The organism is Ensifer sp. 22460, assembly GCF_052044935.1.
GTDB lineage: Bacteria > Pseudomonadota > Alphaproteobacteria > Rhizobiales > Rhizobiaceae > Ensifer.
Window position 1 is genome coordinate 1 of sequence record NZ_JBQENZ010000005.1, and the last position, 56,854, is coordinate 56,854.

Below are 56,854 nucleotides of genomic sequence, written 5' to 3' on the forward strand. Positions count from 1 at the left end.
GACCCGGTCTCGACGGTGGTGATGGTCGTTGGAATGTTGAAGACCTTTGCGGCCTTGGCGAGACCGACAACGTTGTTCTTCAGGACCTGCCGATCGATCGACTGAACACCGAAGGCCATCTGCGGCTGCTGGTCGATGAAGATCAGCTGGCTGTTCTGGGGGGTCAGGACTTCGAGTTTGCTGGACATGGACTTTCTCCTCTTTGAGCTGGTTGGCAAGCGGGGGTCGGTGCCCGGTCTTGGCCGGTCTGGGGTGAACTTGTTTGGTGAGAGCAGGTGTAGCCGACCGGATTGCGCTGCTGAATTGCAATAATGATTTCGATTGAATTGCGGTAAATGAAATAATTAACGACCTGCGGCCTTGTGCATTCCCCGCGGTCAAGGCGCCGGCCGGCGGGGCGTGGAGATGCCGGCGACCCGATCCGTCGTGTGCGGCCAAGCGGACATCGCGTGCGGTTGTTCGAAAGAGGCGCGTCGAGTTGCGCGCCACACCTGACGCCGCGTCGCCAAAACGCAGTGCTTCTGCGCCTTTTCCGATGTATACTTAAGATGAGCGGGGAAAATGGAGGTAAGCCAATGAACAGGCTAACGATCATTGCCTTGTCCGTGGCGTCGGCGTTGACCAGCGGTTCGCCAGCCATGGCATTTCCCACAGCAGCGGACGTCCCGAAGATCGAGACGACGCAAGCGCAACTGGTTCAGTACAGACGATACGGTGGCGGTTACCGCGGCGGTTACCGCGGTGGTTACCGTGGCGGTTACCGTGGCGGTTACCATCACGGGCACGGTGGCGGCGACGATTGGGCCTGGGCGCTCGGCGGACTGGCCGTCGGTACGATCATCGGTGGTGCGCTGGCGCAGCCCTATTATGGCTCGGGCTACTACGATCAGGGCTATTATAACCAAGGCTATTACGGCGGCCCGACCTACTATCGCCCGCGTTATTATGCGCCACGCTACTACCGGCAGACCTATTATGGTGGCAACGCGCATACGAGCTGGTGCTATGCCCGCTACCGGTCCTACAGGGCTTACGACGATACGTTCCAGCCCTATCACGGTCCGCGGCAGATCTGCATCTCGCCCTACTGACGGGTCAAAGGCTTCCGAGAAAAAGCCACCGCTTGACGACCACAGGCCTTTATCCTGGATTTACACCCAACGTCAGGTTTAGGTGTGTGCCATTTGTCGTCCCTCATGCAGATCGGAGAACTGTCGGAACGTGCAGGCTCAGCCACCGCACGATCCACTATTACGAGCGCCTCGGCCTAGTGAAACCGGCCGAGCGTGAGGGCACGGGCTATCGCTACTATGACGAGGTTGCCGTCAAACGGCTGGAAAAGATCGCCGCACTCAAGCGCCTCGGCCTGAGCCTCGACGAAATCGCCGCGGTCATCGACCTCTATTTCGAGGATGCAAGCGGAATCAAGGGTAAGGAGAGGGTATCCGGATGCACGAGCTGATCGCGCAAGCGAGGCGGACCTAGAGCAGGGCCGGCCGGGATAATTGCGACCGTACCCTACACTTGACGTCAAGTGCATATTATCTCGCGTTTATCCCATGCCAACCGAAGGAGTTTGACATGCCTCGCATACGCCCCTCATTGCGCTCGCTGCTCTCGGTCTCGTCTTCTCGTCAATCACGGGCAGCATTGCGCTTGCGGAAACTCAGAAGGGAAGGTCCATGAAATCGGCAACGCTTTCGGTGCAGTCCGTGGCGACCGTCATAGACAGTCATGTCGGTCGGGCTACGATGAAGTCGCTCGGCGCCCTGTCACTCTGGACGGCCAAAGTGCCGAACTTGTGCGTTATGAACGAACGGACGGCCGCAACGCGGCACTCGGTGGCGAGCATTTCAGCATTGTCATCGCCGCGGATGGCCGACTCAAGGGCTTCGCTCGGATCGACGGCGCTCTGGTTGGCGGTCAACTGCCGACGCGCGAGGAAACGCAGGCGATCGCCATGGATTTCCTGCGCGACGCGGCGCCCGATCTCCTGCCGGTGCTGAAGATCAGCTGGATCGAACCCCATGACGAGCCGCTGCGGGTCGCCCGCAATGGGCGCGCAGAAGACCTGACCCTGACGGGCATGAAAGTCAAAATGCGGAAATACGGTCGATGGTCTCTGGATGTGGGTCATGGTCGGGGCGGACCGCAAGGTCATGGTGTTTGAGCGCGACATCAGCTGGATCATTCCCGGGCCATCGCGGCACGGTGACGTGGCTTCACGACTCGTGGCTCGTCGAAAACGGACACAACGTTGACCGAAGCTGACCGTCGTCCTCCAATCAGCGGGGAGCACCTGCCGGAAGGGCGTTCCTGATCCGGCTGCCTGAACCAAAGGATAGCCGGCGGCGGCGATATCGGAGTTGATCCACAGCAGGTCGCGAACGAGGTCGATAAAGAGCGCGTTGCCTTTCGCATCGGCCGCCGCTTCGATGCGCTCGCGACCAAGATGCCGGCTGACGACCTCATCCTTCAGTTAAGAGCGCGAAACCGGTCTCTAATGACGATCTTTCCGTGTGTGATGTCCGCGCGGATACAACTTCGGATTTCTTTCGAAAGATTCTTTGCAAGCCTGCGCAAACCGTCGTTGTCACGCTACAGCCGATCCGATGCCGCTTCGAGGGACGCTGTTCAAGTTCGATCTGCCGACGTAGTGTCCGCGCATTGATTTCTAAGGCAGGACGGAATGACGACGATCACGATGAACGAAGCGCTCGACCGCGCCGGTACGGGACCCTATCAGTACCGCTTGATCGGCATCTTCGGCTTGGTCTGGGCGGCCGATGCCATGCAGGTTCTGGCCGTTGGTTTCACGGCAGCCTCCATCGCCGCGACGTTCGGTCTGACGGTTCCGCAGGCACTGCAGACCGGTACCCTGTTCTTTCTCGGGATGCTGATCGGAGCGGTTGGTTTTGGGCGGCTGGCCGATCGCATCGGTCGGCGGCAGGTGCTGATCGTCACCGTGGCCTGCGATGCCATCTTCGGGATACTGTCGATTTTCGCACCCAGCTTCGGCGTCCTTTTGCTCCTGCGTTTCCTCACGGGTGTTGCAGTCGGCGGTACCCTGCCGGTCGACTACGCCATGATGTCGGAGTTCCTGCCCGCCCGAAGCCGCGGTCGCTGGCTCGTCATGCTCGAAGGGTTTTGGGCCGTCGGAACGCTGATCGTGGCCGTGGCGGCATGGCTCGTTGCGCTTGCGGGACTCACGGACTCATGGCGCTACATTTTCGCGGTCACCGCCATCCCGGCGGTGCTCGGCCTCGGACTCCGCTTCCTCGTTCCGGAGTCGCCGCTCTATCTGCTTCGTGCGGGCAAGGCTACCGAGGCAAAAGCCATCGTCAACCGGATGCTCGTCGCCAATCGCCACCCTCAGCTTGAAGCGGCGGTATCGATCGCGCTTTCTGCGGCCTCACCAAGCGCCGGTATCTTCTCTGGGGATCTGCGCCGCCGCAGTCTTCTGATCTTGGTCGTGTGGTTCCTCGTCTCCGTGTCCTACTACGGCGTCTTCACCTGGATGCCGCCGCGGCTCGCGGGGGAAGGCTTCGGCTTCGTCCGCGGTTATGGTTTTCTCGTTCTCATCGCTTTGGCGCAAATCCCAGGCTATGCGCTTGCCGCCTATGGCGTCGAGACATGGGGACGCCGGCCGACGCTGGTTGGCTTTTGTCTTCTCTCCGCCTTGAGCTGCCTGCTTTTCGTCGTCGCAGATGGGGCGACGATCATCGCAGCGTCACTGCTCATCATGAGCTTTGCGCTGCTCGGCACCTGGGGTGCGCTCTATGCCTATACGCCGGAGCTCTATCCGACGGAGTCGCGGGCAACCGGAATGGGCGCGGCGGGCGGCATGGCGCGCCTCGGCGGTCTGCTCGCCCCCTTCCTTGATCGGCATTCTGGTGGTCCAGAGCTTCGGGCTTGCAATCGGCACCTTTGCGGGTCTGTTGCTGGTAGCTGCGATCGCGGCCTGCCTGATCGATGCGGAAACCCGGCTTGCATCGCTTGCGTGAGATCCGCGGACGAATGCGCCCATCGCTCCTGGTGAAGAAAGCGTTAATCACAGAGGCGAGGAAATGGAAGTTCTGCCAAGGTGTTGCGGCAAGATCGGCTTGTGCACAACCGGTGGATAGAATGCGGACAACTCGGGGAGCGATGACGCCGGGCTTTCTGATCGAGAAAACCGCTCTAGCATGCACATGCGGCCGATCCCACGGTCGCTAGTGTAGCAGCTATATCATCGGACCGGTGCATGGCGTCGGTCCCGATCCTCTATCCAGAGCTTTTTCGGCCGCAGGCGCCGTTCCGCCATCTTTTGCAACACACCGCGCTGACCGGCGTGCGGGTAAGGGCCCCCGCTTGGGCCTGCTCGTGTGCGGTGCACGCATAGCTGCATTGCACAATAATTGTTTTCCAGATGGTCAAAAATCAGGCATAAAGCACACAGCTGATGCACATGGCGGTTCTCCTCCCATTACCGCCGCAGCAGCTGTTCCCCTCTGGAGGTTTATTGACCTTCACACCTTATGGGCCGCGGTCTTCCGTCGGCCCTTTTTTCTTTTCTGGCAGCGCCTCTTTTCTCGGCTCAAACCGCGCCGTTGATGCGCCGCGCCGATTGCGTTTCGGCAAAGCGCGTTCTGTAATGCCCTCGTCCTGGAGGGGTGGAGGCAGAGCGCGTGGAACCGACACATTTGTTCGAGCTGGTGATTGGCATGTTTGTGGCCATCATCGCGCTGCACTTTGTCGCCGACAGGTTCGGGTCACCGCCTTCCGTCGCACTGCTGGCCGGCGGCGCACTGCTCGCCTTCTTGCCGGGCCTGCCGGCGATCGCGGTGGATCCCGATCTGGTGCTCGTCATTTTCCTGCCGCCGCTGCTGCTCGACGGCGCATGGACGATCGCCGTCGGCCGGCTGCGCCGGCATCTGATCGGCATCGCCTCGCTGGCGATCGGCGCGGTGTTCTTCACCTGTGCCGTGGTCGCCGTGGTCACCCATCTGCTTTTCCCCTCGCTCCCCTGGGCTGCCTGCGCGACGCTTGGGGCGATCGTGTCGCCGCCCGATGCGGTTTCGGCCCGTGCCGTGCTGCAGCGTGTGCGGCTGCCTCGGCGGTTGCAAATCCTGCTCGAGGGAGAAAGCCTGCTCAACGACGCGAGCGGCCTCGTCCTCTTTCGTTTCGCGATTGCCGCCGGCGTCACCGGGGCCTTCAGCGCGAGCGAAGCGGTCGGCAGCTTTTTCGTGCTGGCCATCGGCGGCGCCCTTGTCGGTACCGCCATCGGCACGGCCTGGGTCCTGCTCGCGCGCCGTCTTGGCGACGAATACTTGATCATCGCGGCCACGGCCCTGCTATCCTGGACTTCCTACCTGCTCGGCGAGTTCCTGCATGTTTCAGGCGTCATTGCCACGGTCACCACCGGCCTGATCGCAAGCTGGCACCAGCACACCGTGCTCACGGCGGCCACACGCATGCGCGGTTCGTCGTTCTGGACCGTCATCGTCTTCCTGATGGAGGCCGCCGTCTTCATTCTGATCGGCCTGTCGCTTCGCGGCGTCGTCGAGCGCGGAGGCGGCTTCGATGTCGTCGCCGCCACCATGTGGTGGCCAATCCTAGCAATTCTCGTGGCGCTCTCCGTCGCGCGCTTTGCCTGGGTGTTTGGCTCGGATTTCGCCATCCGCCTCGGAAACACCCTTGGGATGGAGCGCTATCGGCCGCTTGGGGCACGCGCAGCAACGGTGGTCTCCTGGGCAGGTGTGCGCGGTGTTGTCACGCTGGCCCTGGCCCTCAGCATACCGGAGGGCTTCCCGGGGCGGGACTTCATCCTGGTGACGTCCTTTGCCGTCATCCTGGGGACCGTGCTCGTCCAGGGCACCACGCTCGGGCGGGTGATCCTATGGGCGGGGCTCGTCGAGCCGCCATCGGAAAAGGCGCGCCTCAGCATGAGCCAGGCCGAGGCGGCCATGGCGCAGGCGCAACTCGTGACCATTCAGAGCCACGCCTATGATGACGGAGGCACCCTCATCCATCCGCAACTGCTCGACAGGTATCAGCGCCGGGCGGTATCGATCGTCGATTATGCCGAGCGCACGGAGCACTACACGCCCATTCTTCATGCCCACTTCGACGTCGTGCTCGAAGCGGTCGCAACCGGACGGCGCGAACTCATCCGGCTTCATCGCGCCGGCGAGATCGACGACGAGACGCTGCACGAATTGGAACGGGACCTCGACCTTGAAGAATTGAGTGCGCTTGCCGCCAAGGCGTGAGGAGCGCTCCCACGGGGTAGGGAACAAAGCGCGTCGGCTATTGCTGACGCTACATTGTCTCAGGCAAACCGGATCGCGTTCCTAGCGCGTGCCTTAGCCGCTTCTTCTTCGCGGTTGCGCGGCGGCTGTGATGTTTCCAGTGAATAGAGCAATTCCCGGGCGCAGGCCGCGATCGAATTGACGGCGTGCTCGAAGGCCGCCTCGTTGCGCTTGGCCGGTTTGGTTGTTCCGCTCAGTTTGCGCACGAACTGCAACGCGGCGTCATGGATCTCCGCATCCGTCGCCGGCGGCTCGAAATTGAACAGGGGTTTTATGTTTCGGCACATGACGGGCTCCCGGTCCTCTTCGTTCTCGCTCCTGTAGAGGCCCGGATCTTAATGCTCGTACCCCATTGGCGAAAGACCTTTGCCGTCCTTCCGTCGGACGTCCCCGTCAGGAGTTCCTGCCGTTCGATGCCAAGCGCATGCCGGCCGCGCGTCCGCCGTTCGGCACCACAACGATCTGCTTGACCTTGCCTTGTTTGAAGGCGGTCAGGAAACGCGGATAGTCGGCGAAGGCGACGCAGCCATGGGATTCCGCGCGCTTGCCGCGCAGCAGATAGCTGTGGGTCAGGAAGCCGTCGCGGCCGTGTTTGTTCTTTCCGTCGATCGGCAGCATGCGGATCGCCTCGACCCCATGGAAGCGCGTCTCGCGCATCTTGAGATTATAGGTGTGCGGCGGGGTCGGCCCCGTCATCTTGACATCCGCGTAGCGCGGATTGTCGGCCATCTTGCCGATGCCGGAATGGGCCTCGAGCACGCTGCCATCGGGCATGTAAACCTTGGCAGCGGTGATGTCGTAGACGGCGACGCCATTTCCTGCCTTCGCTCCGCTACCGAAGATGCTGCGCAGCGCCTGGCCGAAGCCGGTGCTGGAACTGTTCTCCGTCGGATCTTCCGGCGGGGCATAGGCGAGCTTCGGCTTTGCCGGCGTTTCGCGTTCGTCGGTCTTCCCGGTCTCTTCGGCCTTTGGCGCCGCCTCGGCTTCGGCCTGCTTGGCCGCAGGTTTCTCGGTTTCGGCAACAGGCTTCTGCACTTGTTCTGTGCGCGGGCGGAACTGCGGCATGGGACCGACAGACGGCGTGTCCTCACGGCTCGGCAGTGCGGCCGTGTCGTCAGCCGCGTCCGGTTCCGGCTGTTCGGCAAGATCGTCCTCGACAGGCGCGGTCAGCACGGCGGAAAACGCGCTGCCTTCTACATGGCTCTGAGAGGGGGTGGCATAGGCGAGCTGGACCGCCGGCTTGTCAGCGAAACCGCTGGTCATCGGGGCGAAGCGTTCCGACGCGGGCAGGCTCATCGTTGCGGCCTGGTGGCGAGATTGCGGAGAAGCGGAAGGGGCGGAATTGCTGGCGAGCTTTTCCGACGCCAATACCGCTTGTTTCACCGCCGCCGCCAGGCGCGCGCTCTTGCCGAGCATTTCGGCATCTTTCGGAAATTCAAGATCGCGCGCGAATCTCGCGTCGCTGGGCGTCAGGCTTGCGACCATGGCCGGCTGCGCCGCAGCGGCGGCGACGAGCCGCGTCGCCTGGTTGACCCTGGCGTGCTTGTCCCAGGCGCGCTCTTTTGTCTTCTCGGCCAGATGGAGTTGCGGTTTGGGCAGCAGGCGGCCCGAACCATGCGTGAAGGAACTGTTCATCGCGACCATACCGACGAGCGACCACGCAGCCGCGCCGACAAGAGCGGTGCCGCAGCAAGTGATCAGCAATGGACGCAACAGACGATTCAAAGACTGTGGGCGAATGATCTTACTCAACAACGCAAATCAAGCCAGAAATTCACGCAAAAGGCCCTCAGGCCGGCAAGCGACCACCGCTGCGCGACTTCCGGATTGTCCCCTTCTTGACGACTGATGGACAAAAGATGGAGAAGTATGGTTAAATTTTGCTTTCCAAACGGCGAAAATCAGCATTTTTTCGACGCTCGCCTCAAATCAGCGAGCGAGCCTGCTCGTAGAGGTGGCTAAGGCGCTTCAGGGCCGTCCACTGCGTGCGAGATGCTCGAACAGGCTAAGCGCGGGCGGCGTCAATTGTCCGTCACTGCGGATGCACATCGACAGCCGCCGCACGGCCCATTTTTCCTGAAGGCGAATGACAGCGATCTGAGCGGGCCGACGGCAGCGGCGGGCCGCTTTTTCCGGCACGATGCCGATCCCCATACCAGCGCCGGTCATGCGGCAGATGTCGTCGAAGGTGCGCAGTTTCACGCGCAGCTTGAGCTTGGCGCCGAGCTTGGCCGCCTGCCCCTCTATGTGATCCTGCAAGGCGCCGCCCGCCAGGCCGATGAAGCGTTCATCGAGAAGGTCGGCGAAGCGGACCTGCGTTCTCTCGACGATCGGATGGTCGTGGCGGGCCACCACGACTAGCCGGTCGGTCGCGAAGGGGCTGAGCGTCAAGCCGCTTGTCTCCACCGCATCAGAAAGAATGCCGATCTCGGCGAAGCCGGCAGCGACGCTCCTGGCAATCTCGATGCTTTGCCGCTCTTTCAGGTCGATGTCGATCTGCGGGTTGGCTGCCATCCAGGCCGCGAGCCTTTCAGGAATGAACTCGGTCATCGCTGCCGTGTTGGCGAGGACGCGAACGGTGGCGCGCATCCCCTTCGCATAGGCTCCCAGTTCACTGCGCATCTGCACCGTCTGGCGGATGATCGTGCGCGCGTGGTGGACGAGCGCCTCGCCCGCCTCCGTCGGAGTGACACCGCGTCGCCCCCGCGTGAGCAGGGTAACGTCGCCCGCCGCCTCCATGGCGCGCAGCCGTTCGCTTGCCGCCGGAAGGGAAAGCCCAACATCCAGCGCGCCATGGGTGATGCTGCCGGCATCCACGACGGCGAGAAACAGGCGAAGATCATTGAGGTCGAAGGACATTCAGCAAGGATAATCGACAAACAGCCTTCGGGCCAGCCGAAGTCTGGAATCGGGACTTCCGCATTGTCTATGCCGCCGAACCGGTTACGCCGGTCACATGTTCGATGCGTCGTTTTCTTTTCTGTCGGCCGTGGCCGCGACATTTTTCGTCGCCGGCCTCGTCAAGGGCGTGACCGGAATGGGCCTGCCGACCGTGGCGATGGGCGTGCTGGGTGCGCTCATTTCACCGGTCGCGGCGGCAAGTCTGTTGGTTGTTCCGTCTTTCGTGACCAACGTCTGGCAGCTTCTGGCGGGACCCGGCATTCTGTCGCTTGCGCGAAGGTTCTGGCCGATGATGCTGGCGATTGTCGCCGGAACGCTGCTCGGCTCCGCATGGCTGGTGAGTGGGGACACACGGCTGACCACCGCCGCGCTTGGGGCCGCGCTCGTCATCTATTCCGGCTACGCGCTTATTGCGCGACCGTTCCGCATTGCTGAGCGACAGGAACGGTGGCTCTCGCCGATTGTCGGAACGCTGACCGGCGTGGTGACCGGCTGCAGCGGGGTCTTCGTCATTCCCGCCGTGCCCTATCTGCAGGCCCTCGGTCTTGCGAAAGACGACCTCGTGCAGGCGCTGGGGCTTTCCTTCACTGTTTCGACCATCGCATTGGCGGCCGGGCTTGGCGCCCAGGGTATCTTTCAGGCTGAAACCCTTGCACTTTCCGTGATTGCGGTCGTGCCCGCGGTTCTCGGAATGTGGGTGGGGCAATGGTTGCGCGGCAGAGTGGGCGCGCAGGCGTTCCGCCGCGGCTTCCTGTTCTGCCTGTTCCTCTTGGGCGCGGAGATGGCTCTGAGACCCGTGTTTTGAATCCGAGGCATGGTTGACTTGCCAGGCCCCACGTCGTGCCGCTTATCCCGCCCCACTGCATGTTTCCTTTAATCGTAGCCCGTTAAAGGACAAAAACATGCAGCGATTCAAAGTGCTACCGCGACCTTTGCGCGTCTGATAAGACGCGCGGCGCTGTAGTCGGCAACCGGTAGATTTCGGTCTGTTTCGTCCGACCGGAAAGGCAGTGTTTGCCAAGCGGCGCGAGGTCGGAGCGGCCTTCGGTCAGGAAATCGACGGTTTCACCGCTCAGGAGAACGACGATCTCTTCGCTCGGCGCCACCGACTTGCCGAGCTGCTCGATGCGGTTGCAGACGTTCACCGCATCGCCGACGATCGTATAGGCGGACCGCCCGCTCATGCCGATATTGCCCGAGACGACCGGACCGGAATGGACGCCGATGCGCACCCTGAGGGGAGCTAGCCCCTGCCGGCGCCGGTCCGCGTTGTCCTTAGCGATCGCAAGCGCAATGGCGCGGGCCGCGCGCATGGCGCGATCGGCATGATCCGGCTGGTCGTCCGGAGCACCCCATAACGCCATCACGCAATCGCCGATGAACTTGTCGATCGTGCCGCCCTCGTCCTCGATGCATTGGCCGAGCAGATCGAAATGCCTGTTCAGGAGTGCGGCGACTTCGGCAGCCGTGGTCTTTTCGGCCGTGGCGGTGAAATCGACCACGTCGGTAAACATGATGGTCACCGTTCGCTGCGTCGAGACGAGATCTCCGCTTCCCAGCAGATGGCGCACCAGTTTCTTCGGCACGTAGGTTTCGAGCCAGCGCAGCCCGGTCAACATCGTATTGTAGGCGCGCGCCTGTTCGTTCAACTCCGTGAACAGGCTGCCGGGCAGGGGGTGAAGAGCCGCGAAGTCGAGCATGCCAACGGCACGCACCTCACGCGCCATGCTGGTGACCGGGCGAACGATCAGACGGCTGACGACCCATGCGATGACGATCGCCGCGAGAAGCACCACGAGACCGGCCACGCCGGCACGCAGCAGATCCGAAATCGGCTTCTCCAGGGATTCGATCGGTACCTCGACGCCGACGATAAGAGGAGCGGGTGCGTAGCCGCTGATCTCGCGGGTGAGAATGACACGACCCTTGTCCCCCACTTCCACGACACGAGCCTCCAGCGCCGAGTCGTGGAAGGTCTCGGGTTCCCCGTCCCACAATGCGGCGAGGAACGGATCGCCAAGTTCGCTAAGCTTCGGCAGTCGGTGCTCTGCGGACAGGAGCGGATGGCCCGATGCCATCATCGGATGGGCGAGCACTTGGTCGCGGCCGTAAAGGACGAAGGGTGTCGTCCCGGGATTCGAGACGGCGATCTGGCGCAGGAAGTCCGAAATGGCATCGACCGTGATCGTTGCCCTGAAGACGCCGGAAAACTGGTCGCCGGCGGTTGCCGGCTGCTGCAGGTTTGTGACCGACGTGCGTATCGCCGGGTCCGGGACGAAGTAGACCGGCCCCCATTCGGCCTTGCCTCTGCGGCGCGCCTCGTCGATCTCCGTACGCTCGTTGTCGGTCCTGATCGTGTCGGCGAAGGAAAAGACGCCCTTGGGGCCCTGGGTCACACCGAAGATTTCGCCATTTGGCTTGACGAAGGAGAGCACACGCACCTGCGGGGTCGCCGCGAGCGCGCCGGTCATCACGCGCTCCAGGGCCAGCGTGTCGGTCGGATCGAGGCGCCCGGCCCCGACTTCCTTTGCTAGGAACGCCAGCTGGTCCTCAACCGGGGCGAACCGGCTGCCGATTTTCGTCTGGACGGCATCCAGACCGAGATGGGCCGATTGGGCGAGCAATTCGCGCGTAGCACCGGCCGACATGTACCAGACGACGGAGAGGATGACGGCGGCTGTCAGAGCCACCAGTGCCGCCATCACGATCGCCAACGTGCGCGACAGGGATATGGTTCGCTTTCGTGTGTCGGCGTCGGCCGCCCCGGTTGTCAACAAAGACATGCCCCAAGTTGGAAACGGCGCCACATACGTCGTGGCGCTCGTAAGGATGATAGTTCTTCTAACGATTCCTGCCCTTTTTCCAAGCAGACCGGGGTCCGGTTGGATAGGCGAAGGCTGCGACGTGATGTACATCGCAATCGAGCGCTTTTGTGACGCCGGCGCGGAAAGCAGTCACGCCTGACGGCCGGCATGCCCCGGTTCCAGGGCGTGCGGCGGGACGCGGTCACGGATCCTCGGCGAGCCGCCGGCTGATGGGCGCGAACTCCGGTGTCGAATTGCGCGGCGTCGTGTCGCGCTCATTGGCTTCCATCTGCTGCCAATATTTCCAGCCCACGGTCTTCGAGCCGAGCTCGTAGTCCATGCCATCCCAGGCGTCTTCCCGGAAGCTGTAGAAGGCCCAGTGCAGATCGTCCTTGTCGAGCGCGGTCAACACGTCCTCGAGATAGGTCTTGCAGCTCGACCAGCGGCGCGTGCATCCAAACTCGCCGGCGACGAGGCGGTTGAGCGGCACGCCCTTGTCCTTGGCCCATTGGACAGGCTTTGCGATGTAAGCGGCCGCCCGCGCCCGATCCCAGGTCTCTTCGCCTTCGCCAAAGGGCACCTTGCCAGGATACGCATAGGGCTTGTCGCGCTTAATGTTGGGCGCGCTCGTCGCCGCATAGGGTTCGTACATGTGAAAGCTGTAGAGCACCTTCTGGTCCGTGAGCCCCGATGGCCAGTAGGAAAACGCATCGGCTGCCGCATACCAGCCGGCATCCGCCATGATGGGGGTCGCCGGATCGACCTCGCGGATTGCAGCGATGACAGTCTCGTAGAAGGCTTTGAGATCCGCGGCGCTGCCTTGCTTGCCGTCGTACCAGGCCTGCATCGCCTGCGGGTCGGCGTGTTCGGCAAGGCCATTGTTCTTTTCCGGTGCGGGCTCGTTGACGATGTTGTAGGCGGCAACGGCCGGATGGTTCTTCAGTTCGCGCGCCAGATCTCGCCAGAAGCTTGCCGTCTGGTCCCACCAGGCTTTGTCTCGCCAAAGCCGGCCGTCGAACTTGTTGCCGTTGTTCTGGGCCCAGCGCATGCCTGGCAAAGACAGCGGCGCGATGACCACCTTGAGGCCCGCCTTGTCAGCGTCGTCGAGCGTCTGTCTGAGCGTCTTCAGATCGGCGGCAGGAATACCGACGTATTTGTCGGCGTCGCCGATCAGGTAGTCACGTTTTGCCGGTTTCCACTTGTCGTAGGAAAGGCGCACCCAGGTGGCGCCGTAGCCTGCCAGCGCCTTGAAATAGGTCTCGTCCGGCGGCAGCCGGTTGAAGCTGTTGCCGCCGTGCTGGGGCTTGTCCCAGAACGTCATGAGATCGGCGGCATCGGCCGAGCCGGCGAGGCTGACAGCAAAGAGGGTGGCGGCAATCAGGCGCATGAATCGGTCCTTCGGGCTCTTGTTTAAGTGCCGGTAACCTACTGGCGGATCGCATCGTCGGTGTTCCCCAGGGAACAGTGCCGGATTTTCTCGGCTTGCAACGGTTCGATCGTATGCCCGTCAAGCGGCGCGGCATGGGCGAGGCGCGTGATTACGGGCGGCTGAATGTTTCGGCGAGAAAATCAAGAAACGCCCGGATCTTTGGCGCGACGTGCTGCCGGGACGGATAGATGGCGTAGAGCGTGGTTTCGACCGTCTCCCAGTCGGAGAGTACGCGTTGCAGTCGACCGCTCTTCAGGTCGTCTTCGACATAGGGTCGGGGTATCAGGCTGACACCGAAGCCGGCACGCAACGCATCGCGAACCGCAAGGCTGGATGTCACCGAGTAGCGCGCCCTTACGACCACTTTCTCCGTTCGGCTGCCGTTGCGAAACTCCCATAAGTCCGCATGTCCCGAGAGACTGAAGCGGACACAGTTGTGCGATTTCAGGTCGGCCGGCTCCCGCGGTTCGCCATGGGCCTCGAAATAGGCAGGTGCCGCGCAGACGACGTGCGGCATGACCGCGAGTTTCCTGGCGATCAGGCTCGAATCTTCCAGCTTGTCGCTGCCGCGGATGGCGAGATCGAACCCCTCCCGGACGATATCGACGCGCCTGTCGTCGAGATGCAGGTCGAGCTTGAGGTCGGGGTAGCGGGACAGGAACTCGGGGATGACGGATGAAAGCCCCATCAGCGTCACGGTCATCGGCGCGGCGACGCGCAACGTCCCGCCAGGCGTCTGCCGCACGGGCGAGAGTGCCGCATCGGCATCCTTCAACGCATCCAGTCCGCGCATGACATGCTCGAGATAGAGTTTCCCCTCGTCCGTCAGCGCCATGCGTCGCGTGGTCCGGTTGATGAGCCGCGTGCCGACGCTGGCCTCGAGTTCGGCAACGTTCTTGCTGATCGCCGCCGGCGACAGGCCGAGCTTGCGCCCCGCCTCTGCGAAGCTGCCGAGTTCGGCCACATGGCGGAAGACCTGGAGGGCGGTGTAGCGGTCCACGATAGTTTTCCAATGGTGAATAATATGTTCTATAATGGCAATATTATCAATCAAAGGTGAATTCAATACGGTTGGTCCGACAGACCTATGATCGGATCGGAAGAATGACACATCCCATGATCGCCCTCATCGAACAGCGCGTGTCCGCCAATCGTTTCGATGCGACCCATGAACTGGAAGACGCGGAAATCGAGCAACTGGTGCGTCTCGCGACCCGCGCACCGACGGCCTACAATCTTCAGAACTGGCGGTTTATCGCCGTGCGCACGCCGGAAGGAAAAGCCAGGCTGCGCAATGTGGCGCACGGGCAAGCCAAGGTCTCGGAAGCTGCCGTGACCTTCATTATCTGCGGCCTGCTGCCCGATCACGCGACGCTGCCTGCAAGGCTGCGCCCGTTCGTCGACACCGGTTACATGCAAACCGAAATGGTCTCCGGTTGGCAGGAGGCGGTGCGCGCCCAATATGCCGATGCCAAGGTTGCCCGTGACGAGGCCATGCGTTCGGCCAGTCTCGGCGCCGCGACCTTGATCTATGCCGCCGAGGCTTTGGGATTGGCGACGGGCCCTATGGGCGGGTTCGATGCCGAGGGCGTCGCCCGGGAGTTCGGCCTTGGGCCGGGCGAATTGCCGGCAATGCTTCTTGCAGTTGGCCGTGCCGTTCCCGGAAACTGGCCGCAAAAGCCCCGCAGGCCGCTTGGCGAGGTTCTTCACTTCTCATGAAAACAGACGTTTCCGATATCGCCCTGACGGCGATTGCCCCCGTCATCTGGGGCAGCACCTATATCGTTGCCACCGAATTCCTGCAGGGCTTCACGCCGCTGACGGTCGCCCTGTTGCGAGCATTACCGGCCGGGTTGCTAATCCTCATGATCGTGCGGCGACTGCCGCGCGGCATCTGGTGGTTTCGCGCCTTCGCGCTCGGCGCGCTCAACATCTCGATCTTTCTGAGCATGTTGTTCGTCGCGGCCTACCGCCTTCCGGGCGGCGTCGCGGCAACCGTCGCGGCGGTCCAGCCCTTGATCGTTGTTTTCATCGCAGCGCTCCTCCTGAAGGCGCCGATCCGTCCGGTGTCCCTCGTCGCGGCCATTGTCGGCATTATCGGCGTCGCGCTGCTGGTGTTGACGCCGCAAGCCGCGCTGGACGAGATCGGCATTGCCGCAGGCCTCGCCGGCGCCGTTTCCATGGCCTTCGGCAACGTCCTGGCGCGAAAGTGGAAGTCGCCGGAATCGCTGCTCACATCCACGGCATGGCAGCTGGCGGCCGGTGGCTTGCTCCTCGTCCCCGTGGCCCTTGCCTTCGAGCCGGCGGTGCCATTCCCGACCGTTCCCAACCTGCTTGCTCTCGCCTGGCTGAGCCTGATCGGCGCGGCGCTGACTTATGTTCTCTGGTTTCGCGGCATCGCACGGCTGGAATCGGCGGCAGTGTCAGCACTTCTCTTCCTGAGCCCGCTGACGGCTGTCCTGCTCGGATGGGTGTTCCTGGGTCAGTCCTTGAGTGTGCTTCAGATTGTCGGCGTCCTTTTGGTCATCGGCAGCATCTGGCTCAGCCAACGCGTTTCCGCCCGAACGTAAACGGCGCGTTGGAATGCGACGATCCCGGCCTATACTCCCTGGCGTGCGGAGGGGCGGTTTCGTGAAAATCGGAGTGTTCGGTGCCGGCGCGGTCGGCGGTTTTGTCGGCGGCTGCCTTTTGGCCGGTGGCGCAGAGGTGATCTTTGTCGGCCGGGCGGCGCGCGGTGCCGCTTGGCGAAAGGACGGGTTGCGCCTGACCGACCTGGATGGGCGTGACGATTTCGTCGCGCCCGATCGGATCGTTTACTCCGACACGGCTTCCTCCCTGGCGGATTGCGATCTCGTCCTCCTGACGGTCAAATCCGGGCAGACGGCGGGTGCGGCGACAGAGCTCTCCGCAGTATTGCGCCCCGGCACTCCCGTGCTCAGTTTGCAGAACGGTGTGAGCAACAGCGCTACGCTACAGACCTTTCTGCCGTCGGCAAAAATTCTGCGCGGCATGGTTCCTTTCAACGTGATGGCACCGGGCCCCGCCCATCTGCATCGTGCGACGGAAGGCAATATGGCCGTCGAGCACGACCCGCTGACGGCTGCAGCCGCACCGTTCTTCACGGCTGCGGGACTGGCTCTCGACCTGCGCGGCGACATGGAAGAGGTGCAATGGGCGAAGCTGCTGATGAACCTCAACAACGCAATCAATGCGCTCTCCGGATTGCCCTTGCTCGCGCAGCTCCAGACACGGGGCTTTCGTCTTTGCCTGGCGCTCGCCCAGCGGGAGGCACTTTCGCTGCTGGCCGCTGAGGGACGCCTCCGGCCGGCGCGCCTGACACCGCTGCCACCGGGTTGGTTGCCGTCCGTTCTCAGCCTGCCGGATGCCCTGTTCCGTGCCATTGCCGGTCGCATGCTGAAGATCGACGCCACGGCGCGCTCCTCGATGGCCGACGACCTTGCCGCTGGCCGCTTTCCCGAAGTGGATTGGATCAACGGTGCGGTCGTCGCGCTCGCCACCAAGCTCGGCCGTCGGGCGCCGGTCAATGAACGGCTTTGCACGCTGGTCAAAGATGCGGCGGCCTCCAGAAGCAAGACATGGGAGGCAGATGCGCTGCTTGCCGAGCTCAGGCAGACGCGTACGCTCAAGATAGAAGGGTAGCGGCTTGGTCTCGTGGGCGCCGGACGTTACCAGGTGCCGCCGGAATATACCGTGGCGCTCTGACATTGTCGCAGACGTTCCGGGATGATGCGCTGACGGTCGGCGGCAGGATTTCGCGCACCGGTTCGCGCGCGATCGGTCATGGCGACGTCACCGCCCAGGGTGCTTCGCAATTCATCTCGCTCATCGACTGGAGGCCTTATACGCTGGTCGATGCCTTCGCCGAGTGCCGGATCAACGAGAACCTGACGGACGCCTACTATGTCGACCCGTTGAGCCTCGTGCAGCAGCCCGGCCCGGGGCGCACTTTCTATGCGTCGCTGATGGCCGTGTTCTAAGCCTTTCGCCGACCCGCGACTGCGGTAGCAGATGCCGGGCAATGTCGTGTCAATTGTTGCGAGGCGGCGCGCATGAGCGCCGCCTAGGAACCGGCCCCGTCAATTCAGCAATCGGACCAGCGCCAGCGCAACCCCCGGGGAAACCGTGACGATGACCAGCCTGATGAGGTCGGCGATCACGAACGGCATCACGCCTCGGTAAGTCTGCGCTATCGGTACGTCGGTCGCCAACTTGTTGATGATGAAGACATTGAGGCCGATCGGCGGGGCGGAGAGGCCAATGCCGACGACGATCAGGACGAGAATGCCGAACCAGATGGCGACGTCGTCCGGCGGCATGCCGAGATCGAGCGTCATGACGATCGGGATGAAGACGGGAAGGGTCAGCAGGATCATCGCCAACTCGTCCATGACGGCGCCGAGCACGATATAGATCAGCAGCATGCCGCACACCACGGCGTAGGGCGGCAGCCCGGACTCCCCGATCATCGAGGCGAGCATCATCGGCATCTGGGTCAGCGCCAGGAACGCGCCGAAGACCTCCGCCCCGAGAAGGATCAGGAAAATCATCCCGCTGGTTTCAGCCGTCTGCAGCAGCGCGTTCTTCAAGGCAGCGGGGCTCAGTGCCCTTTGCAGCAGGCCGATCGCGAGCGTCACCGCGGCACCGACCGCAGCACCTTCCGTTGGCGTGAACACCTCGCCATAGATGCCGCCGACGACCGTGACCGCAACGGCGGCGGCGGGAACGACGGCGAAATCGGCGGCTAGCAGAAGCAGGCCGAAGATTGCCAGCAATATCGCGCCGACGGTGCCGAGCGAACCCAACAGCCAACCGACAGTACCGCCGACAAGCAAGACCAGCCCCGCCGGCCGCGCCCAGAACGGACGGAGCGTCTTTGCGACCTCGACGACTGTCACCGGCGGCGCGAGATGGGGCTTGCGCCGCACGACCACGGCAATCGCGATCAGATAGAACGCCGCCGCCAGCAATCCCGGCACCAGGGCGGCCTGGAACAGCTTGGCGATGTTCTGCTCGGCTGTGATCGCATAGATCACCAGGATGACCGACGGCGGAATGAGGATGCCGAGCGTACCGCCGGCGGCGATGGTGCCGGTTCCAAGCCCGGCATCGACCCGCGCGCGGCGCAGTTCCGGCAGTGCCGCGCGTCCGAAGGTTGCGGTGGTTGCGACCGACGAGCCGCAGATTGCGCCGAAGCCGGTGCAAGCCGCAATCACCGCCATCGGCATTCCGCCCCTGAACCGTCCGAGCCTCCGCTCGGCCACCCGAAACATGGTCGCGGCGATGCCCGATTGTTCGGCAAGCGCGCCCATCAGGATGAAGAGGGGAATGACGGATAGCGTATAGCTGGCAAACTGGCTGTAGGTGTTGGTCTGCAGGTAATAGACCAGCGCGTGCGGGCCGGAGAGATAGGCATAACCGGCGGCGCCGACTGCCAGCATGGCGAGCGCGATCGGCATTCTGATGGCGATCAGGACCAGCATCGCAGCGAAGCCCAGGCAAGCAATGGCAAAGCCGCTCATCGAGGGCCTCCGATCTTGAGAATGGCGACGGACAAGCCGATGACGGATGCGAGCGCTGCCAGCGCGGCGCAGGTCAGATAGACCGGCCAGATCGGCCAGGGCAGCTGGATCAGCGTCGTTCCGTACAGACGCGCCTCCAGTCCGCCAGTGAGAAGACCCCAGGCGAAGAATGCCAGGCAGGCCGCCAGCACGAGGTCCCAGGCACCATCGATGACCCGCGTGACGCGTGACGGAAGGGCGAGCGTAAAGGTATCGACGGCAATATGGCCGTTGCGCGCCTGGGTGCAGCCGAGGAATGAGAAGATCGCGACACCGATCGCGACCTCCACGAGTTCGTAGTCGGCCGGTACGGGCCGGTTGAAAAGCCAGCGGCCGAGGACGCTGATTGTCACCAATGCGGCTGCGAGGCAGATCAGCGTTCCGCCTATGAGTGCCAATCCTGCCGCAAGCCGCTCAACCTCGCGGCGTCGCGGCACCGTAACGGCAGCCTCGTGTGTTGCTTCTTCCGTCATCCCGGTTCCAAGCTCTCGAATTGTTGGATGGAGCCAAATTCAGGCGCGCTGGGCTCGCAGTCGCACTCAGGCGTTCGAGTATTTTTGAACGAGCCCGTGCGCCGCTTCGATCAGTGCCTTGCCGTCGAGATCCTTGGCCTTCATGGCCTCGATCCACTTGTCGTGGACAGGCTTGGTTGCCGCGACCCATTTCGCCTTTTCGTCCTCGGAAATCGCGCTGATCGATCCGCTTCCGGATGCTTCGATCGCGGCCCGCACTTCGGCGCCGACGCTGTCCCACATTTCGCCGGCCTTCTTGGCGAAGGTCATGCCGCTGTTGGCGTCCAGCGCCGCCTTCAGATCGGCCGGCAGCGCCTCATACTTGCCCTTGTTCATCGCCAGGAAGAAGGTCGCGGTGTAGAGCGTCGGCGAGCCCGGAATTTCCGTATGGAACTTGGTGAGTTCATTGACCTTGATGGACGGTACCACTTCCCACGGGATGACGCAGCCGTCGATCGCCCGTTGGGCCAGCGCTTCCGGAACTTGCGGAACAGGCATGCCGACTGGTGTTGCGCCCAGTGCCGCCAGCGCCTCACCGGCAAGCCGGGTCGGATTGCGTAGCTTCAGGCCGGCCAGATCGGCGCTGGATTTCACCTCCCTGTTGGTGTGGATCAGTCCATGATCGTGCGCCCAGAAGCACAGAAGCTGCGTGTCGCCGGTCTCTTTCAGGACATGCGTCTGTCCGTATTCCTGGCACGCCTGTGCGTTGACGGTGGCCTCTTTCGCGGCGACGAAAGGAAGCTCGAACACCTCGGTGGAGGGGAAGCGCCCAGGTGTGTTGCCGGGCAGGGTCCAGACGATATCGACGACGCCGTTGGCCGCCTGATCGTAAAGCTGCGGCGGCTTTCCGCCGAGCTGCATGGCCGGAAAGATGTCAACCTTGAGCGCGCCCTTGCTCTGCTCCTCCAGGGTTTTTGCCCATGGAGTCAACAGCCGCTGGTGGACGTTGGACGCCGGCGGCAGGAAGTGGTGCAGCTTCAGCGTAACTACGCTCTGGGCGCGCGCGGCACCCGTTCGCAAGATGAGAGGCGCCGCAAGCATGGCACCACCGGCTTTAATAAGGCTCCGTCGGTTCAGTATCATAAATCCCTCCCATTGATCAGTGTCGCTCCACCCGGAAACAGGGCATGCCTGTGCCGCTCCACGTCAATTCAAATGACGGCGATCCGACTGTGATGCAGGCCCTCCTCGGCGGCTTGAATCTTCCTCTCGCTCCTCATCGGGAATATTCAATCCATTAACATGTTAAGTTTATTATGAACCGCCTGTCAAGCGAGGTCGCGCGAGGCGGCCGGGCGCCGATTAGGCCGTCCACGCAGCGGCTCTGGGCGGCCGATCGCCGGCTGTCCGCGAAAGTGATTTTGTCCCCCACGCCAATGTGGGGGATGATTGTTTTGGGGATCAACTTGTCATTCCGCCTGCAGGGCGACTGTGCCTTCCAGAGTTTCGCCGGGCGCCAGTCTGACGAGGCCGCCGTTTTCGGGCTGGCGGTGCGCGTTCGGTCGATGGCTCATCGGCTCGAAGCAGAAGAAGTCGGCGTCGGTGGAAGGAGAATAGAGGACGAAGAAACGAAAGCTCTCGTCAGCGTCGAGCGAAAGCGCAAGGCCAGTTTCCGGCCACTCGATGCGCATCTTTCCGTCCCAGCCGTCGAAGGCATTGTTCAGCCAGCCGGGCGGCAGTGGGGCGCCGGAGGTGAAGTCCAAATCCTGCGGAATTGACTGCGCCGCACCTGGCACGTGGTTCTCGCGTTCCGTCCAGTAGCGGCCGGCGTGGGCAAAAAGGCGCATTCCCGGTGTGCGCGGAAAATAGGGATGGAGGCCCAATCCATAGGGGAGTGCTTGCGCGGCCCGGTTGGTGACGGTGAGCGAAAGGGTCAGGCTCGCACCGTCGATCGCTATCGTCTGCACCGCCTCATAGGCGAAGGGCGTGGGCTCTGCGTTCGCCTCCTGCCGGTAGCCTAGCGCAAGCGAATGACGGTCCTGGTGAAGGATCGACCAGCGCCGAAGCCAGCCGTCGCCGTGGAGCACCAGCGGGTCGGACGTATTGGATGCGAGCGTGTAGTGGCGACCTTCGAAGTGGAAGCCATTATCCTCGATGCGGTTGCCGAAGGGCATCAGCGGAAAACACGCTTCGGCGCCGAGCACCTGGGAGGCGAGACCCGGCGCCGGCGTCGGCGCGAGCACCGGGATGCCGCGCCAGCGGGCCGAGAGGATGGCGCCGCCGAGCGGGCTCACCGCAACGGTGAGCCCTTCGTCGTTTTCTAGGACGAGGGTGTCTTCCGCCATTTGCTAGCTGCGGCGGCCGGCGGCGGCCGAGCGCAGATTGTCGAGCAGCACGGCGAGCAGCAGAATCAGACCGCGCACGACATACTGGTAGAAGGCCTGAATGTTGAGCAGGTTCATGACGTTTTCGGCGATGCCCATGATCAGCACGCCGACGATCACGCCGGTCATCGCCGCACGGCCGCCGGCAAGCGAGACGCCGCCGAGCACGCAGGCCGAGATGACCGAGAGCTCGAGACCCGTTGCCGCGTTCGGCTGGCCGGAGGTGATGCGCGAGGCGAGCAGGACGCCGGCAACGGCGCAGACGAGGCCCTGCAGCGCGAAGATCCAGATGCGCATATTCGAGACATTGACGCCGGCAAGGCGCGAAGCCTCGGGGTTGCCGCCGATCGCCAGCGTGTTCTTGCCGAAGACCGTGCGGTTCAAGACGAAGCCGAAGACGAGGAAGAAGAAGCCCATCACCCAGATCGGCGTCGGGATGCCGAGGAACTTGGACAACGCCAGTTGATAGAAGCTTGGATCGTTGATGCCGACGGCGCGGCCGTCGGACGCGATCAGCGCGAAACCGCGCACGATCTGCATGGTGGCAAGCGTGGTGATCAGAGCGTTGATGCGGAAATGGGCGATGACGACACCGTTGACGAGGCCGACGAAACCGCCGCACAGGAGCGCGGCAACGAGGCCGATCAGGATGGAGCCCGATGCATTCGAGGCCATGACGGCGACCATCCCGGAAAAGGCGACCATCGAGCCGACCGAGAGATCGAAGTCGCGCGAGGCAAGGCAGAACATCATCGTGCAGGCGACGATGCCGATGGTGACGACCGATTGCAAAAGGCCCAGCATGTTGCGCTCGGTCAGGAAGTTCGGAACCGTCAGTGCCACGATGGCGAAGGCGACGGCGAAGATGACGACGAGACCCTGTTCGCCGAGAAGAAGTTTTTTCAAGGAAGTCATGACGGCTGAACCTGCTCGGTTGGTACATCGGGAAGGGCGGCGGCGAGGATGCGGCGCTCGTCGAAATCAGCGCGCGCGATGTCGGCGGCGATCCGGCCCTGGCACATGACGAAGATGCGGTCGGTGATGCCCATCACCTCGGGCAACTCGCTGGAGATGACGACGATCGCCATGCCCTGGCCGGCGAGTTCATAGAGGATTTCGTAGATCTCCGACTTGGCGCCGACATCGATGCCGCGCGTCGGCTCGTCGATAACAAGGACCTTCACGCCCTGTTCGGAAAGCCAGCGGCCGAGGATGACCTTCTGCTGGTTGCCGCCCGACAGATTGATAATGTCCTGCTTGCGCGATGGCGTGCGCACCCGAAGCTTGGCGATGAAGCGGTCGGCGAGCTCACCTTCCTTTTTCAGGTCGAGGATGCCGAAGGGCGAGAAGTGCCGGCGCGACGAGATCGCCATGTTCTCTTCGATGCTGCGCCCCTGAACGACGCCGTCGAACTTGCGGTCCTCCGGGCACAACACCATGCCGGCGCGGATCGATTGCGGCGGGCTGTCGGCCGGCACGATTGCGCCGTCGATGGTGACCGTTCCCTGGTAGCGTGTGTCCGCACCGTAGACGAGCCTTGCCATCTCGCTGCGACCGGCGCCGATCAGGCCGAAGAAGCCGAGGATCTCGCCGCGCCGGACGGAAAAGCTCAAGGGCGTTTGCAGTCTCGGTCCGGAGATGTTGTCGACGCGCAGGCGCTCGGTCCCGAGCTCACGGGCCCGCCAGCCCCAGATGTTGGAGATCTCGCGCCCGACCATTTCGGCGATGATCTGGTCGCGTGTCACCCTGGAAATATCGGGATGATGGGCGGCAAGTTTGCCGTCACGCAGCACCGTCAGGCTGTCGCAGAGCCTGAAGATCTCGTCGAGGCGGTGGGATACATAGAGGATTACGGTACCGTTCGAACGCAGGCGCTCGATGAGCGCAAAGAGGATTTCGCTTTCGCGCGACGAGAGCGACGATGTCGGCTCGTCGAGCGCGATGACACGCGCATCGAGCATGACCGCCTTGGCGATCTCGACCATCTGACGTTCGCCGATCGAAAGCGAGGCGATCTTGGCCGACGGATCGACGTCGATGCCGATTTCGGAGAGTTTCTCGCCGACAACGCGGATCAGCTGGCGGCGATCGATCACCCCACCCTTGCCGGGGAAGTGGCCGAGCCAGAGGTTTTCTGCAACCGTCAGCTCAGGAACGAGCTGCAATTCCTGATGGATGACGATCACGCCGGCACGAAAGGCGTCGCGCACGGAACGATAGCTCTGCGCCGCGCCGTCGATGCGGATCTCTCCCTGGTCGGCCGCCTGGTCGCCGGACAATAGTCGGATGAGCGTCGACTTGCCAGCGCCGTTCTCGCCCATGAGCCCATGGACGGCACCCTTGCGCACGGAAAACGAGACGTCCGACAGCGCCTGGACGCCGGGATAGCCCTTGGAGATCGACTGGAATTGAAGAAAGTCTTGCATGTGCGGCTCCGATACGGAACGCCCGGCGGGATCAGCCGCCGGGCCGATGGTGTCGCAAGCAGCGATTACTCGATGCCGAGGCCCTTGCGCACGGCTTCGTAATTGTCGCGCAGTGCAAGCTGGCCGGCGGTCAGGGTCAGCTTTTCCGGCTCCTTGCCGTTGGCGATCCACTCAAACATGTTGAGCGCGGTCTCGTAGCCGTGACGCTTCGGCGAAATGATGACCGTGCCGAAAAAGCCGGTGGCCGAGGGCTTCTTGAACTCGTTGATCGCCGAGTCCGCGCCGCCGATGCCGACGCCGATCATGCTGTCGGCGGCAATGCCGACCGTCTCGGTTGCGCGCACGGCGCCAAGTACGGCTTCGTCGTTGAGGCCGATCGCGACCCACTTTTTGATGCCGGCGTTCTTGTTCAAAACGATCGTCGAGGCGTTGAGCGCAGCCTCCGTATCGGTCTTGGCCTGCGGCGCGTCGAAGATGTTGGCTTCCGGGAAGCCGTTGGCCTTGAGGACGGAAAGCGCGCCCTCGACACGATCGACCGCCGTCGGGAGCTGGTCGTAGGAGACTCGGATGGCGCCGACATCCTTCATGTCCCAGCCACGCTTCTTGACCTCGTCGACAATCGCCTGGCCGACGGCCTCGCCGATTTTCGTTGCCGAGATGCCCATATGCGGGACGTCTTCGATCGGACTGCCATCGGCGTTGACCAGCCGGTCGTCGACGGTCATCAGCTTGAGCTCGTTGGCGGCAGCCTTGGCGACGATGCCGGGGCCGAGCTTGACGTCAGGCGTGCAGACGATGAAGCCCTGCGCGCCCTGGGCGCCGAGGTTGTCGATCGCCGACTGAACCTTCTCGCCGTCTTCGGCGCCGATCTTGACGAGGGTGAAGCCCTTTTCCTTGGCGGCGACGTCGGCGAACTTCCACTCGTCCTGGAACCACGGCTCTTCCGGCTGCTTGACGATGAAACCGATTTTGACGTCGGCAGCGAACGCTGAGGTTGCCGTGAGCACGGCGACGGTACCAGCCAGAATGGCTGCCTTGATAAAGCGCATGATCTCTCTCCCTGGTGAACTGCCTCCTGCAGTGGGCATTTGTGTATGATGAATCATCATATTCGTCAATTGCCATTGTATGATGAATGAGCTAGTGGTGTATAACGATAGCAGCGTGCTTCGGTGCGTTGTCGCGTTCGGGCGTCTGCGCTAAGCAGCGGTTGGGAGACGCGAGCGGGAGGAGATGGCGGTGGCAGAGCAGCAACATGGAAGCGGCATGGAGGAGCGCGGCCAGCGCCGCCCACGCGTCCAGAAGAACGTGACACGCGCGATCGCTTCGGACATCTGCGCCGACGTCTTTCCTGTCGGCTCCTACCTGCCACGTGAGAACGACCTTTGCGAACGCTATGGCGTCAGCCGAACCGTCATTCGCGAAACGCTGAAGGTGCTTGAATCGAAGGGAATGGTGCGTGGTCGCTCGCGGGTCGGAACCGTCGTCTGCAACAAGGACGAATGGAACATCCTCGATTCGCAGGTTCTTGAATGGATCGGCGAGCGCATCTTCGAATTCGATCTCTTGAACTGCATTCTGGAGGCCCGCCGGGCAATCGAGCCGGCGGCGGCGGAGTTTGCCGCCGAGCGCGCTACCGTCCAGGAGATCGCCGATCTCGAGCGCGCCTGGCAGGCGATGCGCGACGGCGAACGCGATCTCGTCGGCTTCACCGATGCCGACGTCGCCTTTCATACCTGCCTGCTCAAGGCGAGCCACAACCAGGTTTTTCTGCAGCTCGTCGGCATCATCCAGGCGGCGCTGAAGTTCTCGCTGCACGCCTCGAATGAAGTCGCCGAGCGCCGTGACGAGGCGATCGACATCCATGGCGAACTGGTCGAGGCGCTACGCCTGCGCGACAAGGTGCGGGCGCGCGACTGTTCCATGCGCATGCTTGACCTTGCGGCGCGCGACCTCAAGATTGCTGTCGAACGTCACCGGCCCGCCCTCTCGACGCGCTGAGACCTTTTCCGGGCGGCCGTCGCCGTCTTGTTTCACCCAGCGGATATCGCACCATGAAAATCACTAAGCTCACAACCTATATCGTTCCGCCGCGCTGGCTGTTTCTGAAGATCGAAACCGACGAGGGGATCGTCGGCTGGGGCGAGCCGGTCGTCGAAGGGCGAGCCCTGACGGTGGAAGCCGCCGTCAACGAGCTCTCGGACTACCTGATCGGCAAGGATCCGCTGCTCATCGAAGACCATTGGCAGGTCATGTATCGCGGCGGCTTCTACCGCGGCGGCGCGGTTCACATGTCGGCACTTGCCGGGATTGACCAGGCGCTCTGGGACATCAAGGGCAAGGCCTATGGCCAGCCGATCCATGCCCTTCTCGGCGGCCAGGTGCGTGACCGCATCAAGGTCTATTCCTGGATCGGAGGCGACCGTCCCTCCGACGTCGCCAACAATGCGCGCGATGTCGTTGCCCGCGGCTTCAAGGCGATCAAGCTCAATGGTTGCGAGGAGATGCAGATCGTCGACACCTGGGAGAAGGTGGAGAAGGCGGTCGAGACCATCGCGACGATCCGCGAGGCGATCGGTCCGCATATCGGCATCGGCGTCGATTTCCACGGCCGCGTGCACCGGCCGATGGCCAAGGTGCTGGCGAAGGAACTGCAGCCCTTCAACCTGATGTTCATCGAAGAACCGGTGCTTTCGGAAAATCGCGAGGCGCTGAAGGAAATCGCCAACCATTGCTCGACGCCGATCGCGCTTGGTGAGCGGCTCTATTCACGCTGGGACTTCAAGTCGGTGCTTTCAGACGGCTATGTCGACATCCTGCAGCCCGACCTGTCGCACGCCGGCGGCATCACCGAGTGCCGCAAGATCGCGGCGATGGCCGAAGCCTACGACGTGGCACTGGCGCCGCATTGCCCGCTCGGACCGATTGCGCTTGCCGCCTGCCTCCAGGTCGACGCCGTCAGCTACAACGCCTTCATCCAGGAGCAGAGCCTCGGCATCCATTACAATACCGGCAACGACATTCTCGACTACATCTCCAACAAAGACGTGTTCCATTACGCAGACGGTTTCGTGTCGATCCCGCAAGGACCGGGCCTCGGCATCGAGGTGGACGAGCAGTACGTCATCGAACGGGCGAAGGAAGGCCATCGCTGGCGCAACCCGATCTGGCGCCATGCCGACGGCAGCGTCGCCGAGTGGTGAGGAGGGCGGACATGGCGGGTCGGCTCGAAGGAAAGCGCGTCGTCATCACTGGGGCGGCTCAAGGCATCGGCCTTGCTATTGCCGAGACCTTCCTTGCGGAAGGCGCGAGCCTCTACCTCATCGATCGTGATGGCGATCTGCTGGCGACCGAGGCCGAACGGCTCCGTGCGACCGGCGGAAAGATCGGCTACACCACGACCGACATCACGGATGCGGATGCCATCGAACAGGCGATTGCCACGGCCAGCCGCGAGATCGGCCAGCCGAACGCGCTGGTCAACAATGCCGGCGTCAACGTCTTCTTCGAGCCGCTGAAACTCTCGGATGCCGACTGGCAGCGCTGCTTCGACATCAATCTCAAGGGCGCGTGGAACTGCAGCAAAGCCGTGCTGCCCGGCATGATCGCGGAAGGCGGCGGCGTCATCCTCAACATCGCCTCGACCCACGCCTTCACCATCATCCCGCACACCTTCCCCTATCCCGTCGCCAAACATGCGCTTCTCGGCATGACCAAGGCGCTGGGGCTGGAATATGCCGGGCAGGGCGTGCGTGTAAATGCGCTGGCGCCAGGCTACGTGCGCACGCAGAAGGCCGAGGAATACTGGAACTCATTTCCCGACCCGGCCGCGGCGGAAGCCGAAACGATGAAGCTTCATCCCGGCGGTCGCATCGCGACGCCGGAGGAAATCGCCAAGGCCGCCCTCTTCATGATTTCGGACGAATGCCCCTTCATGAACGCTACCTGTCTGACGGTCGATGGCGGGGTGAGCGTGCTGCATCATCCCTAAACCGTCGGCTGATGCCCGCACCTGAATGGCGATCTCTGCTACAGCAGACGGGTAGATCATCCTTTTTCATAGGAACGGCGCTGGGCAGCAGGCGGTTCGGAGGCCGAAGCATCACGGCCGCGACCCCACCCTCACTTCCACATGGAACGCATCCGGGCGCCGACATCGATGCGGATCTGCTTGGCACTGCGTTCGCCGGCGGCCGCCGAAATCTTCGGCCAGTTCGTCGTCTCGAAGAACTGCAGCAGCGTCGCCGGAATGAAGCGGGTTCGCGATGCGTAGACGTGCCGGTCGCCCTGGCTGTTCTGGCCGTAGGTGAAGAACCTTTGCGGCGTCACCAGTGCCAGGTGGTCGCGTGCCCGGGTCATCCCGACATAGAGCAGCCGCCGTTCCTCTTCGAGCTCGGCGGTCGTGCCGACGCCAAGATCGGACGGGATGCAGCCGTCGACGACATTGAGCATGAAGACCGAGCGCCATTCCTGTCCCTTGGCCGAATGAATGGTCGAAAGGATCAGGTAGTCCTCGTCGAGCAGGGGCACGCCCGCCTGGTCGCTGGTGGCATCCGGCGGATCGAGCGTCAGTTCGGTCAGGAAACGCTCGCGGTTCTGGTAGCCGCCGGCGATCTGCTCGAGTTGCACGAGATCGGCCTTGCGCGTTTCGGCGTCTTCGTGGATGCGGTCAAGGTGGGGTTCGTACCAGGCACGCGCCGTCGCGATTTCCCCCGGCCACCCCGTGTCGGCTTTCCGTAGAGCGGAAACGAGATCGACGAAGCTCGCCCAATCCTCCCCGGTCTTGGGTGGCGCTGGGATTTCCGCGAGTGCTGCGAGCGGCTCCGGATCGGCGGCGATCGCGTCGAGGATCTTGCCTGCCGTCTGCGGGCCGATCCCGGGCAGCATCTGCAACAGCCGGAAGCCGGCGACGCGGTCACGCGGGTTCTGCGCGAAACGCAAGGTCGCCAGCAGATCCTTGACATGGGCACTGTCGAGGAACTTGAGGCCGCCGAATTTCACGAAGGGAATGTTGCGACGGGTGAGCTCGACTTCGAGCGTGCCGCTATGGTTGGCGGAACGAAACAGCACCGCCTGCTGCTTCAGCGCTATGCCGACCTCGCGGTTGGCGAGAACCTGCTCCACGATATAGGCGGCCTGGTCCGTCTCGTCCTTGACGGTGACAAGCTGCGGGCGCTGCTCCGACTGCCTGTCCGTCCAGAGGTTCTTGGTGAACCGTTCCCGCGCAAGCCCGATGACGCCGTTGGCGGCAGCCAGGATCGGCTGGGTCGAGCGATAGTTTTGATCGAGCGTGATGACGTCGGCGGGTTCCGGCGAAAACGCATTCGGGAAATCGAGGATGTTGCGGACCGTCGCGGCCCGGAAGGAATAGATCGACTGGGCGTCATCTCCGACGACCGTCAGGCCATGGCCCTCGGGCTTGAGCGACAGCAGGATCGAGGCCTGAAGGCGGTTCGTGTCCTGATATTCGTCGACCAGGATATGATCGAAACGGCTGCTGATATCCTGCGCCAGTTCCGCGTCGGAAGCCATCTGCGCCCAGTAAAGCAGCAGATCATCGTAGTCGAGGACGTCCTGCGCCTGCTTGGCCTCGACGTAGCCTGCAAACAGTTCCTTGAGTTGCTCTTCCCAGTTCGCAGCCCAAGGATACGCCGTCTTCAACACGTCGATGATCGAGCTTTCCGAGTTCACGACGCGCGAATAGATCGCCAGGCAGGTCCCCTTGGTCGGAAAGCGGCTTTCCATCTTCGAAAAACCGAGCTCGTGGCGAACGAGGTTCATCAGGTCGGCGCTGTCTTCGCGATCATGGATCGTGAAATCCTGGCCGAGGCCGATCTGTTCGGCATAAATCCTGAGGATACGCGCGCCGATGCCATGGAAAGTGCCCGCCCAGGAGAGCGCGTCTGTCATGACCGCAGCATTGTCGCCGATGACCTGGCGACAGATCCGCTCGACCCGACGCTTCATTTCCGAAGCCGCCCGTCGTGAAAAGGTCATAAGCAGGATGCGACGCGGATCGGCGCCGTTGACGATCAAATGTCCCACCCGGTGAGCGAGCGTATTCGTCTTGCCCGAACCGGCACCCGCAATAATCAGCAGAGGGCCGCCAACCTGGCCTTGCGGCAGTCCCACACCATGCATCACCGCCTGGCGCTGGCGGTCATTCAGTTTTTCGAGATAGGCGGCGCTCATACGTATCCAGGCGTTGTCAGCAAGATTGCCAAATTCTTCGTTCCGTTTCATCTCCTTGAAAGAATTCGCGGATTCCGCTTCACGGTCTCAAACCCTTCGCCCGAAGCAGATGACTCGGAACAAAAATGGAACGTATCAGCTTCGATTGCCGCTGGAAACCCGGCAGGCCGGGCTTTCACCAGGCTGCTGTGCCGCAGAATATCCGGAACATCGAGGAGGGGAGCCGTGGACGGCCGAATTTTCGATCTCGAGAAGCAGATCCGGGGGCTATTAGTCACCGTGTTCGGAAACCTTCGACCTGGCCTTCGGTGCGCCGAACAAGCCAACCCGTCGGTGTTTAGATTGCCCGGGCCACGACCTGCGCAGCGACCGACACCAACAAGGTTGCCAGAGCGACGGCCGTACCAAATCGTGCGATCTTCATGCGGCGCCCGCGTGCGCCATTCCAATCATAACCCATCGTGCTCTCCCATAGGCATCATGCCATGGGTCCGATGGTGGGCAAACTTCGTAACAGGGGAGTAAATTTAAGACTGCTACTTCTGCGGGCGGCTCTCGTGCCCTTGCTGGGTGACACGCAGCATTTCCCGCGCGCCGGGCGCGCGCGGGAGATGATCGAGCGCGGTTACACGCTCTTGCGCGTGACGAAGCGGGTTTCCAGATAGGCCTCGATCGCCTCGGAGCCGCCTTCCGTTCCGTAGCCGGAATCCTTGATACCGCCGAAGGGCACCTCCGGCAGCGCCAGGCCGAGATGGTTGATCGAGATCATTCCGCTCTCGACTTCGCTTGCGAGGCGATAGGCGCTTCGCTCTGAGCCGGTGAAGGCGTAAGCCGCAAGCCCGAACGGCAGGCGGTTGGCCTCGTTGATCGCTTCGTCGAGCTCGTTGAAGCGGTTGATGATGGAGACGGGACCGAAGGGTTCGTCATTCATGATACGGGCGCTGACCGGAACGTCGGCAAGCACCGTCGGCTCGAAGAAATAGCCTCGGTTGCCGATGCGATGCCCGCCGGTTGCCAGCCGGCCGCCATGCTCCACGGCGTCGGCGACCAGGCTTTCGATCGCCGGGATGCGCCGCTCATTGGCCAGCGGCCCCATGTCTATGCCGGTCTCAAGGCCGTTGCCGACCTTGACCTTCCGCGATGCGGCGACGAAACCTTCAAGGAACTGATCTGCCACCCGCTCCTGCACCAGGAAGCGGGTCGGCGACACGCAGACCTGCCCGGCGTTGCGATACTTGCTGCCGGACATGATCGCGACGGCCTGTTCGATGTCGGCATCGTCTGTGACGATGACCGGGGCGTGGCCGCCGAGTTCCATCGTCGCGCGCTTCATATGCTGGCCGGCGAGTGCTGCCAGCATCTTGCCGACCGGGGTCGAGCCGGTGAAGGACATCTTGCGGATGACCGGATGCGAGATCAGATACTCCGAGATGACCGCCGGCACGCCATAGACGAGGTTGACGACGCCTGCGGGAATGCCAGCATCGACGAAGCACCGGATCAGTTCGGCCGGCGATGCTGGTGTTTCCTCCGGCGCCTTCACGATGATCGAGCATCCCGTGGTCAGCGCGGCAGACAGCTTGCGTACGACCTGGTTGATCGGGAAATTCCACGGCGTGAAAGCGGCGACCGGGCCGACGGGCAGCTTGACGGTCATCTGGGTGACGTCTGGCGTGCGCGGCGGAATGATCTGGCCATAGGCGCGCTTTCCTTCCTCGGCAAACCACTCGATGATTTCGGCGGCGCTGAGGATTTCGCCCTTGGACTGGGCCAGCGGCTTGCCCTGTTCCCGCGTCATCAGCCAGGCGATGTCGACGGCACGCTCGCGCAGCAGCGCCGCTGCCGTTCGCATGACCTTTGCCCGGTCGAAAGCCGAGGTCGCCCGCCAGACCTGGAAGCCTTTTTGGGCGGCGTTCAGCGCTTCATCCAGATCCGCCACTTCTGCCCGGGCCACCTGGCCAATCGTTTCCTCTGTGGCTGGGTCGATGACGGGAATGGTCTTGCCCGCTCGAGCCGGCCGCCAGGCGCCGTCGATATGAAGGAGGATATCGGGATACTGGGTCATGGGGGAACCTTTGAAGATTGACGTCTATCGCTTCGAGTGCAGGACGCGCCGGTGGGGAAGTGCGAAGGAGCGCGATGCCGATCAGTTGGGCGCTTCCGCCGGCAATATCAAGACGCGATTTGTCAGGAATAGGCGTGTTGGTTCCGAAGCCGGTGTCGAAAGGGGATGGGGGCTACCCGCGATGACGTGATCTGGCGATCGCGCCAGACCTTGCATCGATCCTTCTAACAGGCGGACATCACGGCCGCGTCAGCAGCATCGAGATGCCCTGTCCGACGCCGATGCACATGGTGGCGAGCGCCCGCTTGCCACCTTGAAGCTCAAGCTCCAAGGCCGCCGTCAGCGCCAGCCGCGCGCCGGACATGCCAAGCGGATGGCCGAGCGCGATGGCGCCGCCATTGGGATTGACGTGGCGTGTATCGTCGGCCAGTCCGAGCTGCCGCATGCAGGCGAGCGCTTGTGCCGCGAAGGCCTCGTTCAGTTCGACGATATCGATGTGCCCGAGACGGAGGTTCAAACGCTCCAGGAGCTTGCGGGTCGAATACACCGGGCCGATGCCCATGATGCGCGGTGCAACCCCTGCCGTCGCCATCCCGTCGACCCGGGCGAGCGGTTGGAGGCCATAGCGTTCGACCGCTCGGCGCGAGGCAAGGATGAGCGCGGCTGCGCCGTCGTTGACGCCGGAGGCATTGCCGGGGGTCACCGTGCCATTGGCGCGGAATGGCGTCGGCAGGCCGGCAAGCTTCTCGATGGTCGTTTCGCGCGGGTGTTCGTCCTGCTCAACCCATGTCGTCTCGCCCTTGCGTGCCTTGATCGCATAGGGGACGATTTCGTGGGCGAAACGCCCGCTCTTTTGCGCAGTGGCCGCCCGGGCCTGGCTGCGCAGTGCAAAGCCGTCCTGGTCTTCGCGCGAGATGGAAAACTCGGCCGCGACGTTTTCGGCAGTCTCCGGCATGGAGTCGATGCCGTATCGGTCTTTCATGACGGGATTGACAAAGCGCCAGCCGATCGTCGTGTCATGGATTTCGGTGCCGCGCTGGAACGGGCTTTCGGCCTTCGGCATGACGAAGGGCGCGCGCGACATGCTTTCGACGCCGCCGGCGACGATGATCTCGGCTTCGCCCAGCCGGATCGCGCGGGCGGCATAGCCGACGGCGTCCAGCCCGGAACCGCACAGCCGGTTGATCGTCGTTCCGGCTACCGTTTCGGGCAACCCGGCGAGCAAGGCGGCCATGCGCGCGACGTTGCGATTGTCTTCGCCCGCCTGGTTGGCGCAGCCAAGAACAACCTCATCGATCGCCTCGGTCGGAACGGACGCAACGCGCGACAGCGCCTCGCGGATCACGTGGGCCGCGAGATCGTCCGGACGTGCGCTCGACAGAGCGCCGCCATAGCGACCGATGGGCGTGCGGACGCCGCCGACGATGTAGGCTTCACCCATGGGATTTGTCCTTGCCTTGCTCGGCTGTGAACATCGGCCCGCCCTTGTGCGCGGGAAAGCCGTAGCCGTTGATCATCACCAGATCGATGTCGCTTGGACGTGCCGCGATCCCTTCGGCCAGCAGGGCCGTTCCCTCGTCGGCCATCGCTTTCAGAAGGCGGCTCACGATCTCGTCCGCGGTGAAATCGCGCGGCGTGATGTTCTTCGCCGCTCTTGCGGCTTCGATGACCGCAGTGACCTCGGGATCGACGGCCCGCTTGCCATCGGGATAGGCGTACCAACCACGGCCGCTCTTGCGACCGAGACGCCCCGCTTCGCAGAGCCTGTCTGCGATTTCGACATAACGTGCGGCAGGATCCCGTGTCGCCGCCTGTCGCTTGCGGCGCGCCCAGGCAATCTCGAGTCCGGCCATGTCGTTGACGCTGAAGATCCCCATCGCAAAGCCATAGGCCTCGAGCGCGGCATCGATCTCCTCCGGCAGTGCTCCATCCTCCAGCATGAACTCTGCCTCGCGGCGATAGGCGGAGAAAATGCGGTTGCCGATGAAGCCTTCGGTGACGCCTGAAACGACGGGCAGCTTGCCGAGACGTTTGACGAAGGCAAGCGCACTTGCCAGCACGTCCGGTGTGGTCTTGGCGCAGTTGACGACTTCGACAAGCCGCATGACATTGGCGGGCGAGAAGAAGTGCAAGCCTACGACCCGCGACGGATCGGCTGTCGCGGCGGCAATCGCATCGGGATCGAGGTAGCTCGTGTTGGTCGCGAGGATGGCGCCGGGTGCGACGATGCCGTCGAGCCTCTGAAACAGCTCTGTCTTAACCTGGAGATCGTCGAAGACCGCTTCGATGACGAGGTCGGCATTCGCGAGATCTCCGGCTTCGGCGGTCGTCTGCAGCCGCGCCAGGCAGTCGTCGTGGCCGGCCGCAGTGAGCCGTCCGGAGCGTACGGTCTTCTCAAGGGTCTCGGCGATGCGTGTCCGCCCGCTGGCGGCGGCTTTTTCCGTCTGCTCCAGCGCGACCACGCGGTAGCCGGAGGTCAGGGCGGAGACCGCGATGCCGGATCCCATCAACCCGGTGCCGACGACACCGACGGTCTCGATCCTGCGCGGAGAGACCTTGTCGAGGCCTTCTACCTTGCCGGCGGCGCGCTCGGCGAAGAACACGTGCCTGAGGGCAGCGGACTCGGTGGAATCGCGCAAACGCAGGAAGGTCGCGCGTTCCTCGGTCAGTCCTTGTTTCAGGTCGAGTTCGCCCGCTGCCTTGACGAGGCGAACGGCCTCGGCGGGGGCGGCTTGGCCGCGGGCTCTCGCCAGAACCTTTGCCTCTGTGGCGCTGATGGCTGCGGCATCCGCCGGCGGAACGGCGATCATGCCCGTCCGGTGGAGCGGTTTGGCGGCGGGTTCCTGCACGAAAGCCAGTGCGGCACCTACGGGATCGGCGGCAACGCTGTCGGCAAGGCCAAGCGTCACGGCTTCGGCGGCCTTGACGGCACGCCCGGTTCCGATGAGATCGATCGCCGCGACGATACCGATCAGGCGCGGAAGGCGCTGCGTTCCGCCCGCGCCCGGGACGAGGCCGAGTTTGACTTCGGGGAGGCCGAACGACGCCTTCTCGCCGGCGATACGGCCGTGGCAGGCGAGCGCCACTTCGCAGCCGCCGCCAAGCGCTGCGCCGTTGACGGCAGCGACGACCGGCTTCTCAATCGCCTCGATGCGCTCGATCACGTCCCGAAGCGTCGGTTCGACCGCCGGCTTGCCGAACTCCCTGATGTCGGCGCCACCGATGAAGGTGCTGCCGGCGCCCGTGATGACCACGCCCCTAATCGTGGGGAGACTGGCCGCATGGTCGAGCGCCGCCACCAGGCCGGAGCGCACATGCGACGAGAGCGCATTGACGGGCGCATTGTCGATGGTGACGACGAGTACGTCGTCTTCAACAAGGGCGGAAACGCTCTCCGAAAATCGGACCTCGGACATGGTGGCAGCCTCAGTCGGGGATGACGGCCGTGGCCTGGATCTCGATCTTGGCGCGGTCCTCGACGAGCGCCACGACCTGCATCGCCGCCATGGCCGGGAAATGCCGGCCGATGATGTCGCGATAGGCTTGGCCGATGCCGCGCAGATTGCCGATATATTCTTGCTTGTCCGTGAAGTACCAGGTCATCGTGGTGATGTGTTGCGGCTCCGCGCCGCCGGCGGCGAGCACAGCGACGACGTTCTTCAGCGTCTGGCGCACTTGCTCGACGAAATCGTCGGTCTCGAACTCGGATTGCGCGTTCCAGCCGATCTGGCCGCCGACAAAAACAGTGCGGCCCGTTGCAGCCACGCCGTTGGCATAGCCGATGGGCTTTGCCCAACCTTCAGGTTGCAGGATGGTGTGCATCGGTCGTCTCCAGATGTTGTGTCAGCGCAGCACGGATGTCATCCGGCCACGCGTGAGAAGCGTGATTGTCGAGCGAGGTGGCGACGACCCGCTGGTTCGCCGTCCAGAGCAAGGCATCTCTTGCCGAGACCGTATGCTCCATGTCGAGCGACGAGCGGCCGATACCTCTGACCACGAGGGTGAAATCAAGTTCGTCGCCCTGAAAGCCCGGGCGAATGAAGGTGAGATCGAGGCGCACTGTCGGCACGCCGATCCGCCGCTCGTCGTTCATCGTCTTCCAGGGAAAGCCGAGCGACGCGAAGAAGTCCTCCGTCACCCCGACAAGGATGTTGAGGTAGGACGGGAAGTAGGCGATCCCTGAGGGGTCGCAGTCTCCGAAGCGCAGCGGTCTCTTGGTCCTGAACATCGATGCCGGACCTCAGTTGGCGAAGGCGGCGATGCCGGTGATGGCACGGCCAAGGATCAGCGCGTGGATGTCATGCGTGCCCTCATAAGTGTTGACCACTTCGAGGTTGACGAGGTGACGAGCCACCGGAAATTCGTCCGAAATGCCGTTGCCGCCGAGCATGTCGCGAGCGGTTCTGGCGATTTCCAGCGCCTTGCCGCAGGAATTGCGCTTGAGGATCGAGGTCAGCTCGACCGGCGGGTTGCCTTCGTCCTTCATGCGTCCGAGGCGCAGGCAACCCTGCAGACCAAGGGCGATCTCCGTCGCCATGTCCGCAAGCTTCTTCTGGATCAACTGGTTGGCGGCGAGCGGTCGGCCGAACTGCTTGCGGTCGATGACGTATTGCCGTGCCGTCTCGTAGCAGGACTCAGCCGCACCAAGGGCGCCCCAGGCGATGCCGAAGCGCGCGGAGTTGAGGCAGGTGAAGGGACCTTTCAGCCCGGTCACATCGGGCAGCATGTTTTCTTCCGGCACGAAGACCTCGTCCATGACGATCTGGCCGGTAATCGATGCCCTCAAGCCCACCTTGCCGTGGATCGCCGGTGCGCTGAGCCCCTTCCATCCCTTTTCGAGAATGAAGCCGCGGATCAGACCATCGGCGGTCTTCGCCCAGACGACGAAGACATCTGCGATCGGCGCATTTGAGATCCAGGTCTTGGAGCCGGAAAGCAGATAGCCGCCATCGACCTTGGTGGCCTTGGTGATCATCGAGCCGGGATCGGAACCATGATCGGGCTCGGTGAGGCCGAAGCAGCCGATTTTCGTGCCGGCAATCAGTCCCGGCAGGTATTTGCGTTTCTGGTCCTCGCTGCCGAAGGTATAGATCGGCACGATCACCAGGGAAGACTGGACGCTCATCATCGAGCGGTAGCCGCTGTCGATGCGTTCTGCTTCGCGGGCGATCAGACCGTAGGAGACGTAGTTGAGGCCCGCGCCGCCGTATTCCTCGGAGACCATCGGTCCGAGCAGGCCGAGTTCGCCCATCTCGGCGAAAATCGACGGATCGGTCTTCTCGTGGCGGAAGGCCTCCTGCACGCGCGGCGCCAGTCGGTCTTCGGCATAATCTTGCGCGGTGCGCCGCACCATGCGTTCTTCTTCGGTCAACTGCGCATCCAGGTTGAATGGATCCTGCCAGTCGAATGACGCCTTCGAACCATGCATGTTCGACATCCCCCTCGTTATCGTCCCGTACCTTTCATCAGCTCGCGGCCGATGATGAGCTTTTGAACCTCGGTCGCGCCCTCGTAAATCCGCAGTGCCCGGATCTCGCGATAGAGCCGTTCGGTGATTTCGCCGACGCGCACGCCGCGGCCGCCGAAGAGCTGCAGCGCCTGGTCGATGACCCATTGTGCATTCTCGGTCGCCGTCATCTTGGCCATGGCCGCTTCCCGCGTGGTCGGCCGCTTCTGCACGTCGCGCTGCCAAGCCGTGCGGCAGGTCAGAAGGGCGGCGGCGTCGATCGCAGTCGCCATCTCGCCGAGCGTGCTTTGCGCTGTCGGCAAATCGGCAAGGGTTGCGCCGAACATCTTGCGGTTCTTTGCATGCGCCACTGCCTCGTCGAGCGCCCGGCGGGCAAAGCCTGTTGCGGCGGCCGCGACGGAGGGGCGGAAGATGTCGAGCGTGCGCATGGCGATCTTGAAGCCTTCGCCGGGAGACCCAAGAAGCTGCGACGCCGGGATGCGGCAATTGTGGAAGCGAAGCCGGGCAAGCGGATGCGGCGCAATGGTCTCGATGCGCTCGGCGATCGTGAAACCCGGCGTGTCCGCGAAGACCACAAAGGCGGAAATGCCCCGCGTGCCGGGCGCTTCGCCGGTGCGGGCAAAGACGGTGTAGACGTCGGCGATGCCGCCGTTCGAGATCCAGGTTTTCTCGCCATCGAGCACGAAATGCTCGCCCTCGCGTCGCGCACCACAGGCCATCGCTGCGACATCCGAGCCAGCCTCGGGTTCGGAAAGCGCAAAGGCGGAAATCCACTCGCCGCGGCTGGCCTTGGGCAGGACGGCCTGCTTCAGTGCCTCGGAGCCAGAAAGGCTGATCGCCCCGGTGCCAAGCCCCTGCATGGCGAAGGCGAAATCGGCAAGACCGTCGGTATAGGCAAGCGTTTCGCGGATGAGGCAGAGCGACCGGCTATCGATCTCCTCGCTTGCGCCGCCAAATGCTTTCGGCACGCAATGGCGAAGCACGCCTGCGGCGCCAAGGGCGCTGACGAGGTGTTTGCACGCGGCATCGGCATTTGCGTGATCGATCTCGCCGAGGCCGCCACGGGATACGAAGTCATCCAGCTCCGCAGCAAGCGCACGATGACCATCGTCGAAGAACGGCCAGTCGAGATGGTCGCGGGTTGGTGGGCGCAAAGCCGTGTCACGGGAACTCATGCTCAATTCCCTTTGAATTCCGGCTTCGCCTTGGCAGCAAAGGCCTCGAAGGCGCGGCGGAAATCGCCGGTCGCCATGCAGATCGCCTGGGCCTGGGCTTCCGATTCGATCAGCTGGTCGATGCCCATCGCCCATTCCTGGTCGAGCATCTTCTTTGTCATCGCATGGGCGAACCAGGGGCCATCGGCGATGGTGCGTGCGAATTTCTGCGCCTCGGCAAGCAGCGACGCACGCTCGTGCAGGGCGTTGTAGAAGCCCCAGGCATGACCCTCGGGCGCGGTCATGACCCGGCCGGTGAAGAGCAGTTCGGCGGCGCGGCCTTGGCCGATGATGCGGGGAAGAATGCCGCAGGCGCCCATGTCTGCACCCGCGAGCCCAACGCGCGTGAAGAGAAAGGCGGTCTTCGCTTCCGGCGTCGCGACGCGGAAATCGGAAGCCATCGCCAAGATAGCCCCGGCGCCGGCGCAAATTCCGTCCACGGCTGCGATCACGGGTTGGGGGCAGGCGCGGATCTGGCGCACCAGTTCGCCGGTCATGCGGGTGAAATCCAAGAGGTCCGGCATCGACATGCGCGTCAGCGGCTCGATGATTTCGAAGACGTCGCCGCCGGAGGAGAAGTTGCCACCGGCGCCGGTCAGTAACACGGCGCGCACGTCGCTGGCGCGGGCAAGCGAGCGGAAGAGGTCGCAAAGCTCCTCGTAGCTCTCGAAGGTCAGCGGGTTCTTCTTTTCCGGACGGTTGAGCGTGATCGTCGCGACCCGGCCGTCCGCGTCCGTTTCGAACTGGAAGTGCTTGGCCTTGTGGTCCCTAAAGATGCGCTTCTTGGCCTGCATCGGGTTTGTCATCTCTATCCTCCGAGAACTTCGCCACCGGCAACGGCGATCGCCTGGCCGGTGATCGCGGTCGCCTTCTCTGACACCAGCCAGGAGACGGTGTCTGCCACCTCATCCGGGGTCACCAGGCGCCCTTGCGGATTGGAACGGGCAAGGCTGGCACGTGCCTCCTCGCGCGAACGACCGGTCTTCTCGCTGATCGTGTCGAGCGCGCCATCGATCAGCGGCGTGTCGGTGAAACCCGGGCAGACGGCATTGACGGTCACGTCGGTTCGCGCAAGCTCGAGCGCCAGAGCGCGTGTCAGGCCGACAACGCCGTGCTTCGATGCGCAATAGGCAGATACATAGGCATAGCCGGTGAGGCCCGCTGTGCTTGCGACATTGACGATGCGGCCGTTTCCGGCCCGGCGCACGGAGGCAAGGGCTGCTTGCGTTACGAGAAAGACGCCGGTGAGGTTGATCGAGACTACCCGCTGCCAGAGCGCTAGATCGGTCTTCTCGAACGGCGCCGAGGGCGCTTCGCCGGCGCAGTTGACGAGAACAGCGATTTCTCCGCTCTTCGCAATCGCAGCCGCAATGCCTTGCTCGATGGCGGCCGGGTCGGTCACGTCAAACCCATGGTGGATGTGGGCTTCGCCGCCCGATGAGAGGATCTCTGCTCGCACGGCTTCGAGCGGTGCTGCGCGTCGCCCGGCCAGGCTGACGATATGGCCGTTGGCGGCGAGCGCAAGCGCGATCGCCTTGCCGATCCCGCTGCCCGCGCCTGTGACAAGGGCGTGCCTCTTGCTCATGGCTTGCCCGCCGTCGTTGCCGCACGCGCCAGATTGTTCACATATTGCGCGCGGGCGGAGTGGTACTGCTTGGGCCAGGGCTGATCGTCATAGCCGATCTTTGCCGCCTCATGCAGGACGAAGGATGGGTCGGCCAGGTGCGGGCGGGCAATGGCGCAGAGGTCGGCGCGACCGGCAGCGATGATGGAATTGGCGTGGTCGGCCTCGGATATCGCCCCAACGGCGATCGTCGCGACCTGGATCTCGTTGCGGATCTTGTCGGAAAACGGTGTCTGGAACAGGCGGCCGTAGACCGGCTTTTCCTCCTTCACCACCTGACCGGAGGAGCAGTCGATCATGTCGGCACCGGCCTCCTTGAACAGGCGGGCGAAGATCGCCGCGTCCTCGGGGGTGTTGCCACCCTCGTGCCAGTCATGGGTCGAAAGGCGCACCGACATCGGTCTGTCCGCGGGCCACGCATTGCGAACGGCATGGAACACTTCGAGGGGAAAGCGGGCGCGGGCCGCATGGTCGCCGCCATATTCGTCCGTGCGACGATTGGTGAGCGGCGACAGGAAACTCGACAGCAGGTAGCCGTGCGCCACGTGCAGTTCGAGGATGTCGAAGCCGAGGTCGCGGGCCCGTTCGGTCGCCTGCACGAAGTCCGCGACGACGCGGTCCATGTCGGCGCGGGTCATTTCGCGCGGCGTGTCCGAATGCTTGAGATAGGGCAGGGCCGAGGCGGAAATGAGCGGCCAACCGCCTTCGCTCAAGGGCTGGTCGATCCCCTCCCAGGCAAGCTTAGTCGCGCCCTTGCGCCCGGCGTGCCCAAGCTGGATGCCGATTTTCGCCGGCGTCTGATGGTGCACGAAATCGACGATCCGCTTGAAGGCATGCGCCTGCTCGTCGTTCCAGAGACCAAGGCATCCGGGCGTGATGCGAGCATCGGCCGATACGCAGGTCATTTCCGGGAAAACGAGAGCCGCACCGCCCATGGCGCGCGCGCCGAGATGCACCAAGTGGAAATCGTTCGGCACGCCATCGGTCGCCGAATACATCGCCATCGGCGAAACGACGATGCGGTTCTTCAGCGTCAGGCCGCGGAGCTTGAACGGCGTGAACATCGGCGGCGGGACCGTGCCGTTTGCGGCCGGCTCGACGCCGGCGCGTTCGGCGAACCAGCGCTCGAAGCCTTCGAGCCAGTCCTTGTCGCGCAGGCGAAGGTTCTCGTGGCTGATGCGCTGCGAGCGGGTCAGCATCGAATACATGAACTGCTCGGGCTCCAGTGTATCTGCATAACGCGCACCGGCGACTTCGAACCATTCCATGGCATTACGGGCCGCATTCTGGATGCGGGCGACATCGACCCGGCGTACCTCCTCGTAAGCAGCGAGAACGGCGGGGATATTGGCCTTGTCGTGGCCGAGAATGTCGAACTGACGGGTCAGCTCGATGGCGTCGTCGATCGCAAGCTTGGTGCCTGAGCCGATGGCGAAATGGGCCGTATGGGCGCTATCGCCCATCAGCACGACGTGGCTGCGGCCGTTGAAATGGCTCCACTTCTCGCAGATCAGCCGACCGAAATTCAGCCAGGCCGAGCCACGCAAATGGCGCGCATTGGTCATCAGCTTGTGGCCATCGAGGGTCCCGGCAAAGAGCTTTTCGCAGAATTCGATCGATTGCTGCTGGTCCATCTGGTCGAGACCATGGGCCCGGAAGACGTCATCGGTGGTCTCGACAATGAAGGTCGAGGTGTTTTCGTCGAAGCGGTAGATGTGCGCCTGGAACCAGCCATGTTCGGTGCGCTGGAAATCGAAGGTGAAGGCGTCGAACTGTTTGTTCGTGCCGAGCCAGACATAGCGGTTCGGCCGAACGACCATATCGGGCCGGAAGACGTCGGCGTATCTGTTGCGGATGCGCGAATTGACGCCGTCGGACGCGATGATCAGATCCGCGCCGGCGAACTGCTCGTCGCTCTCGACATCCTGCTCGAACACCAGTTCGACGCCGAGTTCGAGGCAGCGCTCCTGGAGGATGTTGAGCATCTTCTTGCGGCCGATGCCGACGAAGCCGTGGCCGGTCGTCCTGATCTTGCGACCCTTGAAGACCAGCTCGATATCGTCCCAATGGTTGAAGGAGATCTCGATCGCCTCGGCCGTCTCCGGATCCCATTGGCGCATCGATTGCATGGTGGCATCCGAGAAGACGACGCCCCAGCCGAACGTGTCGAAGGCGCGGTTCCGCTCGACCACGGTTACGTGGTGTTCCGGGTGCTGGCGCTTCATCAGCAGCGCGAAATAGAGCCCGGCTGGCCCGCCACCGATACAGACGATCCGCATGTCGTTCTCCTCCCGAGTTCCGGCTGCGTGTGTCGCCGTCGAGATGCCGTTGGCCGTCATCCCGGACTGCTGGGAACAAGGTGGACTCGTTCGGGAGAAATTTCAAGCTTAAAATTGTTTTGGGTGGACGTGATGCGTGTGCGCGCGTTCAGACGACGGCGCGGTGGTCATCACGCCGCTCTACGCTCTTAGGAAAAGGGAAGAGGTGTTGCCCTCAGGAGTTGCGGGCCAGGGAAGCGATAACGGACCGCTTGAGCTTGGCAAGCTCGTCCATCAGCACACCACCGTCCTGCGGTGAAACACCCGCGAACAGGTCGGAGATCCAATCGGCATGGGTTGCTGCCATCTTCTCGAATTCGGCGCGGCCGTAGGGGGTCAACGCGATGACCTGCACGCGGCGATCCGTCGGGAGCGTCGTACGGCTGATGTGGCCGCTCTCGGTCAAGCGCTCCACCAGCACCGTAATGTTGCCGGGCGAAACCATCATGCGCTTCGAAACTTCGCCAAGCACCATGCCGTCAGGGGCGCGTTCGAGTTGGGCCATCAGGTCGAAGCGCGGCAAGGTCGAATCGAATTCTTCCCGAAGCCGGCGACGGATCTCGCTCTCGACTAGCGTCGAGCAGGTCAGCAGGCGCAGCCAGAGCCTGAGCTCGGCGCGGTGATCGCCTGGAGCTTCGAGCGCCTTGGTCTCGCCATCCACCCATTCCGGCGAAGTATCGAACTTGTCTTCACCCATCATTGCAAACGCCCGCTTCTTTTCCTGCGCCTTGGCAGGCACTTCCCTGTCTCTTTGCTTTTAGAGACGTTTCCGGCTCTTGGACAGGCTGTCACCTGCCGTCATTTGGACGCATGCCGCGGCAACGGCGGCGAACGGCCGCTATCTTCGGACTGGTCGTAGACATTGACCGTAAAGCCGATGTGGTCGGTCATCAGCTTTCGGGCGCGGTCGACGTCGCGGTCGAGTGCGGCCTCCATCAGTTCCGTATGATGCTCTATCGCCATCGCGTCCTGCAAGGCGGCAACCGCTTCCTCGTAGCCCTCGCTCATCCCTGCGGCAGCGCGCAGGGTGGGGGCCAGGCTCAGGAAACGGTGGTGGCGGCGGAGCTGGTCGGAGATCGTCGCCTGGAAGCGGGAAAGCCAGCTCGATCTCGCCGCACCGATCAGGGCGGTGTGAAAGGCGGCATGCTTCTCGTCCCACTCGTCGATTTCGCTTTCGGAGACGTTTTCGACGGCAATCTTGCAGCGCGACAAGCGATAGTGGGCGGTGACGACGGCGGACTCCCATGCGCTGTCGCCATTTTCGATCGACTCGATGAGCAGCGGAATTTCGACGATCTGCCGCGCTCGGGTGAGGTCGTCGAGCGCCTCTCGCGAGACCGGCGCGACGGCAAAGCCGCGGTTGCTGATCGCTGTGACCAGGCCCTCCGCTTCCAGCCGCGACAGCGCTTCGCGCAGCGGCGTCCAGCCGATCCCGTAGCTTTCGCGCAGCGCGCTCAGCTTCATCGGCGCGCCGGGCTGCAGCCGCGTCGCCAGAATGTCGCGGCGGAGCAACCGGTAGGCCGATTCGGTTTTGGTCGACTGTTCGTGGTCTTGCATCAAGTTCCCTTAACGCCCGCATCGGATCGACACAATTATATATAGTTCTGCGGCTCAGATGAAAATATATATATTTGTTTGACAAGACCTCCGACCGTCGCCATCATCCACGCACGCCGCCGAGGAGGGCGGTAACGCTCGTCAAATTCTGGGAGGGATGTATGAGCAGGCTTAAGAGCACTTGGCTTTCGGGATTGGTCGTCGCCGGCGCAATGGCGTGGGGACTGGGAACGGCTGCCGCTGATCCGATCCGCATTGGCATCGCCAACTTCGGCGAACATCCGCAATTGAGCGCGTCGATCGCCGGCTTCAAGAAGGCGCTGGCTGAAAACGGCTTCGTCGAAGGCACCGACGTCGTCTACACCGAGAGCCACACCAATTTCGACGCCTCGCTCGTTCCGCAGATGATTGCCAAGCTGCAGGCCGAGCAGCCGAAACTGATCTACACGATCACCACGCCGGTCTCGCAGATCGCCAAGAAAGCGCTCGCCGGCTCCGGCATCCCGGTTGTCTTTTCTGCCGTCACCGATCCGGTGGCCGCGAAGCTGGTTCCGTCCTGGGAGGCCGGTGACGAGGGCATGACCGGTGCGACGGACCTTCAGGATGTGGCCGCCGTGATGGCCTTTACCCGCAAGCTGCTGCCGGAAGCCAAGCGCTTCGGCGTGCCCTACAATCCGGGCGAGGCGAACGACACGGCGCTGCTCGACAAGATCAAGCAAGCCGCACCTGCCGCCGGCTTCGAAGTCGTCGCCGTCGGCGTCGACAACGTCAACGACATTCAGCAGCGCATCGCCTCCTTCGCCGGCAAGGCCGACGTGATCTACACGCCCGCATCCAACCTGCTGCAGCCGGCCATCGGCGCAGTTTCTGCGGCGGCACGCCAGGCAGAGATCCCGATCGTCAATTCCGACGACGGTGCCGTCCGCGATGGCGTCGTGCCGGCAAGCTTTGCCGTCAACTACGAGCAGGTCGGCGTCAATGCCGGCAAGATCGCTGCGGAGATCCTCAAGGGCAAGGACCCGAAGACGGTCGCGCCGTCGCGCCCGAGCTATGAAGACCACGCGCCGCTGATCTCGAAAAAGGCGACGGCCGCCTTCGGCATCGAAGTGCCGGCATCGCTCGCCACCGACTGCGGCTGCGTCGTCGACTGATCTCCAATTGGTCTCAACAGTGACGGCGCCGGGAGCGCCGTCACTCCACGGATAGGGGGAGCCAATGCTGGAAATCAGATCGGCCCGCAAGGTTTTCTACAAGGGCCAGGCAGACGAGAAGGTCGCGCTCGACGGCCTCAAACTCAGCCTCGCCACAGGCGAATTCGGTGTCGTCATCGGCTCGAACGGCGCCGGCAAGAGCAGCATGCTCAACGCCATCTCCGGCGCGCTCGTGCTCGATAGCGGCCAGGTCGTCATCAATGGCGACGACGTGACGGCCATGCCCGTGCACAAGCGTGCCATGCGGCTTGCCCGCGTTTTCCAGGACCCGATGCGCGGCACCGCCGCCAGCATGACGGTGGCGGAAAACATGTTGCTCGCCGAACTGCGCAGCAACAAGCGCACCTTGCGCCGCGGCCTCAATGCGGCGCGGCTTGCCACCTACAAGGAACGGCTGTCGCTGCTGGGCCTTGGTCTCGAAAACCGTCTCGACACACGGGTGGAGCTTCTGTCCGGCGGACAGCGGCAGTCGCTGTCGCTGATCATGGCGGTCGGCGGTGAGCCGGAACTGCTGCTGCTCGACGAGCATACCGCAGCACTTGATCCCCGCACCGCCGATATCGTCATGCAGGCGACGATCCGCGCGGTCGAGGCGCTGAAGCTGACGACGCTGATGGTGACACACAACATGCAGCATGCCGTGGACTTCGGTCATAAGGTGATCATGCTCGATGCGGGGCGCGTCCGCCTCGAAATCGACGGCAAGGAAAAGGCCCAGACGACCGTGCCTGATCTGATCGGCCATTTCTCCGTCAAAACCGACCGCATGTTCCTGGCGAGCTGACGATCATGGATATTCTTCAAAACACCGTCGCGAGCTTCGTCTCGCTCGTTCCCGTCACCCTGGCGCAGAGCCTGATCCTCGCCTTCGTCGTGCTCGGCATCATGATCCCGTTCCGCATGCTGAGCTTCCCGGACCTGACCAGCGAAGGCGCGTTCCCGCTCGGCGGCTGCGTCTGCGGCGTCCTGATGGCGGCGGGCATGTCACCGCTCGCCGCGATCGCCATCGCGCTCGTCGCCGGCTTCGTCGCCGGCTGCTGCACGGCGTTCATTCATCTCAGGTTCCGGATCCACACCCTGCTTGCCGGTATCCTGATGATGACGATGCTCTATTCGATCAACCTCAGGATCATGGGACGGTCGAACCTCTCGGTCTTCGGCGCAACGACCGTGTTCGACTGGGCGCCGGGACTGCAGCCGGGCTTCCCGGCAAGCAAGATTGTGGTCGCGGGGCTGATCGCGCTCGTTGTCTTCTTCCTGCTCTATCATTTCTTCCGCACCGAGAAGGGCACCGCCGTCCGTGCCGTCGGCGCCAACCCCGATATGGCCGAAGCGCAAGGCATCAACGTCTGGCTGGCGACGATCGGCGGTGTCGGTCTTGCGGGCGCGTTTTCCGCAGGCAGCGGCGCGCTGATGGTGCAGTCGCAGGGCTTTGCCGACGTCAACATGGGCCTCGGCATCCTGATCAACGGCCTTGCGGCGCTGATGATCGGCGAGGCGATCGTCGGCAAGCAAAGCGTGCTGCGCCAGCTCGCTGCCCCCTTTGTCGGTGCGATCGTCTACTACCAACTCGTTTCCTTCTGCCTGGCGGCCGGTATGCCACCGCCGGACCTGAAACTTGCGACCGGCCTGTTCGTTCTCGCCATGCTGGCTCTTCCGAGCCTCAAGCGAAGCCGCGGACCGGCACCCGCCCGCGAAACCGTTCGCGAATAAATGAGGACCACCTTCATGAATGCAGTTCCTGATTTTACTGCGATCGAGGCGATGGATGCCGCGGATGTGCTGCGTCCGATGCGCGAGCGTTTCATCCTGCCGCCGAACCTGATCTATCTCGACGGCAACTCGCTTGGCGTCGCCTCGACCGCTGCCTTCGACGAGCTTCGCAAGGCGGCTACCGAGGAATGGGGGCAGGATCTTATCCGCAGCTGGAACACGGCCGGGTGGTTCGAGATGCCGCTTGCGCTCGGCGACCGGGTCGGGCGGCTGATCGGTGCGGCCGCCGGCCAGACTGTCGTTTGCGATACGACGTCGATCAACATCTACAAGGCCCTGCATGCGGCCATGGCGCTACGGCCCGGTCGCTCTGTCATCGTCAGCGAAGGCGGCAGTTTCCCGACGGACCTCTACATGGCCGAGGGCGTGGTTTCGACGCGCCCGGGCGCTTCGCTGCGCCTCGAAGGGGTCGATGCGCCCGATATCGAGGACCTGATCGATGGCGACGTTGCCGTGGTCCTGGTCAACCACGTCAACTACAAGTCTGGTGAACTGCGCGACATGGCGGCCCTGACCCGCAAGGCGCACGAGCGTGGCGCGCTGATCATCTGGGACCTCTGCCACACGGCCGGTGCCCTGCCGGTTGATCTCGACGGCGCCAATGTCGATTTCGCTGTCGGCTGCACCTACAAGTATCTGAATGGCGGTCCCGGCGCGCCCGCCTTCATCTACGCCGCGACCCGTCATCACGGCGATATCCACCAGCCGCTCACCGGCTGGTGGGGCCATGCCCGCCCCTTCGCCTTCGAGAAGCACTATGCGGCCGGCGAGGGCATCCGCCGTTTCCTGTGCGGCACGCAGCCGATCCTGTCGCTTCGCGCATTGAAGGGCGCGCTCGACGTCTGGGACGAGGTCGACATGGTGCAATTGCGTGAGAAGAGCATCCGGCTCACGGATCTCTTCATCACGCTCGTCGAGGCGAAATGCGCTGCCTACGGCTTGGAACTCGAGAGCCCCCGCGACGGGACAAAACGCGGAAGCCAGGTTTCGTTCAGCCATCCCAACAGCTACGAGATCATGCAGGCGCTCATTGCCCGTGGCGTTATCGGCGACTTCCGCGCTCCGACGACGATGCGCTTCGGCTTTACGCCGCTCTATGTGAGCTATGCCGACGTGTGGCGGGCGGTCGAGATTCTGGAAGAAATCCTCGGCACCGGTGCGTGGCAGGATGCGCGCTTCGCCGTCCGTGCGGCCGTGACCTGATTGATGGCACCGATGAACTGCGGGCGGCATTTCGCCCGCAGCGTCTTGTTCAGACGCAGACTGAAGTCGCCGCCCGGAACGGATTCGTTCCGAGCCACTGTGCCCGAAGGTGGGAAGACGGCTAACGGGGGACTTAAGCAATGACCGCACCACGCCGCCCGACACGGGATGAAATCGCCGAGGCTCGCGGCCGCATCGCTCCCCACTTCGCGCGAACCCCGCTGGTGCGGCTCGACCACGGCTTTCCCGACCGGCAGATCTTCCTGAAGCTGGAGACCCTTTCACCGATCGGCGCCTTCAAGCTCCGTCCCGCCTTGAACGCCCTATTGTCACGCGATCCGGCCGATCTGCAAAACGGCGTGGCCGTCACCAGTTCCGGTAACATGGCCTACGGCATGGCTTGGGCCGCGCGCCTCATCGGCGTGCCGATGGTGGCCTATATGTATCGCGGCGCGCCGCAGACCAAGATCGACGGCGTGCGCGACCTTGGCGGCGAGGTGCGCTTCGTCAGCCAAGAGACCTGGTGGGACTACATCACCGAAGCGGCCCGCCCGGATGCGCCCGAGCTGCTGATCAACCCGGTGACCGATCAGGCTATTCTCGCCGGCAACGGCTCGATCGGCATGGAAATCATCGAGGATCTGCCCGATGTCGACGTGGTGCTCACCCCCTATGGCGGCGGCAGCATGACGACCGGCGTTGCCAGCGCCGTCAAGGCCACTTCCGACCGTTGCCGTGTTTTTGCGGTCGAAGACGACAGCGCCGCTCCGGTTTCGGCGGCACTTGCGGCGGGACGGATCGTGACGATCGAAACCCGCCCGTCGTTCATCAAGAGCATCGGCGCGCCATCGCTTGTGCCGCAGCTTTGGCCAGTGGCACGGGAGCTCATCGACGGGGCGATTGCCGTTAGCCCGGCCCAGGTGACCGAGGCCATGCGGCTTCTGTTCAAAAAGGCCAAAGTCGTCGCCGAGGGGGCAGGGGCCGCCTCGCTCGCCGCCGCGATCGCGCGGCCGGATTTCAAGGGAAACATTGTCTGCGTCATCTCGGGCGGCAACATCGACGCGGCTGCCTATTCCGTGGTCCTTGGCGGCGGCATTCCCTCGGCCTAAACGGCAAGCTTAGACGCCGAGATAGCGGTCCTGAAGTGCCGGTGTCAGCGCTGCCGGCGATCCTTCGAACACGGTCGCACCCTTTTCCAGGACGAAGCAGCGGTCGGCGACGGGCAGCAGTTCCGAAAGCGTCTTGTCGACGACGAGGATCGATTGGCCGACGGCCTTCAGCGTGCGGATCGCCGACCAGATGTCCTGCCGAATGACCGGCGCAAGGCCCTCTGTTGCCTCGTCGAGAATGAGCAGGCTGGGATTGGTCATCAGCGCCCGGCCGATGGCAAGCATCTGCTGCTCGCCGCCCGAAAGCGTGTTGGCATATTGGTCGCGTCGTTCGCCGAGGCGGGGAAAGAGGGAGACCACCTTCTCGAAGGTCCACTCGCTGCCGCGGGCCGTGGCAACCAAGTTCTCCATGACGGTGAGATTGGGGAAGCAGCGCCGCCCTTCGGGCACGAGGCCGAGGCCGAGTCTCGCTATCCGGTGCGGTCGCATGCCGAAGATCGCCTTGCCGGCGAAGCTGATCGCGCCGGAGCGCGGGCGCACGAGGCCGAGGATCGAATTGATCGTCGTCGTCTTGCCCATGCCGTTGCGGCCCATGAGCGCGACGACCTCGCCCTCCCGCACATCGAGATTGACGCCGAAGAGCGCCTGCGATGCGCCGTAGAAGGTTTCGAGGCCTTTCAGTTCGAGCATCACGCGGCTTCTCCCAAATAGGCGCGGCGAACGTCCGGATCGCTGCGGATTTCATCGACCGTGCCTGTTGCGATGATGCGGCCATAAACGAGCACGGAAATGCGATCCGCAAGCGCAAAGACCGCGTCCATGTCGTGTTCCACCAGCAGCATCGGCGCTTCATGGCGCAAGCCGTCGAGGAACGTCGTCAGCCGCTTGGAACCCTCCGGCCCCATGCCGGCCATCGGTTCATCGAAGAGAAACGCCTTCGGCGAAAGCGCCAGCGCGATGGCGATTTCGAGCTGCCGGCGTTCGCCATGCGAAAGTTCGGCCGCCGGTATGTGAGCGCGCGCGGCGAGGTCGACCCGCTCGAGCATCGCCATCGCCGGTTCGGTCAGGTCCCTATCGTTCGTAACCTGGCGGAAGAAGCGGAAGCTGCTGCCTTGCCGCGCCTGCACCGCCAGCATGACGTTGCGAAGCGCTGAGAACTCCTGCGCCAGCGACGAAATCTGGAAGCTGCGTGCAAGGCCGAGCCTCGCGCGGGCTGCCATGTCGAGCCCGCCGATATCCTCGCCGAGAAAGCCGATGGTGCCGCTGTCGGCCTTGAGCGAACCGGCGATCTGGTGGATCAGCGTGCTTTTTCCGGCACCGTTCGGACCGATCAGCGCATGGATTTGCCCCGGGCGAAGCTCGAGGCTGACCCCGTCGGTCGCCTTGAGGGCGCCGAAGGATTTGCGGAGATCGCGGATTTCGAGAACAGGCTCAGACATGGCGCGGCTTTCCGGAGAGCAGCCCCAGCAATCCGCCGCGGGCAAAGAGCACGATGCCGAGCAGGATGAGGCCGAGGAAGAACTGCCAGCGCTCGGTGATCCCCCCGAGCACATATTCGAAGAAGACGAAGATCATCGCGCCGGCGACGGGGCCGAACAGCCGGCCCTTGCCGCCGAGGATGATCAGCACGATCAGTTCACCCGACATGTGCCACGACAGCATGGAGGGCCCGACGAAGCGATTGAGATCGGCATAGAGCGCGCCGGCAAATCCGGTGATCATCGCCGAGGCGCCAAAGGCGACGAGCCGGATGTTGAAGGGCGCGATGCCGACGGCGGCAAGGCGGATTCCATTCTGTCTCGCCGCCTGCAGCGCGCTGCCGAAGCGCGAACCCTCGACCACGCGGAACAGGAGAAGTGCGGCCATGAGTGCAGCGTAGCAAATGAGGAAATAGGGCAGGGGCTTGGCGGTGTTGACGCCGGGAAAGGCGTTGCGCATCGCCATCGACAGGCCATCTTCGCCGCCATAGGCCGGCCAGGAGATCGCGAAATAATAGATCATCTGCGCGAAGGCGAGCGTGATCATGATGAAATAGACGCCTGATGTGCGCAGGCTGATCGCGCCGATCGGCAGCGCGATGAGGCCGGCGACCGCCACGGCCGCTATCCAGATGAGCGGCATCGACGTTGTCGCCGGAATGCCGGCAAACAGCGGCTCGCCATTGAAGGCGTGGGTGGCGAGGATGCCGGCGACATAGCCGCCGAGGCCGAAGAAGGCTGCGTGGCCGAAGGACAGCAGCCCGCCGAGCCCGAGCGCCAGGTTGAGGCCGACGGCGGCAAGCGCCAGGACGACGACGCGGGTCGCGAGCGTCACATAGAAGGGTTCGCCCATGCCGGCGGCCAGAAGCGGTGCGCAGAGAAGCAGAAGGGCAAGCAGCAGGTTGACGGTGGTTTCGCGGCTCATCTTGACCTCACGACTGTGCCGCAAACAGGCCGCTCGGCCTGAAGGCGAGGATGAGGGCCATGACCACATAGATCAGCATCGAGGCGAGCGCCGCGCCAATCGTAGTCGCCTGCGATGCGGGCATGGTGAGCGCCAGAACCGAGGGGAGCAGGAAGCGGCCCATCGTGTCGACAACGCCGACAATCACCGCGCCGACGAGCGCGCCCTTGATGGAGCCGATGCCGCCGATAACGATGACGACGAAGGCGAGGATGAGCACTGGCTCGCCCATTCCGACCTGCACGGACTGCAGCGCACCGACGAGGGCGCCAGCAAGCCCGGCGAGTGCTGCGCCAAGCGCAAAGACGACCGTGTAGAGCGTGCCGATGTCGACACCGAGCGCGCCGATCATCTCGCGGTCGGATTCGCCGGCGCGGATGCGCATGCCGAGCCGCGTCCTGGCGATCAGCAGATAGAGACCAATGGCCACGGCGATGCCGACGCCGATGATCGCCAGGCGATAGAGCTGGTATTGGCCGCCGCCCGGGAGCGGCACTGCGCCCTGAAGCAAAGGCGGTATGTCGAGATAGAGCGGGAAGGAGCCAAAGAGCCAGCGCGCGCCCTCGGACAGGATCAGGATCAGTGCGAAGGTGGCGAGCACCTGATCGAGATGATCGCGGTCGTAGAGCCTTCGGATGACGGCGACCTCGATGATCGCACCGACGCCGGCGGCGGCCGCAAGGCTGGCGATCAATCCGATCCAGAAGGAGCCGGTCGCGGCAGCGACGGTCGCGCAGGCGAAGGCGCCGATCATGTAGAGCGAGCCGTGGGCAAGGTTGATCAGGCCCATGACCCCGAAAATCAGGGTCAGGCCGGCGGCCATCAGAAACAGCATCACACCGAGCTGGAGCCCGTTGAGCAGTTGTTCGATCAGGAGTGCGGTGAACAAGAGGTCGGTCCAAGCTTGATGTCGGGATGACGCGGGTCATCGACCAGACGCCGGCACGATGCCGATCGCCTGGGCGATATCAGGTGCAAGGCATTATATGCCGCACTTATCGGCGTAGGCGTCCTTGTGGTCTTCGAAGGCGGTGGCGATGATCTTGTTGGTCAGGACGCCATCGTCTTCCTTCACCACCTCACGAACGTAGATGTTCTGGATCGGGTGGTTGTTGTTGTTGAAGGTGAACTTGCCGCGCACCGACTTGAAATCGGCCGCCTTGAGTGCGGCGCGGAAGGCGTCCTTGTCCTTGACATCAGCCTTCGACAGCGCGGCGAGGATCAGGTTTGCCGTATCCCAGCTTTGTGCGGCGTAGATCGAGGGCAGGCGCTTGTACTCGGCCTTGAAGGCTTCGACGAACTTCTTGTTGGCTTCGTTGTCGAGGTCCTTGGACCAGGTCGCTGAGTTCTTGACGCCAAGGGCGGCGTCGCCGATCGCCGGCAGGACGTCCTGGCTGAAGGAGAAGCCCGGGCCCATGACCGGGATGTTCACGCCCGACTGCGCATATTGCTTCATGAAGGCGATGCCCATGCCGCCGGGCAGGAAGAAATAGACTGTGTCGGCGCCGGAGGCGCGGATCTGGGCGATTTCGGCGGCATAGTCCGTCTGTCCGACCTGGGTGTAGATCTCGCCGGCAAGAGCGCCCTTGTAGTAGCGCTTGAAGCCGGTCAGCGCGTCCTTGCCGGCCGGATAGTTGGGCGCTAGGATGAAGGCGTTCTTGTAGTCCTTGTTGGCGTATTGCCCCATCGCCTCATGGAAATTGTCGTTCTGGTAGGCGACGTTGAAATAGTTCGGGTTGCAGTTCGCACCGGCCAGTGCCGAAGGACCGGCATTCGGTGAGAGATAGATCACGTCCTGCGCGACCGCGTTCGGCACGACCGCCATCGCGAGATTCGACCAGATGATGCCCGTCATCAGGTCGACTTTGTCGCCCTGGATCATCTTTTCGGCGATCTGCACCGCAAGTTCCGGCTTCTGGGCATCGTCCTCGATCACCAGCTCCACGTCCTTGTTGCCCGATTGCTTGATCGCCAGCGTGAATGCGTCGCGCATGTCGATGCCAAGGCCCGCGCCGCCGCCCGAAAGCGTGGTGATGACGCCGATCTTCACCGGCTCGGCATGGGCAAGGCTCGACGTCGCAAGCGAGAGGCCAAAAAGGCTCGCTGCCAGAATGCGGTTCATGCTGTTCTCCTCTTTATAGGTTCCCTTATGAGTTGTGTTCTATCAGAGACCCGTGCGCACGTGCCAGAGCTCGGGAAAGAGTTCCACTTCAAGCATCTTCTTAAGATAGGACGCGCCGGATGTTCCCCCGGTTCCGCGCTTCATGCCGATGATGCGCTCCACGGTCGTGACGTGATTGAAGCGCCATCGGCGAAAGTAGTCCTCGAAATCGACCAGTTTCTCGGCGAGTTCGTAGAGCATCCAGTAGCGCTCGGGATCGCGGTAGACGGTCTGCCAGGCGGCAAAGACCTTGTCGCTTTCCGTGCGCGTTTCGCGCCAGTCGCTTCGCTGCGCCTCCTCGCCGACATCGAAGCCGTTGCGCGAAAGCAGCCGGATCGCTTCGTCGTAGAGCGACGGCGCGGCCAGGATCGCCTCGAGCTTCTCCATGATGTCGGGACGGTGCGCATGCGGCCCGAGCATGGAGGCGTTGCGATTGCCCGCAAGGAACTCGATCGCTCGGTATTGCCACGACTGGAAGCCGGAGGATTGGCCGAGCGATTCGCGGAACGTGGTGTATTCGCTGGGCGTCATCGTGCGCAGCACGTCCCAGGCGCTATTCAGCTGCTCGAAGATGCGCGCCACGCGCGTCAGCATCTTGAAGGCGGGTTCCAGCCGGTCGTCGCGGATCGAGCGGACTGCTGCGTTGATCTCGTGCAGCGCGAGCTTCATCCAGAGTTCCGACGTCTGATGCTGGATGATGAACAGCATCTCGTCGTGGGCCTTGGAAAGCGGCTCCTGTGCGTCCAGCACCTTCTCCAGCATGAGATAGTCGCTGTAGGACATGCGTCCCTTGAACGACATCTGGGCGCCTTCTTTCGAAGGATCGTATGATTTGCTCATGTTCTTAGTTCTCCGACCGCAATCGGAACCGCTGGATCTTGCCCGTGGCTGTTTTCGGCAGGCTGTCCAGGAACTTTACCGATCGCGGATATTTGTAAGGCGCGATCGTCGCCTTCACATGATCCTGCAAGCGCTTGATCGTCGCGTCGTCGGCTGAGACGCCCGAAATCAGCACGACATAGGCTTCGACGATCTGGCCGCGCTCCGCATCGGGCGCTCCGACGACGGCGCATTCCGCGACTTCCGGGTGCGAGATCAACGCCGCCTCGACCTCGGGGCCGGCGATGTTGTAGCCGGCCGTTACGATCATGTCGTCCGAGCGGGCGGCGAAATGGAAGAAGCCGTCTTCGTCCTGATAGAAGGCGTCGCCGGTCAGGTTCCAGCCGTCGCGGACATAATCGCGCTGGCGGGCGTCCGCCATATAGCGGCAGCCGGTCGGGCCGCGCACCGCGAGCTTGCCGACCGTACCGCGAGGGACCTCCCGCATCTCGTCATCGACGATCCGGGCTTCGTAGCCACCGACCGGCTTGCCGGTCGAGGCGGCCTTGCGGTCTTCGAAGCGGTTGGAAATGAAGATATGCAGCATCTCTGTCGCGCCGATCCCGTCGAGGATCGGCTTGCCGGTTTTTTCCGTCCACTCCTCGAAGACGGGCCCCGGCAGCGTTTCGCCCGCCGAGATCGCTACCCGGAGCGACGAAAGGTCAGCACCGTTGTCCATCGCCTTCATCATCGCCCGATAGGCGGTCGGAGCGGTAAACGAGATCGTTGCTTTGTACTTCTCGATGATCTCCACCATGTTGGCGGGCGTCGCGTGCTCGAGCAGCGTTGCCGCCGCGCCGAAACGCAAGGGGAAGATGGCAAGGCCGCCGAGACCGAAGGTGAAGGCGAGCGGCGGTGAGCCGACGAAGACATCGTCGGGTGTCACCCCGAGCACCTCCCTGGCATAGCCGTCGGCAATAACAAGGAGATCGCGATGGAAGTGCATGGTTGCCTTCGGGACCCCTGTCGTGCCCGAGGTGAAACCGAGAAGGGCGACGTCGTCACGACCGGTGTGTACCGCTTCGAAGACCACAGACTTGTCGAGCGCAATGCGGTCGAGTTCGGCGTCGTGGTTTGCTGTCCCGTCGAAGCCGACGACCTGCTTCAGGTAGCGACTGTCCTTGGCGCAGGCGATCATCTCGTCCATCAGGCGGGTATCGCAAAGCGTCAGGCTGACCTCTGCCTTGTCGACGATCTTGGTCAGTTCGCCGGCTCTGAGCATCGGCATGGTGTTGACGACCACGGCGCCGGCCTTGGTGGCCGCCAGCCAACAGGCGACCATGGCCGGATTGTTGGCCGAGCGGATGAGCACACGGTGGCCAGGCTTCACGCCGTAGTTTTCGACGAGGGCATGGGCGAGCCTGTTCGTCCAGT

Annotated in this window: 49 protein-coding genes and 3 pseudogenes (1 of these 52 cut by a window edge); 18 read left to right on the plus strand and 34 right to left on the minus strand. The window is 63.4% G+C overall.

Going from position 1 to position 56,854, the window contains the following annotated elements; all coding sequences use genetic code 11:
* Positions 1-188: pseudogene (locus tag ACTJKM_RS07475) on the minus strand (hydrolase); the annotation flags it as partial.
* Between the two features lie 387 nt (positions 189-575).
* Here ACTJKM_RS07475 and ACTJKM_RS07480 point away from each other — a divergent pair.
* The 5 genes and pseudogenes from ACTJKM_RS07480 (at position 576) to ACTJKM_RS07500 (ending at position 6,251) form a co-directional block, all read left to right on the plus strand.
* Positions 576-1,091: a BA14K family protein gene (locus ACTJKM_RS07480; RefSeq protein WP_058330126.1), complete on the plus strand. Its 516-nt coding sequence runs from the start codon at positions 576-578 to the stop codon at positions 1,089-1,091.
* 86 nt (positions 1,092-1,177) lie between these two features.
* Complete coding sequence (locus ACTJKM_RS07485; RefSeq protein ID WP_440660104.1) at positions 1,178-1,462, plus strand: helix-turn-helix domain-containing protein; 285 nt, start codon at positions 1,178-1,180, stop codon at positions 1,460-1,462.
* 339 nt (positions 1,463-1,801) lie between these two features.
* A complete protein-coding gene (locus ACTJKM_RS07490) occupies positions 1,802-2,170 on the plus strand; it encodes a hypothetical protein (RefSeq protein WP_440660105.1) in 369 nt (122 codons plus the stop codon).
* 519 nt (positions 2,171-2,689) lie between these two features.
* Positions 2,690-4,004: pseudogene (locus ACTJKM_RS07495) on the plus strand (MFS transporter).
* A 663-nt stretch (positions 4,005-4,667) separates the two neighbouring features.
* Complete coding sequence (locus tag ACTJKM_RS07500) at positions 4,668-6,251, plus strand: Na+/H+ antiporter (RefSeq protein ID WP_113512187.1); 1,584 nt, start codon at positions 4,668-4,670, stop codon at positions 6,249-6,251.
* Between the two features lie 59 nt (positions 6,252-6,310).
* Here ACTJKM_RS07500 and ACTJKM_RS07505 read toward each other — a convergent pair whose 3' ends face one another.
* The 3 genes from ACTJKM_RS07505 to ACTJKM_RS07515 all read right to left on the minus strand — a co-directional run bounded on the left by ACTJKM_RS07505 (position 6,311) and on the right by ACTJKM_RS07515 (position 9,149).
* Positions 6,311-6,577 (minus strand): DUF2277 domain-containing protein, encoded by a 267-nt coding sequence (locus ACTJKM_RS07505; RefSeq protein ID WP_057255194.1) that lies wholly within the window; start codon positions 6,575-6,577, stop codon positions 6,311-6,313.
* 106 nt (positions 6,578-6,683) lie between these two features.
* On the minus strand, positions 6,684-8,003 hold the full coding sequence (locus tag ACTJKM_RS07510) for a DUF2778 domain-containing protein (protein WP_440660106.1): 1,320 nt from the start codon (positions 8,001-8,003) through the stop codon (positions 6,684-6,686).
* Between the two features lie 255 nt (positions 8,004-8,258).
* Complete coding sequence (locus ACTJKM_RS07515; RefSeq protein ID WP_440660108.1) at positions 8,259-9,149, minus strand: LysR family transcriptional regulator; 891 nt, start codon at positions 9,147-9,149, stop codon at positions 8,259-8,261.
* 97 nt (positions 9,150-9,246) lie between these two features.
* On the opposite strand from ACTJKM_RS07515, the gene ACTJKM_RS07520 reads away from it, so the two are divergent.
* On the plus strand, positions 9,247-9,996 hold the full coding sequence (locus ACTJKM_RS07520) for a sulfite exporter TauE/SafE family protein (RefSeq protein WP_113512183.1): 750 nt from the start codon (positions 9,247-9,249) through the stop codon (positions 9,994-9,996).
* A 115-nt stretch (positions 9,997-10,111) separates the two neighbouring features.
* On the opposite strand, the gene ACTJKM_RS07525 is transcribed toward ACTJKM_RS07520, so the two are convergent.
* From ACTJKM_RS07525 to ACTJKM_RS07535, 3 genes are all read right to left on the minus strand, one after another.
* Complete coding sequence (locus ACTJKM_RS07525; protein ID WP_440660110.1) at positions 10,112-11,974, minus strand: adenylate/guanylate cyclase domain-containing protein; 1,863 nt, start codon at positions 11,972-11,974, stop codon at positions 10,112-10,114.
* 223 nt (positions 11,975-12,197) lie between these two features.
* The gene (locus tag ACTJKM_RS07530; protein ID WP_440660111.1) at positions 12,198-13,382 is read right to left on the minus strand and encodes a glycoside hydrolase family 5 protein; all 1,185 of its coding nucleotides are present in this window, start codon (positions 13,380-13,382) and stop codon (positions 12,198-12,200) included.
* A 151-nt stretch (positions 13,383-13,533) separates the two neighbouring features.
* Positions 13,534-14,424, minus strand: coding sequence for a LysR family transcriptional regulator (locus ACTJKM_RS07535; RefSeq protein ID WP_440660112.1), 891 nt, complete (start codon positions 14,422-14,424; stop codon positions 13,534-13,536).
* A 104-nt stretch (positions 14,425-14,528) separates the two neighbouring features.
* Here ACTJKM_RS07535 and ACTJKM_RS07540 point away from each other — a divergent pair, with 104 nt between their 5' ends.
* From ACTJKM_RS07540 to ACTJKM_RS07555, 4 genes and pseudogenes are all read left to right on the plus strand, one after another.
* Positions 14,529-15,143: a nitroreductase family protein gene (locus tag ACTJKM_RS07540; RefSeq protein ID WP_440660114.1), complete on the plus strand. Its 615-nt coding sequence runs from the start codon at positions 14,529-14,531 to the stop codon at positions 15,141-15,143.
* Complete coding sequence (locus ACTJKM_RS07545) at positions 15,140-15,994, plus strand: EamA family transporter (RefSeq protein WP_440660116.1); 855 nt, start codon at positions 15,140-15,142, stop codon at positions 15,992-15,994. Before ACTJKM_RS07540 ends, ACTJKM_RS07545 begins: the two co-directional genes overlap by 4 nt.
* Positions 15,995-16,055: 61 nt before the next feature.
* On the plus strand, positions 16,056-17,084 hold the full coding sequence (locus ACTJKM_RS07550; RefSeq protein WP_440660117.1) for a 2-dehydropantoate 2-reductase: 1,029 nt from the start codon (positions 16,056-16,058) through the stop codon (positions 17,082-17,084).
* 33 nt (positions 17,085-17,117) lie between these two features.
* A pseudogene (locus tag ACTJKM_RS07555) lies at positions 17,118-17,422 on the plus strand (TonB-dependent receptor); the annotation flags it as partial.
* A 99-nt stretch (positions 17,423-17,521) separates the two neighbouring features.
* On the opposite strand, the gene ACTJKM_RS07560 reads toward ACTJKM_RS07555, so the two are convergent.
* The 7 genes from ACTJKM_RS07560 to ACTJKM_RS07590 form a co-directional block, all read right to left on the minus strand.
* Positions 17,522-18,964: a TRAP transporter large permease gene (locus ACTJKM_RS07560; RefSeq protein WP_058330112.1), complete on the minus strand. Its 1,443-nt coding sequence runs from the start codon at positions 18,962-18,964 to the stop codon at positions 17,522-17,524.
* Complete coding sequence (locus ACTJKM_RS07565) at positions 18,961-19,476, minus strand: TRAP transporter small permease (protein ID WP_440660119.1); 516 nt, start codon at positions 19,474-19,476, stop codon at positions 18,961-18,963. Before ACTJKM_RS07565 ends, ACTJKM_RS07560 begins: the two co-directional genes overlap by 4 nt.
* A gap of 66 nt (positions 19,477-19,542) precedes the next feature.
* Positions 19,543-20,598, minus strand: coding sequence for a TRAP transporter substrate-binding protein (locus ACTJKM_RS07570; protein WP_440660121.1), 1,056 nt, complete (start codon positions 20,596-20,598; stop codon positions 19,543-19,545).
* 326 nt (positions 20,599-20,924) lie between these two features.
* The gene (locus ACTJKM_RS07575; RefSeq protein WP_113512172.1) at positions 20,925-21,800 is read right to left on the minus strand and encodes an aldose 1-epimerase; all 876 of its coding nucleotides are present in this window, start codon (positions 21,798-21,800) and stop codon (positions 20,925-20,927) included.
* A 3-nt stretch (positions 21,801-21,803) separates the two neighbouring features.
* Complete coding sequence (gene araH / locus ACTJKM_RS07580; protein WP_058330108.1) at positions 21,804-22,754, minus strand: L-arabinose ABC transporter permease AraH; 951 nt, start codon at positions 22,752-22,754, stop codon at positions 21,804-21,806.
* Entirely contained in the window at positions 22,751-24,265 is a 1,515-nt protein-coding gene (araG, locus tag ACTJKM_RS07585) for an L-arabinose ABC transporter ATP-binding protein AraG (protein WP_113512170.1), read from the minus strand. The genes araH and araG overlap by 4 nt, the downstream gene beginning before the upstream one ends.
* Before the next feature lie 65 nt (positions 24,266-24,330).
* Positions 24,331-25,314 carry an arabinose ABC transporter substrate-binding protein gene (locus ACTJKM_RS07590; RefSeq protein WP_440660123.1) on the minus strand — a complete coding sequence of 328 codons (984 nt, stop codon included), beginning with the start codon at positions 25,312-25,314 and terminating at the stop codon, positions 24,331-24,333.
* 184 nt (positions 25,315-25,498) lie between these two features.
* Between ACTJKM_RS07590 and ACTJKM_RS07595 the strand changes: the two genes are divergently transcribed.
* Genes ACTJKM_RS07595 through ACTJKM_RS07605 form a run of 3 tightly spaced genes read left to right on the plus strand, consistent with a single transcriptional unit; the run spans position 25,499 to position 28,256 of the window.
* Positions 25,499-26,266 carry a FadR/GntR family transcriptional regulator gene (locus ACTJKM_RS07595; RefSeq protein ID WP_110879715.1) on the plus strand — a complete coding sequence of 256 codons (768 nt, stop codon included), beginning with the start codon at positions 25,499-25,501 and terminating at the stop codon, positions 26,264-26,266.
* Positions 26,267-26,319: 53 nt separating this feature from the next.
* Positions 26,320-27,468 (plus strand): galactonate dehydratase, encoded by a 1,149-nt coding sequence (dgoD, locus tag ACTJKM_RS07600; RefSeq protein ID WP_058330104.1) that lies wholly within the window; start codon positions 26,320-26,322, stop codon positions 27,466-27,468.
* An 11-nt stretch (positions 27,469-27,479) separates the two neighbouring features.
* A complete protein-coding gene (locus tag ACTJKM_RS07605; RefSeq protein WP_113512168.1) occupies positions 27,480-28,256 on the plus strand; it encodes an SDR family oxidoreductase in 777 nt (258 codons plus the stop codon).
* A gap of 131 nt (positions 28,257-28,387) precedes the next feature.
* Here ACTJKM_RS07605 and ACTJKM_RS07610 read toward each other — a convergent pair whose 3' ends face one another.
* The 13 genes from ACTJKM_RS07610 to ACTJKM_RS07670 form a co-directional block, all read right to left on the minus strand.
* Positions 28,388-30,457, minus strand: coding sequence for an ATP-dependent helicase (locus tag ACTJKM_RS07610; protein WP_058330150.1), 2,070 nt, complete (start codon positions 30,455-30,457; stop codon positions 28,388-28,390).
* Between the two features lie 625 nt (positions 30,458-31,082).
* A complete protein-coding gene (locus ACTJKM_RS07615) occupies positions 31,083-32,522 on the minus strand; it encodes an NAD-dependent succinate-semialdehyde dehydrogenase (RefSeq protein WP_058330102.1) in 1,440 nt (479 codons plus the stop codon).
* 238 nt (positions 32,523-32,760) lie between these two features.
* On the minus strand, positions 32,761-33,963 hold the full coding sequence (gene pcaF, locus ACTJKM_RS07620; RefSeq protein WP_113512164.1) for a 3-oxoadipyl-CoA thiolase: 1,203 nt from the start codon (positions 33,961-33,963) through the stop codon (positions 32,761-32,763).
* The gene (locus tag ACTJKM_RS07625; protein WP_440660125.1) at positions 33,956-35,938 is read right to left on the minus strand and encodes a 3-hydroxyacyl-CoA dehydrogenase NAD-binding domain-containing protein; all 1,983 of its coding nucleotides are present in this window, start codon (positions 35,936-35,938) and stop codon (positions 33,956-33,958) included. The genes pcaF and ACTJKM_RS07625 overlap by 8 nt, the downstream gene beginning before the upstream one ends.
* 10 nt (positions 35,939-35,948) lie before the next feature.
* Entirely contained in the window at positions 35,949-36,344 is a 396-nt protein-coding gene (locus tag ACTJKM_RS07630; protein WP_058322299.1) for a RidA family protein, read from the minus strand.
* Entirely contained in the window at positions 36,322-36,750 is a 429-nt protein-coding gene (locus tag ACTJKM_RS07635) for an acyl-CoA thioesterase (RefSeq protein WP_058330099.1), read from the minus strand. The genes ACTJKM_RS07630 and ACTJKM_RS07635 overlap by 23 nt, the downstream gene beginning before the upstream one ends.
* A 12-nt stretch (positions 36,751-36,762) precedes the next feature.
* The gene (locus ACTJKM_RS07640; RefSeq protein WP_058330149.1) at positions 36,763-37,950 is read right to left on the minus strand and encodes an acyl-CoA dehydrogenase; all 1,188 of its coding nucleotides are present in this window, start codon (positions 37,948-37,950) and stop codon (positions 36,763-36,765) included.
* Between the two features lie 17 nt (positions 37,951-37,967).
* Positions 37,968-39,164, minus strand: a complete 1,197-nt coding sequence (locus ACTJKM_RS07645; protein WP_440635796.1) for an acyl-CoA dehydrogenase family protein — start codon at positions 39,162-39,164, stop codon at positions 37,968-37,970.
* Between the two features lie 2 nt (positions 39,165-39,166).
* Complete coding sequence (locus tag ACTJKM_RS07650; protein ID WP_113512160.1) at positions 39,167-40,009, minus strand: enoyl-CoA hydratase family protein; 843 nt, start codon at positions 40,007-40,009, stop codon at positions 39,167-39,169.
* Between the two features lie 2 nt (positions 40,010-40,011).
* Positions 40,012-40,788, minus strand: coding sequence for an SDR family oxidoreductase (locus ACTJKM_RS07655; protein ID WP_113512158.1), 777 nt, complete (start codon positions 40,786-40,788; stop codon positions 40,012-40,014).
* Positions 40,785-43,106, minus strand: coding sequence for a bifunctional salicylyl-CoA 5-hydroxylase/oxidoreductase (locus ACTJKM_RS07660; RefSeq protein ID WP_058330095.1), 2,322 nt, complete (start codon positions 43,104-43,106; stop codon positions 40,785-40,787). The genes ACTJKM_RS07655 and ACTJKM_RS07660 overlap by 4 nt, the downstream gene beginning before the upstream one ends.
* 214 nt (positions 43,107-43,320) lie before the next feature.
* Positions 43,321-43,842 (minus strand): MarR family winged helix-turn-helix transcriptional regulator, encoded by a 522-nt coding sequence (locus ACTJKM_RS07665; RefSeq protein WP_058322305.1) that lies wholly within the window; start codon positions 43,840-43,842, stop codon positions 43,321-43,323.
* Between the two features lie 101 nt (positions 43,843-43,943).
* On the minus strand, positions 43,944-44,702 hold the full coding sequence (locus ACTJKM_RS07670) for a GntR family transcriptional regulator (protein WP_058330094.1): 759 nt from the start codon (positions 44,700-44,702) through the stop codon (positions 43,944-43,946).
* A gap of 161 nt (positions 44,703-44,863) precedes the next feature.
* Here ACTJKM_RS07670 and ACTJKM_RS07675 point away from each other — a divergent pair, with 161 nt between their 5' ends.
* From ACTJKM_RS07675 to ACTJKM_RS07695, 5 genes are all read left to right on the plus strand, one after another.
* Positions 44,864-45,853 carry an ABC transporter substrate-binding protein gene (locus ACTJKM_RS07675; protein WP_113512156.1) on the plus strand — a complete coding sequence of 330 codons (990 nt, stop codon included), beginning with the start codon at positions 44,864-44,866 and terminating at the stop codon, positions 45,851-45,853.
* A 64-nt stretch (positions 45,854-45,917) separates the two neighbouring features.
* Positions 45,918-46,697 carry an ABC transporter ATP-binding protein gene (locus ACTJKM_RS07680; protein ID WP_058330093.1) on the plus strand — a complete coding sequence of 260 codons (780 nt, stop codon included), beginning with the start codon at positions 45,918-45,920 and terminating at the stop codon, positions 46,695-46,697.
* Positions 46,698-46,702: 5 nt separating this feature from the next.
* Positions 46,703-47,626 (plus strand): ABC transporter permease, encoded by a 924-nt coding sequence (locus ACTJKM_RS07685; protein WP_440660127.1) that lies wholly within the window; start codon positions 46,703-46,705, stop codon positions 47,624-47,626.
* A gap of 15 nt (positions 47,627-47,641) precedes the next feature.
* Positions 47,642-48,889, plus strand: a complete 1,248-nt coding sequence (gene kynU, locus ACTJKM_RS07690) for a kynureninase (protein ID WP_058330148.1) — start codon at positions 47,642-47,644, stop codon at positions 48,887-48,889.
* A 140-nt stretch (positions 48,890-49,029) separates the two neighbouring features.
* Positions 49,030-49,998, plus strand: a complete 969-nt coding sequence (locus tag ACTJKM_RS07695; RefSeq protein WP_113512154.1) for a pyridoxal-phosphate dependent enzyme — start codon at positions 49,030-49,032, stop codon at positions 49,996-49,998.
* 9 nt (positions 49,999-50,007) lie between these two features.
* Here ACTJKM_RS07695 and ACTJKM_RS07700 read toward each other — a convergent pair whose 3' ends face one another.
* From ACTJKM_RS07700 to ACTJKM_RS07730, 7 genes are all read right to left on the minus strand, one after another.
* Positions 50,008-50,688, minus strand: coding sequence for an ABC transporter ATP-binding protein (locus tag ACTJKM_RS07700; RefSeq protein WP_058330091.1), 681 nt, complete (start codon positions 50,686-50,688; stop codon positions 50,008-50,010).
* The gene (locus ACTJKM_RS07705; protein WP_440660129.1) at positions 50,688-51,437 is read right to left on the minus strand and encodes an ABC transporter ATP-binding protein; all 750 of its coding nucleotides are present in this window, start codon (positions 51,435-51,437) and stop codon (positions 50,688-50,690) included. The genes ACTJKM_RS07700 and ACTJKM_RS07705 overlap by 1 nt, the downstream gene beginning before the upstream one ends.
* Positions 51,430-52,401, minus strand: coding sequence for a branched-chain amino acid ABC transporter permease (locus tag ACTJKM_RS07710; protein WP_440660131.1), 972 nt, complete (start codon positions 52,399-52,401; stop codon positions 51,430-51,432). Before ACTJKM_RS07710 ends, ACTJKM_RS07705 begins: the two co-directional genes overlap by 8 nt.
* A 7-nt stretch (positions 52,402-52,408) precedes the next feature.
* Positions 52,409-53,329, minus strand: a complete 921-nt coding sequence (locus ACTJKM_RS07715; RefSeq protein WP_058322314.1) for a branched-chain amino acid ABC transporter permease — start codon at positions 53,327-53,329, stop codon at positions 52,409-52,411.
* A gap of 93 nt (positions 53,330-53,422) precedes the next feature.
* Positions 53,423-54,562 carry an ABC transporter substrate-binding protein gene (locus ACTJKM_RS07720; RefSeq protein WP_440660133.1) on the minus strand — a complete coding sequence of 380 codons (1,140 nt, stop codon included), beginning with the start codon at positions 54,560-54,562 and terminating at the stop codon, positions 53,423-53,425.
* A gap of 42 nt (positions 54,563-54,604) precedes the next feature.
* Entirely contained in the window at positions 54,605-55,441 is an 837-nt protein-coding gene (gene kynA / locus ACTJKM_RS07725; RefSeq protein ID WP_058330087.1) for a tryptophan 2,3-dioxygenase, read from the minus strand.
* Between the two features lie 4 nt (positions 55,442-55,445).
* Positions 55,446-56,854: the 3' portion of a benzoate-CoA ligase family protein gene (locus ACTJKM_RS07730; RefSeq protein WP_058330086.1), read on the minus strand. It continues 211 nt past the right edge of the window; the window shows 1,409 of its 1,620 coding nt (coding positions 212-1,620); the start codon falls outside the window, past its right edge; it ends in the stop codon at positions 55,446-55,448.

Excerpts from the sequence above, each read along its gene's own strand:
- ACTJKM_RS07480 (WP_058330126.1), top strand. The coding sequence starts at position 576 with ATGAACAGGCTAACGATCATTGCCTTGTCCGTGGCGTCGGCGTTGACC.
- ACTJKM_RS07505 (WP_057255194.1), bottom strand. The coding sequence starts at position 6,577 with ATGTGCCGAAACATAAAACCCCTGTTCAATTTCGAGCCGCCGGCGACG.
- ACTJKM_RS07515 (WP_440660108.1), bottom strand. The coding sequence starts at position 9,149 with ATGTCCTTCGACCTCAATGATCTTCGCCTGTTTCTCGCCGTCGTGGAT.
- ACTJKM_RS07520 (WP_113512183.1), top strand. The coding sequence starts at position 9,247 with ATGTTCGATGCGTCGTTTTCTTTTCTGTCGGCCGTGGCCGCGACATTT.
- ACTJKM_RS07525 (WP_440660110.1), bottom strand. The coding sequence starts at position 11,974 with ATGTCTTTGTTGACAACCGGGGCGGCCGACGCCGACACACGAAAGCGA.
- ACTJKM_RS07530 (WP_440660111.1), bottom strand. The coding sequence starts at position 13,382 with ATGCGCCTGATTGCCGCCACCCTCTTTGCTGTCAGCCTCGCCGGCTCG.
- ACTJKM_RS07540 (WP_440660114.1), top strand. The coding sequence starts at position 14,529 with ATGACACATCCCATGATCGCCCTCATCGAACAGCGCGTGTCCGCCAAT.
- ACTJKM_RS07545 (WP_440660116.1), top strand. The coding sequence starts at position 15,140 with ATGAAAACAGACGTTTCCGATATCGCCCTGACGGCGATTGCCCCCGTC.
- ACTJKM_RS07560 (WP_058330112.1), bottom strand. The coding sequence starts at position 18,964 with ATGAGCGGCTTTGCCATTGCTTGCCTGGGCTTCGCTGCGATGCTGGTC.
- ACTJKM_RS07565 (WP_440660119.1), bottom strand. The coding sequence starts at position 19,476 with ATGACGGAAGAAGCAACACACGAGGCTGCCGTTACGGTGCCGCGACGC.
- ACTJKM_RS07570 (WP_440660121.1), bottom strand. The coding sequence starts at position 20,598 with ATGATACTGAACCGACGGAGCCTTATTAAAGCCGGTGGTGCCATGCTT.
- ACTJKM_RS07575 (WP_113512172.1), bottom strand. The coding sequence starts at position 21,800 with ATGGCGGAAGACACCCTCGTCCTAGAAAACGACGAAGGGCTCACCGTT.
- araH (WP_058330108.1), bottom strand. The coding sequence starts at position 22,754 with ATGACTTCCTTGAAAAAACTTCTTCTCGGCGAACAGGGTCTCGTCGTC.
- araG (WP_113512170.1), bottom strand. The coding sequence starts at position 24,265 with ATGCAAGACTTTCTTCAATTCCAGTCGATCTCCAAGGGCTATCCCGGC.
- ACTJKM_RS07590 (WP_440660123.1), bottom strand. The coding sequence starts at position 25,314 with ATGCGCTTTATCAAGGCAGCCATTCTGGCTGGTACCGTCGCCGTGCTC.
- ACTJKM_RS07595 (WP_110879715.1), top strand. The coding sequence starts at position 25,499 with ATGGCGGTGGCAGAGCAGCAACATGGAAGCGGCATGGAGGAGCGCGGC.
- dgoD (WP_058330104.1), top strand. The coding sequence starts at position 26,320 with ATGAAAATCACTAAGCTCACAACCTATATCGTTCCGCCGCGCTGGCTG.
- ACTJKM_RS07605 (WP_113512168.1), top strand. The coding sequence starts at position 27,480 with ATGGCGGGTCGGCTCGAAGGAAAGCGCGTCGTCATCACTGGGGCGGCT.
- ACTJKM_RS07610 (WP_058330150.1), bottom strand. The coding sequence starts at position 30,457 with ATGAGCGCCGCCTATCTCGAAAAACTGAATGACCGCCAGCGCCAGGCG.
- ACTJKM_RS07615 (WP_058330102.1), bottom strand. The coding sequence starts at position 32,522 with ATGACCCAGTATCCCGATATCCTCCTTCATATCGACGGCGCCTGGCGG.
- pcaF (WP_113512164.1), bottom strand. The coding sequence starts at position 33,963 with ATGGGTGAAGCCTACATCGTCGGCGGCGTCCGCACGCCCATCGGTCGC.
- ACTJKM_RS07625 (WP_440660125.1), bottom strand. The coding sequence starts at position 35,938 with ATGTCCGAGGTCCGATTTTCGGAGAGCGTTTCCGCCCTTGTTGAAGAC.
- ACTJKM_RS07630 (WP_058322299.1), bottom strand. The coding sequence starts at position 36,344 with ATGCACACCATCCTGCAACCTGAAGGTTGGGCAAAGCCCATCGGCTAT.
- ACTJKM_RS07635 (WP_058330099.1), bottom strand. The coding sequence starts at position 36,750 with ATGTTCAGGACCAAGAGACCGCTGCGCTTCGGAGACTGCGACCCCTCA.
- ACTJKM_RS07640 (WP_058330149.1), bottom strand. The coding sequence starts at position 37,950 with ATGCATGGTTCGAAGGCGTCATTCGACTGGCAGGATCCATTCAACCTG.
- ACTJKM_RS07645 (WP_440635796.1), bottom strand. The coding sequence starts at position 39,164 with ATGAGTTCCCGTGACACGGCTTTGCGCCCACCAACCCGCGACCATCTC.
- ACTJKM_RS07650 (WP_113512160.1), bottom strand. The coding sequence starts at position 40,009 with ATGACAAACCCGATGCAGGCCAAGAAGCGCATCTTTAGGGACCACAAG.
- ACTJKM_RS07655 (WP_113512158.1), bottom strand. The coding sequence starts at position 40,788 with ATGAGCAAGAGGCACGCCCTTGTCACAGGCGCGGGCAGCGGGATCGGC.
- ACTJKM_RS07660 (WP_058330095.1), bottom strand. The coding sequence starts at position 43,106 with ATGCGGATCGTCTGTATCGGTGGCGGGCCAGCCGGGCTCTATTTCGCG.
- ACTJKM_RS07665 (WP_058322305.1), bottom strand. The coding sequence starts at position 43,842 with ATGGGTGAAGACAAGTTCGATACTTCGCCGGAATGGGTGGATGGCGAG.
- ACTJKM_RS07670 (WP_058330094.1), bottom strand. The coding sequence starts at position 44,702 with ATGCAAGACCACGAACAGTCGACCAAAACCGAATCGGCCTACCGGTTG.
- ACTJKM_RS07675 (WP_113512156.1), top strand. The coding sequence starts at position 44,864 with ATGAGCAGGCTTAAGAGCACTTGGCTTTCGGGATTGGTCGTCGCCGGC.
- ACTJKM_RS07680 (WP_058330093.1), top strand. The coding sequence starts at position 45,918 with ATGCTGGAAATCAGATCGGCCCGCAAGGTTTTCTACAAGGGCCAGGCA.
- ACTJKM_RS07685 (WP_440660127.1), top strand. The coding sequence starts at position 46,703 with ATGGATATTCTTCAAAACACCGTCGCGAGCTTCGTCTCGCTCGTTCCC.
- kynU (WP_058330148.1), top strand. The coding sequence starts at position 47,642 with ATGAATGCAGTTCCTGATTTTACTGCGATCGAGGCGATGGATGCCGCG.
- ACTJKM_RS07695 (WP_113512154.1), top strand. The coding sequence starts at position 49,030 with ATGACCGCACCACGCCGCCCGACACGGGATGAAATCGCCGAGGCTCGC.
- ACTJKM_RS07700 (WP_058330091.1), bottom strand. The coding sequence starts at position 50,688 with ATGCTCGAACTGAAAGGCCTCGAAACCTTCTACGGCGCATCGCAGGCG.
- ACTJKM_RS07705 (WP_440660129.1), bottom strand. The coding sequence starts at position 51,437 with ATGTCTGAGCCTGTTCTCGAAATCCGCGATCTCCGCAAATCCTTCGGC.
- ACTJKM_RS07710 (WP_440660131.1), bottom strand. The coding sequence starts at position 52,401 with ATGAGCCGCGAAACCACCGTCAACCTGCTGCTTGCCCTTCTGCTTCTC.
- ACTJKM_RS07720 (WP_440660133.1), bottom strand. The coding sequence starts at position 54,562 with ATGAACCGCATTCTGGCAGCGAGCCTTTTTGGCCTCTCGCTTGCGACG.
- kynA (WP_058330087.1), bottom strand. The coding sequence starts at position 55,441 with ATGAGCAAATCATACGATCCTTCGAAAGAAGGCGCCCAGATGTCGTTC.